Annotated in this window: 53 protein-coding genes and 1 pseudogene (2 of these 54 cut by a window edge); 32 read left to right on the top strand and 22 right to left on the bottom strand. The window is 59.5% G+C overall.

Annotated elements, in window-relative coordinates; genetic code table 11:
• A protein-coding gene (locus FAA97_RS17735; RefSeq protein WP_136599892.1) for a DUF5801 repeats-in-toxin domain-containing protein crosses the window boundary here: on the bottom strand, positions 1–691 show its 5' end (the start). Its footprint begins 12,053 nt before the window's first position; the window shows 691 of its 12,744 coding nt (coding positions 1–691); it begins with the start codon at positions 689–691; its stop codon lies off the left edge, out of view.
• A 446-nt stretch (positions 692–1,137) separates the two neighbouring features.
• Here FAA97_RS17735 and FAA97_RS17730 point away from each other — a divergent pair.
• Positions 1,138–2,076 (top strand): annotated as a pseudogene (locus FAA97_RS17730) (IS110 family RNA-guided transposase).
• A gap of 16 nt (positions 2,077–2,092) precedes the next feature.
• Here FAA97_RS17730 and FAA97_RS17725 read toward each other — a convergent pair.
• A complete protein-coding gene (locus FAA97_RS17725; protein WP_136599950.1) occupies positions 2,093–2,890 on the bottom strand; it encodes an NAD-dependent epimerase/dehydratase family protein in 798 nt (265 codons plus the stop codon).
• Between the two features lie 141 nt (positions 2,891–3,031).
• On the opposite strand from FAA97_RS17725, the gene FAA97_RS17720 reads away from it, so the two are divergent.
• The 8 genes from FAA97_RS17720 (at position 3,032) to FAA97_RS17685 (ending at position 10,908) form a co-directional block, all read left to right on the top strand.
• Complete coding sequence (locus tag FAA97_RS17720; protein ID WP_136599891.1) at positions 3,032–3,772, top strand: FadR/GntR family transcriptional regulator; 741 nt, start codon at positions 3,032–3,034, stop codon at positions 3,770–3,772.
• Positions 3,773–3,841: 69 nt separating this feature from the next.
• Complete coding sequence (kdgD, locus tag FAA97_RS17715; RefSeq protein ID WP_136599890.1) at positions 3,842–4,747, top strand: 5-dehydro-4-deoxyglucarate dehydratase; 906 nt, start codon at positions 3,842–3,844, stop codon at positions 4,745–4,747.
• Between the two features lies 1 nt (position 4,748).
• Positions 4,749–5,885, top strand: a complete 1,137-nt coding sequence (locus FAA97_RS17710; protein ID WP_136599889.1) for a mandelate racemase/muconate lactonizing enzyme family protein — start codon at positions 4,749–4,751, stop codon at positions 5,883–5,885.
• Positions 5,885–6,763: an amidohydrolase family protein gene (locus tag FAA97_RS17705; protein ID WP_136599888.1), complete on the top strand. Its 879-nt coding sequence runs from the start codon at positions 5,885–5,887 to the stop codon at positions 6,761–6,763. The genes FAA97_RS17710 and FAA97_RS17705 overlap by 1 nt, the downstream gene beginning before the upstream one ends.
• A 61-nt stretch (positions 6,764–6,824) precedes the next feature.
• Positions 6,825–7,799: a TRAP transporter substrate-binding protein gene (locus FAA97_RS17700; RefSeq protein ID WP_136599887.1), complete on the top strand. Its 975-nt coding sequence runs from the start codon at positions 6,825–6,827 to the stop codon at positions 7,797–7,799.
• 73 nt (positions 7,800–7,872) lie between these two features.
• Positions 7,873–8,388, top strand: coding sequence for a TRAP transporter small permease (locus FAA97_RS17695; RefSeq protein WP_136599886.1), 516 nt, complete (start codon positions 7,873–7,875; stop codon positions 8,386–8,388).
• A complete protein-coding gene (locus tag FAA97_RS17690; RefSeq protein ID WP_136599885.1) occupies positions 8,388–9,668 on the top strand; it encodes a TRAP transporter large permease in 1,281 nt (426 codons plus the stop codon). The genes FAA97_RS17695 and FAA97_RS17690 overlap by 1 nt, the downstream gene beginning before the upstream one ends.
• A 187-nt stretch (positions 9,669–9,855) precedes the next feature.
• A complete protein-coding gene (locus FAA97_RS17685) occupies positions 9,856–10,908 on the top strand; it encodes an ornithine cyclodeaminase (protein ID WP_136599884.1) in 1,053 nt (350 codons plus the stop codon).
• 6 nt (positions 10,909–10,914) lie between these two features.
• On the opposite strand, the gene FAA97_RS17680 is transcribed toward FAA97_RS17685, so the two are convergent.
• The 6 genes from FAA97_RS17680 to FAA97_RS17655 form a co-directional block, all read right to left on the bottom strand.
• Positions 10,915–11,481 (bottom strand): regulatory protein RecX, encoded by a 567-nt coding sequence (locus FAA97_RS17680; protein ID WP_136599883.1) that lies wholly within the window; start codon positions 11,479–11,481, stop codon positions 10,915–10,917.
• Positions 11,482–11,541: 60 nt separating this feature from the next.
• Entirely contained in the window at positions 11,542–12,753 is a 1,212-nt protein-coding gene (gene repC, locus FAA97_RS17675) for a plasmid replication protein RepC (RefSeq protein ID WP_136599882.1), read from the bottom strand.
• Between the two features lie 287 nt (positions 12,754–13,040).
• Positions 13,041–14,120: a plasmid partitioning protein RepB gene (gene repB, locus FAA97_RS17670; RefSeq protein WP_136599949.1), complete on the bottom strand. Its 1,080-nt coding sequence runs from the start codon at positions 14,118–14,120 to the stop codon at positions 13,041–13,043.
• Complete coding sequence (gene repA, locus FAA97_RS17665) at positions 14,120–15,373, bottom strand: plasmid partitioning protein RepA (protein ID WP_168801037.1); 1,254 nt, start codon at positions 15,371–15,373, stop codon at positions 14,120–14,122. The genes repB and repA overlap by 1 nt, the downstream gene beginning before the upstream one ends.
• A gap of 351 nt (positions 15,374–15,724) precedes the next feature.
• Complete coding sequence (locus FAA97_RS17660; protein ID WP_136599880.1) at positions 15,725–16,873, bottom strand: osmoprotectant NAGGN system M42 family peptidase; 1,149 nt, start codon at positions 16,871–16,873, stop codon at positions 15,725–15,727.
• A gap of 92 nt (positions 16,874–16,965) precedes the next feature.
• Positions 16,966–18,252, bottom strand: coding sequence for a glycerate kinase type-2 family protein (locus tag FAA97_RS17655; protein WP_136599879.1), 1,287 nt, complete (start codon positions 18,250–18,252; stop codon positions 16,966–16,968).
• 187 nt (positions 18,253–18,439) lie between these two features.
• On the opposite strand from FAA97_RS17655, the gene FAA97_RS17650 reads away from it, so the two are divergent.
• The 9 genes from FAA97_RS17650 to FAA97_RS17610 all read left to right on the top strand — a co-directional run bounded on the left by FAA97_RS17650 (position 18,440) and on the right by FAA97_RS17610 (position 28,475).
• Positions 18,440–19,393 carry a sugar-binding transcriptional regulator gene (locus tag FAA97_RS17650; RefSeq protein ID WP_136599878.1) on the top strand — a complete coding sequence of 318 codons (954 nt, stop codon included), beginning with the start codon at positions 18,440–18,442 and terminating at the stop codon, positions 19,391–19,393.
• A 149-nt stretch (positions 19,394–19,542) separates the two neighbouring features.
• A complete protein-coding gene (locus tag FAA97_RS17645; protein WP_136599877.1) occupies positions 19,543–20,856 on the top strand; it encodes an ABC transporter substrate-binding protein in 1,314 nt (437 codons plus the stop codon).
• A 173-nt stretch (positions 20,857–21,029) separates the two neighbouring features.
• Positions 21,030–21,902 (top strand): carbohydrate ABC transporter permease, encoded by an 873-nt coding sequence (locus FAA97_RS17640; protein ID WP_136599876.1) that lies wholly within the window; start codon positions 21,030–21,032, stop codon positions 21,900–21,902.
• Between the two features lie 11 nt (positions 21,903–21,913).
• Positions 21,914–22,738, top strand: a complete 825-nt coding sequence (locus FAA97_RS17635; protein WP_136599875.1) for a carbohydrate ABC transporter permease — start codon at positions 21,914–21,916, stop codon at positions 22,736–22,738.
• Between the two features lie 11 nt (positions 22,739–22,749).
• Entirely contained in the window at positions 22,750–23,748 is a 999-nt protein-coding gene (locus FAA97_RS17630) for an ABC transporter ATP-binding protein (protein ID WP_136599874.1), read from the top strand.
• Positions 23,745–24,521: an L-iditol 2-dehydrogenase gene (locus FAA97_RS17625; RefSeq protein ID WP_136599873.1), complete on the top strand. Its 777-nt coding sequence runs from the start codon at positions 23,745–23,747 to the stop codon at positions 24,519–24,521. The genes FAA97_RS17630 and FAA97_RS17625 overlap by 4 nt, the downstream gene beginning before the upstream one ends.
• Positions 24,522–24,558: 37 nt before the next feature.
• On the top strand, positions 24,559–26,040 hold the full coding sequence (locus tag FAA97_RS17620; protein ID WP_136599872.1) for a mannitol dehydrogenase family protein: 1,482 nt from the start codon (positions 24,559–24,561) through the stop codon (positions 26,038–26,040).
• Positions 26,041–26,053: 13 nt separating this feature from the next.
• Positions 26,054–26,743, top strand: coding sequence for an HAD family hydrolase (locus tag FAA97_RS17615; protein ID WP_136599871.1), 690 nt, complete (start codon positions 26,054–26,056; stop codon positions 26,741–26,743).
• A 145-nt stretch (positions 26,744–26,888) separates the two neighbouring features.
• Positions 26,889–28,475 (top strand): FGGY-family carbohydrate kinase, encoded by a 1,587-nt coding sequence (locus FAA97_RS17610; protein WP_136599870.1) that lies wholly within the window; start codon positions 26,889–26,891, stop codon positions 28,473–28,475.
• A 13-nt stretch (positions 28,476–28,488) separates the two neighbouring features.
• Here the strand turns inward: FAA97_RS17610 and FAA97_RS17605 are convergent, their stop codons facing one another.
• The 8 genes from FAA97_RS17605 to FAA97_RS17570 form a co-directional block, all read right to left on the bottom strand.
• A complete protein-coding gene (locus FAA97_RS17605; protein ID WP_136599869.1) occupies positions 28,489–29,778 on the bottom strand; it encodes an NAD(P)/FAD-dependent oxidoreductase in 1,290 nt (429 codons plus the stop codon).
• Positions 29,779–29,961: 183 nt separating this feature from the next.
• Entirely contained in the window at positions 29,962–30,120 is a 159-nt protein-coding gene (locus FAA97_RS17600) for a YqaE/Pmp3 family membrane protein (RefSeq protein ID WP_136599868.1), read from the bottom strand.
• A gap of 83 nt (positions 30,121–30,203) precedes the next feature.
• Complete coding sequence (locus FAA97_RS17595; RefSeq protein WP_136599867.1) at positions 30,204–31,310, bottom strand: glycoside hydrolase family 88/105 protein; 1,107 nt, start codon at positions 31,308–31,310, stop codon at positions 30,204–30,206.
• On the bottom strand, positions 31,310–32,917 hold the full coding sequence (gene pglA, locus FAA97_RS17590) for a polygalacturonase PglA (protein WP_136599866.1): 1,608 nt from the start codon (positions 32,915–32,917) through the stop codon (positions 31,310–31,312). Before pglA ends, FAA97_RS17595 begins: the two co-directional genes overlap by 1 nt.
• A gap of 77 nt (positions 32,918–32,994) precedes the next feature.
• On the bottom strand, positions 32,995–34,260 hold the full coding sequence (locus FAA97_RS17585; protein WP_136599865.1) for an ABC transporter substrate-binding protein: 1,266 nt from the start codon (positions 34,258–34,260) through the stop codon (positions 32,995–32,997).
• 37 nt (positions 34,261–34,297) lie between these two features.
• On the bottom strand, positions 34,298–35,392 hold the full coding sequence (locus tag FAA97_RS17580) for an ABC transporter ATP-binding protein (protein WP_136599864.1): 1,095 nt from the start codon (positions 35,390–35,392) through the stop codon (positions 34,298–34,300).
• Between the two features lie 2 nt (positions 35,393–35,394).
• Positions 35,395–36,279, bottom strand: a complete 885-nt coding sequence (locus FAA97_RS17575; RefSeq protein WP_136599863.1) for a carbohydrate ABC transporter permease — start codon at positions 36,277–36,279, stop codon at positions 35,395–35,397.
• Positions 36,280–36,282: 3 nt separating this feature from the next.
• Positions 36,283–37,164 (bottom strand): carbohydrate ABC transporter permease, encoded by an 882-nt coding sequence (locus FAA97_RS17570; RefSeq protein WP_136599862.1) that lies wholly within the window; start codon positions 37,162–37,164, stop codon positions 36,283–36,285.
• A gap of 212 nt (positions 37,165–37,376) precedes the next feature.
• Here FAA97_RS17570 and FAA97_RS17565 point away from each other — a divergent pair, with 212 nt between their 5' ends.
• Entirely contained in the window at positions 37,377–38,303 is a 927-nt protein-coding gene (locus tag FAA97_RS17565; protein WP_136599861.1) for an AraC family transcriptional regulator, read from the top strand.
• A gap of 55 nt (positions 38,304–38,358) precedes the next feature.
• On the opposite strand, the gene kduD is transcribed toward FAA97_RS17565, so the two are convergent.
• The 3 genes from kduD to FAA97_RS17550 all read right to left on the bottom strand — a co-directional run bounded on the left by kduD (position 38,359) and on the right by FAA97_RS17550 (position 41,429).
• Positions 38,359–39,102, bottom strand: a complete 744-nt coding sequence (gene kduD / locus FAA97_RS17560; RefSeq protein WP_136599860.1) for a 2-dehydro-3-deoxy-D-gluconate 5-dehydrogenase KduD — start codon at positions 39,100–39,102, stop codon at positions 38,359–38,361.
• Positions 39,099–39,923 carry a 5-dehydro-4-deoxy-D-glucuronate isomerase gene (kduI, locus tag FAA97_RS17555; RefSeq protein ID WP_136599859.1) on the bottom strand — a complete coding sequence of 275 codons (825 nt, stop codon included), beginning with the start codon at positions 39,921–39,923 and terminating at the stop codon, positions 39,099–39,101. The genes kduD and kduI overlap by 4 nt, the downstream gene beginning before the upstream one ends.
• A 192-nt stretch (positions 39,924–40,115) precedes the next feature.
• Entirely contained in the window at positions 40,116–41,429 is a 1,314-nt protein-coding gene (locus FAA97_RS17550) for an HPP family protein (RefSeq protein WP_246041540.1), read from the bottom strand.
• A gap of 359 nt (positions 41,430–41,788) precedes the next feature.
• Between FAA97_RS17550 and FAA97_RS17545 the strand changes: the two genes are divergently transcribed.
• The 5 genes from FAA97_RS17545 to FAA97_RS17525 all read left to right on the top strand — a co-directional run bounded on the left by FAA97_RS17545 (position 41,789) and on the right by FAA97_RS17525 (position 47,005).
• Complete coding sequence (locus tag FAA97_RS17545; RefSeq protein WP_136599858.1) at positions 41,789–43,426, top strand: ABC transporter substrate-binding protein; 1,638 nt, start codon at positions 41,789–41,791, stop codon at positions 43,424–43,426.
• A gap of 63 nt (positions 43,427–43,489) precedes the next feature.
• Complete coding sequence (locus tag FAA97_RS17540; RefSeq protein ID WP_246041571.1) at positions 43,490–44,500, top strand: ABC transporter permease; 1,011 nt, start codon at positions 43,490–43,492, stop codon at positions 44,498–44,500.
• Entirely contained in the window at positions 44,497–45,429 is a 933-nt protein-coding gene (locus tag FAA97_RS17535; protein WP_136599856.1) for an ABC transporter permease, read from the top strand. Before FAA97_RS17540 ends, FAA97_RS17535 begins: the two co-directional genes overlap by 4 nt.
• Positions 45,426–46,259: an ABC transporter ATP-binding protein gene (locus tag FAA97_RS17530; protein ID WP_136599855.1), complete on the top strand. Its 834-nt coding sequence runs from the start codon at positions 45,426–45,428 to the stop codon at positions 46,257–46,259. Before FAA97_RS17535 ends, FAA97_RS17530 begins: the two co-directional genes overlap by 4 nt.
• The gene (locus FAA97_RS17525) at positions 46,256–47,005 is read left to right on the top strand and encodes an ABC transporter ATP-binding protein (RefSeq protein ID WP_136599854.1); all 750 of its coding nucleotides are present in this window, start codon (positions 46,256–46,258) and stop codon (positions 47,003–47,005) included. The genes FAA97_RS17530 and FAA97_RS17525 overlap by 4 nt, the downstream gene beginning before the upstream one ends.
• A gap of 163 nt (positions 47,006–47,168) precedes the next feature.
• On the opposite strand, the gene FAA97_RS17520 is transcribed toward FAA97_RS17525, so the two are convergent.
• Entirely contained in the window at positions 47,169–48,185 is a 1,017-nt protein-coding gene (locus FAA97_RS17520) for a LacI family DNA-binding transcriptional regulator (RefSeq protein WP_136599853.1), read from the bottom strand.
• A gap of 144 nt (positions 48,186–48,329) precedes the next feature.
• Between FAA97_RS17520 and FAA97_RS17515 the strand changes: the two genes are divergently transcribed.
• The 7 genes from FAA97_RS17515 to FAA97_RS17485 all read left to right on the top strand — a co-directional run bounded on the left by FAA97_RS17515 (position 48,330) and on the right by FAA97_RS17485 (position 55,682).
• Positions 48,330–49,373, top strand: coding sequence for a Gfo/Idh/MocA family protein (locus tag FAA97_RS17515; RefSeq protein WP_136599852.1), 1,044 nt, complete (start codon positions 48,330–48,332; stop codon positions 49,371–49,373).
• A gap of 5 nt (positions 49,374–49,378) precedes the next feature.
• Positions 49,379–50,281, top strand: a complete 903-nt coding sequence (locus tag FAA97_RS17510; RefSeq protein ID WP_136599851.1) for a sugar phosphate isomerase/epimerase family protein — start codon at positions 49,379–49,381, stop codon at positions 50,279–50,281.
• 61 nt (positions 50,282–50,342) lie between these two features.
• Positions 50,343–51,578: an ABC transporter substrate-binding protein gene (locus FAA97_RS17505; protein WP_136599850.1), complete on the top strand. Its 1,236-nt coding sequence runs from the start codon at positions 50,343–50,345 to the stop codon at positions 51,576–51,578.
• Positions 51,579–51,718: 140 nt separating this feature from the next.
• Positions 51,719–52,621 (top strand): carbohydrate ABC transporter permease, encoded by a 903-nt coding sequence (locus FAA97_RS17500; protein WP_136599849.1) that lies wholly within the window; start codon positions 51,719–51,721, stop codon positions 52,619–52,621.
• Entirely contained in the window at positions 52,618–53,445 is an 828-nt protein-coding gene (locus tag FAA97_RS17495; protein WP_136599848.1) for a carbohydrate ABC transporter permease, read from the top strand. Before FAA97_RS17500 ends, FAA97_RS17495 begins: the two co-directional genes overlap by 4 nt.
• Positions 53,442–54,515 carry an ABC transporter ATP-binding protein gene (locus FAA97_RS17490; RefSeq protein ID WP_136599847.1) on the top strand — a complete coding sequence of 358 codons (1,074 nt, stop codon included), beginning with the start codon at positions 53,442–53,444 and terminating at the stop codon, positions 54,513–54,515. The genes FAA97_RS17495 and FAA97_RS17490 overlap by 4 nt, the downstream gene beginning before the upstream one ends.
• A 258-nt stretch (positions 54,516–54,773) precedes the next feature.
• Positions 54,774–55,682 carry a LysR family transcriptional regulator gene (locus FAA97_RS17485; RefSeq protein WP_136599846.1) on the top strand — a complete coding sequence of 303 codons (909 nt, stop codon included), beginning with the start codon at positions 54,774–54,776 and terminating at the stop codon, positions 55,680–55,682.
• Positions 55,683–55,775: 93 nt separating this feature from the next.
• Here FAA97_RS17485 and FAA97_RS17480 read toward each other — a convergent pair whose 3' ends face one another.
• Positions 55,776–56,102, bottom strand: a complete 327-nt coding sequence (locus FAA97_RS17480; RefSeq protein WP_136599845.1) for a hypothetical protein — start codon at positions 56,100–56,102, stop codon at positions 55,776–55,778.
• A 149-nt stretch (positions 56,103–56,251) separates the two neighbouring features.
• On the bottom strand, positions 56,252–56,650 hold the full coding sequence (locus FAA97_RS17475) for a hypothetical protein (protein ID WP_168801036.1): 399 nt from the start codon (positions 56,648–56,650) through the stop codon (positions 56,252–56,254).
• Positions 56,651–57,128: 478 nt separating this feature from the next.
• Between FAA97_RS17475 and FAA97_RS17470 the strand changes: the two genes are divergently transcribed.
• On the top strand, positions 57,129–57,671 hold the start of the coding sequence (locus FAA97_RS17470) for an ABC transporter substrate-binding protein (RefSeq protein WP_136599843.1). It continues 615 nt past the right edge of the window; only the first 543 of its 1,158 coding nucleotides appear in the window; its start codon is at positions 57,129–57,131; its stop codon lies beyond the right edge, outside the window.

The following is a 57,671-nucleotide window of genomic DNA, read 5'->3' as shown; positions in this document are numbered from 1 at the left end:
ATCTTCCGCTGAAGCTTTCATTGCCGGCAACGCCATCGGCAATAAACGCTTCGTCAAAACGGAAGGACCCTTCTAACGCGCCATCGATTGAAGGCCGGCCATTGCCGCCGAAGATCTGCGCAGTGCGGAACTCGTCGCCAAAGCTCGTGTCACCGAGCAGGTCGATCAGTCCGAGCTCAGCCGGGCCGTCGCCATAAGGGTCGTCGTTGAAGTCGGCACCGTTGCTGGGCGAACCGGCCTGGGCGCTGAAGCTGCCGTCCAGACCCGCCGCAACGTTGATGTTGCTGTCCTCAAGCGCTGCAAAGAGAACCACCTGAGGCAGTTCGACTTCACCGATCACGAACGTCGGAATGTTGGCCGCGCCACCCTGCACCGTGATTTCGGTCCCATCGGCGAGAACGAGTACCAGGTCGTTTCCGGCAACTTCGAACTCCAGGTTGTCGAGATCGACAGTGGCAGGCAGCGTCACCACATTGTTATCGTCAGGCTTGACGAGCGTCGGGATGGCTGTCGGTGCGGCCTCGACGGGAGCTGCATCCGTCGAGACAGACGATGCCGGGTCAGCCTGAGCAATCTCCAGAGCATCCTCAGCCTCGGGCAGGATGTTCAGATGCTGTTCAGCCACTTCACTGAAGTCGGTATTCGCGGAAGTATTGTCGATGCCAGACTGGCGGAGATCTTCGATGGACATGGTTACTCACCCCTTAACGCTTTGTCGGCATTAAAATCCCGGGCGAGATCGGGGCGCAACGCTTTCTTAACCCCTTCGATATAACGGGTTATGCATCCAGCGACCATTATTGAAAAATCTGTTAACGGATAGACGAAATCCGTTTTGATTTCTGCAATTTTAATAAAATTCCAACAATAAATCAGTTGGATATCCGCTATACTCAACGAGCATGAAGTATCGTCGAACGATCCTTCATGAAATCAGGCGGGGGCCAGTGTGCCCCTTGTAACTTAGATTTTGCCGTTTCTGGTATAGTGCCAGTTGCGGTGGCGGACGGGAGACCGATCCCCCTCTGGGACGCCAAGCCCGTGGGTGAGCAAGGGTCCTCGTCCGCCGTTCCATCGACCCCGAACAGTCGCTTGGGCCGCTCGAAGCGAAGCCCGCTTGTGCAAGGATGGGATAAGATGGACGCTCTCCACATTGGTATCGACGTCTCGAAAGATCGTCTGGATGTCGCCGCAAACACTCCCTCGATAGCCCCTTTTCATGTCCCGCGTGATCATGCTGGGCTCGCCGACCTGGTCGAGCGATTGAAGCCTCTTCAGGCCGAACGGATCGCTATTGAGGCGACCGGTGGCTTTGAAACCGTCGTTACGGCGGCGCTTGCGGCGGCCGGGTTGCCGGTTGTCATCGTCAATCCGGCGCAAGTGCGGGCCTTTGCGCAGGCGCTCGGCAAAAGGGCCAAGACCGATCCGATCGATGCGGCAGTGATTGCCCGTTTCGCCGCAGCCACCAAGCCCGACCTGCGCCCGTTGCCGGACGCCGAGACGGAGGCCCTGGGTGATTTCGTCGCCCGCCGGCGACAGATCGTCGCCATGATCGGCGCCTAAAATCAACGCCTTAAACGGGCATCGACCCGCACGGCCAACAGCATCAAGCGGCTCCTGAAGGCGCTGGAGAAGGAGCTTGCCGACATTGATCAGGACATCGACGAAACCATCCGCCGTTCGCCAAACTGGCTCGACAAGGTCGAGCTCATGAAATCGGTCCCCGGCATTGGCGACCAGATCGCCCGCACGCTGATTGCCGAATTGCCGGAACTCGGCAAGCTCGATCGACGCCAGATCGCCGCTCTGGTCGGCCTTGCTCCCTGGACACGTCAATCCGGCCAATGGCGCGGCAAGAGCTTCATCGGCGGAGGTCGCGCCGCCGTCAGAACGGCGCTCTACATGGGCGCACTCGTTGCCGCGCGCCATAATCACACCCTCAAAACCTTCCGTGATCGCCTCGTCGCTCAGGGAAAGCCAAAGCTCGTCGCCATCATCGCTGTCGCCAGAAAGCTCATAACCATCCTCAACGCTCTCATAAGGGACAATCAATCATGGCGCGAACAAAACGCTTGACTGACAAGACAGTCGCTCACTCCTCGCTGAAAATTGGATCGAGCACAAAGGGCCCGCCTTGATAAACGGCGGTGGCGTGGTCAGGCGCCGGCTTGGCAACGGCCGCATCGATATCTTTCCGAAATCTCTCGGCATTATCTTTCGGACGCCAGCCCAGGTAAGACACGTGCTCATTGCTCCACCAACGACTGTCATTGTCCGAGCATCCCCAGATCACGGGGCATCCGAGGCGGGGAACGCGAAAGATGCACTCGATCATGCTGAGAAAATCATCGTAGCTCATCCAGGTCGACAGCATGCGATGGTTGGTCGGCCTCTCCATGCAACTGCCGATCCGAACCAGCGCCGTTTCCTGGCCGAATTTTTCGAAATACATCCGCGCCAGCGCTTCGCCGAAGCACTTTGAGACGCCGTAGAGGCCGTCGGGACGCTGCGGCATGGTGTGATCGAGATACTCATCCTGACGATAAAACCCAATCGTATGATTGGAACTGGCAAACAGGATGCGCGGCATGCCGTTGGCCCGCGCAGCCTCATAGAGATTGTGAAGTCCCAGAATGTTGGCGTTGAGGATCTTGGAAAACTTGTCTTCTACCGAGATTCCACCCAGATGGATGATGCCATCGCAGCCATCCACCAATCGGTCAACCGCAGCCCGGTCCCCAAGATCGCATTGCATCTCCTCCTCGTGGTCCGCAACTGCGCCGAGGTCGCTAATATCGGACACGCGAAGGATCTCAGCCATTCCTGCCAGCCGCGGCCGCATCGCACGACCCAGTCCTCCGGCGGCACCCGTCAACAATAGCCGTTTCATCCGCATCTCCCCCTGAGCCAAGTCATCATACAAGCTATTCTTAACTGTTCGTATGGTGCCATTCAAGTGGCAAGCCCATTGCAAACCTGACAGACGAGTTTATGACTGTTTAACGAATGACTGGCGGCAAGGGGAAGTTACATGACACAGGCAAAGTCCGAGGCGGGAGGCGGTACGCTAACCCAGCGGTTGGCCGAGGTCCTGCGAAAGGCGATCCTTGCCGGCCAATTCCCTCCGGGCGGAAAACTGCCGAGCGAGGCGCAGCTTTCAGAGGCACACGGCGTTTCAAGAACCGTTGTGCGTGAAGCGATTGCCGCCTTGAGGGCTGATCGGCTCGTTGAGGCGCGTCAAGGTGCGGGTGTCTTTGTACTCCAGCCCCCTGAAGCGCCCGCTCCGTCGCTTGGCCTCGGCGAGATTGATCCGGCGCGCGTTTCCTCCATGATCGAATTGCTGGAACTGCGCACAGCCGTCGAGGTAGAGGCCGCGGGACTCGCCGCCCTGCGCCGCTCGCCGGCGCAGGAAGAGGTGATCCATGAGCGGCACCATGCCGTTCTTGCCTGTCTCAAGGCCGGCCAATCGACCACCGAAGCGGATTTTGCCCTGCATCTGGCGATCGCAGAAGCCACCAACAATCCGCGCTTTCGCGAGTTCCTGGCGATGATCGGTCGCAATGTCATTCCCCGCGCCGCCCTGCGAGACGAGGACAAGGAAGAAGACCAGACCGCCTATCTGCAGCTCATTCACGACGAACATGCCGAGATTGTCGAGGCCATCTCCGCCGCCGACGAAGAAGGCGCGCGCGACGCCATGCGCCGCCATCTGCGCGGCAGCCAGAGCCGATACCGGGCGCTTTTGCGGGAGCAACGCCAACCTGTACGATGACTGTTGACTCAATGGCGCATAACACGTATGACAACTTGGCCGGAGGAGGCCAACAGAGGATATTCGATTATGACGCCGCAAGAAATCAAGGTCGCGCTCGGCGCGGGCCTGCTGTCCTTCCCTGTCACCCATTTCGATAGCGAAGGTCAGTTCCAGCCGGACAGCTATGCCAAGCATGTAGAATGGCTGTCCGGATATGATGCTCCGGTCCTGTTTGCCGCTGGTGGCACGGGTGAATTCTTCTCCCTTTCGCCGAGTGAAATTCCGCGCATCGTGGCAACCGCCAAGGAAGCCGCCGGCAAGACCGCGATCGTATCCGGCTGTGGTTACGGCACGGACATGGCCATCGAGATTGCCCGCGCTGCCGAAAAGGCCGGCGCTGACGGCATCCTGCTCCTGCCGCATTATCTGATCGATGCACCGCAGGAAGGCATCTACCACCACGTCAAGCGCGTTTGCCAGTCGATCGGGATCGGCGTCATGGTCTACAACCGCGACAATTCGGTCATCGGCGTCGACACGCTGAAGCGTCTCTGCGACGAGTGCCCCAACCTCGTTGGCTTCAAGGACGGCACGGGCGAGATCGGCCTTATCCGCCAGATCACGGCCACCATGGGCGACCGCCTGACCTATCTCGGCGGCATGCCGACAGCCGAACTGTTCGCCGAAGCCTATCTCGGTGCCGGCTTTACCACCTATTCGTCTGCCGTCTTCAACTTCGTGCCTGGCCTTGCAGTCGAGTTCTACAACGCCTTGCGCGCCGGCAATCGCGCCCGTTGCGAAGAGATCCTGCGGGACTTCTTCTACCCGTTCATGGCGCTTAGGGCCCGTCGCAAGGGTTATGCTGTCGCTGCCGTCAAGGCGGGCGTTCGTCTGCAAGGCTTCAATGCCGGCAAGGTGCGTTCTCCGCTCGATGACCTGACCCGCGAAGAAGAAGAGATTCTCGCAAAGCTGATCGAACCCTGGAAGCGCTAAAATGAAGATTGTCGACGTTCGCACCCATCTCCTTGAGCATCGGCTCTCCGTTCCGTTCCAGAGCGCATCCATGCGCTTTGACCGGCGGGCGCATGTGCTGGTCGAGATCGTGTGCGACGACGGCACCACGGGCTGGGGCGAATGCCTCGGCCCGGCTCGCCCAAATGCTGCGGTGGTTGCCGCCTACAAGCCCTGGCTGATCGGCGCCAATCCGCTGGAAACGGAAAAGATCTGGGCGACGCTCTACAACGCCCTGCGCGATCAGGGCCAGCGCGGGCTGACGATCACAGCGCTTTCCGGCATCGACATCGCACTCTGGGACATCAAGGGCAAACACTTCAAAGCCCCCGTCTCGGTTCTGCTCGGCGGACGTTTCCGCGAGACCGTCAGGGCCTATGCTACCGGCAGCTTCAAGCGGGACGGGGTCGACCGCGTCGAAGACAATGCCACCGACATTGCAGCCTATCGGGCCCAGGGTTTCCACGCCTCCAAGATCAAGGTGGGCTTCGGCATCGAGGAAGACCTGCGCGTCATCAAGGCTGCCCGAGACGCCGCCGGATCCGAGATGCGCCTGATGGCCGACGGCAATCACGGATATGGCGTGCTGGAAGCCGTCGAATTCGGCCGGCGTGCGGCAGAATACGGCCTCGATTGGTTCGAGGAGCCTGTCGTGCCCGAACAGCTGGCGGCCTATCGCGAGGTCCGTGCCAAGCAGCCGATCCCGGTGGCCGGTGGCGAAACCTGGCACAGTCGCTGGGGCATGAAGGAACCGATCGAGACACGCTGCATCGATATCGTGCAGCCGGACCTTGCCGGCGTGGGCGGATTTACCGAAGCCAAGCGCGTGGCCGATTTGGCCGCCTTGCATGGCGTTCGCGTGGTCCCGCATGTCTGGGGCACCGCCGTGCATATCGCCGCTGCCCTTCAGTTCATTGCCGCCATGGTTCCGGATCCGGTGCGCGTCAATCCGATCGAACCGATCCTCGAATTCGACCGCACGGACAACCCTTTCCGCCAGGCGGTGATCAAGACGCCGATCGAACATCTGAACGGCGTGGTTTCCATCCCGGATGGCCCGGGCCTCGGCATCGAGATCAATCGCGATGCCCTGGCCGACTTCAAGATGAAGGATGATTGATGGCACTCGTTCGCCCCCTGATCGGCCGCAAACCAAAGATCGCGCTGCCAAAGGGGGCGATCGATACACAGATGCATGCCTATCTGCCGGGCTTCCCTTCGCTTGAAGGTGGCCCCAGCCTTCCTGCTGGCGACCTGCCGACCCCGGAACAGTATCGCGCCTTCATGCGCTGGATCGGTATCGACCGCGTCATCATCACCCAGGGCAATGCACACCAGCGCGACAATTCTAATCTGATCGCTTGCCTCAACGATTTCGGCGATCTCGCCTGGGGTGTCGCAGCCGTAGACGGCTCCGTATCGGAGGCCGAGCTGGCGGAACTGGCGGAAACACGTGTCATCGGCCTGCGCATCATGGACCTGCCCGGCGGCGGCGTCGATCTCAGCCAGCTCGAAGCGGTCGATGCCATTGCAGCAAGCCGCAACTGGATGCTCGCGGTCCAGTTCGACGGCAGCAACATTCTCGATCATGAGGCACGCCTTTCCCGGCTGAAATCGCGCTGGGTGCTGGATCACCATGGCAAATTCTTCTGCGGCGTTACACCCGACAGCCCGCAGATTGCCGCCGTGAGGCGTCTGATCGATGGCGGAAACTGCTGGTTCAAATTTGCCGGCGCCTATGAATCCTCGAAGTCTGGCGGACCGGACTTTGCCGATATCGCCGCCGTCGCCCGACAGATTGCTCAGCATGCGCCGGAGCGCATCGTCTGGGGTTCGAACTGGCCGCATAACCTCGCGCGCTCACAAGACGACTATCCCGATGACGCGGCACTGACGGACACAGTGCTCGGCTGGCTGCCCGACGATCCGGCGCGCCATCTCGCTCTCGTGGATAACCCGCAAGAACTTTTCGGTCTCAAACCTGCGGGGAGCAGGTAGCCGATGAGCAATCCGCCGTTACGGGAGGTTTCGGCGGTTCAATCAAGGAGGAGGAAAACACATGAAAACGACCGCAATGCTCAGCCTGGCAATGGGTTTGACCCTTGGCGCCAGCGCCGTCTTCGCACAGGAAATGACCCTGCGCTCTGCCGATATTCACCCCGACGGCTATCCGACTGTCGATGCCGTCAAGTTCATGGGCGAACTGGTTTCACAAAAGACCAATGGCCGCATCAAAATCGAGGTCATGAACAACGCATCGCTCGGTTCAGAAAAGGACACGATCGAGCAGACGCGCTTTGGCGTCATCGATATGAACCGCGTCAACAGCGCGCCTTTCAATAACCTCGTACCGGAAACCGTCGTCTTCGGCCTGCCCTTCCTGTTTCGCGACACCGAACATATGCACAAGGTGGTCGATGGCGAAATCGGTGACGAGGTGCTGGCCGCCTTTGAGCCGCATGGCCTGATCGGTCTTGCCTGGTATGATTCCGGCGCTCGGTCCTTCTATTCAACCAAGAAGCCGATCGAAAAACTCAGCGATCTTGCCGGCATGAAGGTCCGCGTCCAGCAATCCGATCTCTGGATCGCGATGATGGAAGCTTTTGGCGCCAACCCGACCCCGATGCCCTTTGGTGAAGTCTATTCGTCGCTGGAAACAGGCGTCGTCGATGCGGCTGAAAACAACTGGCCATCCTATGAATCCTCGCGCCACTTCGAGGTGGCAAAAAACTACACGCTGACCGATCACTCCCTGACACCGGAAATCCTCGCGATCTCCAAGGTCACATGGGACAAGCTCTCCCCCGAAGATCAGGCCATCATGCGCGAAGCGGCGAAGGAATCCGTTGGCAAGATGCGTGAACTTTGGCAGGCACGCGAAAAAGCATCCGAGGAAAAGATCCGCGCTTCCGGTGCCAACATCATTACGGTCGACAAGGCAGAATTCTCCGCCGCCATGCAACCTGTCTATGACAAGTTCATCACGGATCCGAAGATGAAAGAGCTCGTCGAGCGCGTCCGCGCCGTCAAGTGACCTGAAGGCAATTGGCGGGCCGAGCGTCAGGTTCGGCCCGCCTTCTTCAAGCGCATCGCCTCAGGAGAACATCATGGAGCGCTTTCTCGGGGCCATCAGGCCCTCCTTGGGGAGGTTAAGCCTCCTATGCCTTTATCTCGCAGCGTTCGGCGTTGTCGCCATGACCGCCATCATTGGCTGGCAGGTCTTTGCTCGTTACATGCTCAACGATACGCCAAGTTGGTCCGAGCCGTTGTCACTCCAGCTCATGTCCTGGTTCATCCTGCTGGGGGCCGCCGTCGGGGTCCGCGAAAGCGTTCATCTCGGCCTCGATTTTGTCCGACACGGCATGCCTGTTCGGATACAGCGGCTCATGGATCTGCTCAGCATGGGGCTGGTCGTGGTTTTCGGCTCAGCCATGAGTTATCACGGGCTTCAGCTTGCAATGGGCACCTGGACGGCTCGGATACCGGTTCTCGGCTGGCCAGGCGGCGTCGACTTCTTTCCGCTGATCGCCGGCGGCGCGCTGATTGCGCTTTTTGCCCTTGAGCGCTTCCTCGACATTCTCATCGCCAGACCTGCGTTGGACAACGCGCCGGAGCACAGCTGATGGCCTACACAATCCTGTTTGGCACCTTCGTGACCCTGATGCTGATCGGCATGCCGATCGCATTCTGCCTTGGTCTCGCTTCGCTTGCGACGGTCCTCTATCTCGGCCTGCCGCCGATCGTGGTCTTCCAGCAGATGAATTCCGGCATGAACGTCTTTGCCATGATGGCGATCCCGTTCTTCATCTTCGCCGGCGATCTCATGGTGCGTGGTGGTATTGCGCATCGCCTGATCCGCTTTGCCGCCGGTCTCGTCGGGCATCTGCGCGGCGGGCTCGGGCAGGTGAACATCATCGCCTCAACTCTTTTCGGCGGTATTTCCGGCTCCGCCGTTGCGGATGCATCGGCTGTTGGCGGGTTGATGGTCCCGCAGATGGCCGCTCGAGGCTATGATCGGGGCTATGCTGTCAACGTGACCGTGACGTCGGCCATCATCGCGTTGCTCATCCCTCCCTCGCACAACATGATCCTCTACTCCATCTCCGCCGGAGGCACCGTCTCCGTCGCCGACCTCTTCACCGCAGGCATCATTCCCGGTCTGATGATGACGATCGCGCTGATGATCACAGCCTATATCGTCGCGCGGCGGCGAGGCTATCCGTCTGAACCCTTCCCGGGATTTGCAAGGCTAGGCTATTTCCTCGCCGCCGCCCTTCCCGGCCTTCTCCTGATCGGGATCATTTTTGGCGGCGTTCGCTCTGGTATCTTCACCGCCACCGAAAGCTCCTGCATCGCCGTCATCTACGCGTTGCTCGTCGCACTTCTCGTTTACAGGGAACTGGACTGGGCAGGTTTCCAGGAGGCCGTCCTTGGTGCCGTTCGCACCACGTCGCTCGTACTTCTCGTCATCGGAACGGCGGCATCCTTTGCCTGGCTGATGTCCTTTCTCCAGGTGCAGACGTCGCTGATCCAGTTCGTCCGCTCGGTCTCCGACAATCCGATCATCGTCTTGCTGTTGATCAATGTTGCCCTGCTTGTCCTTGGAACCTTCATGGATATGGCACCGCTGGTCATCATCTCGACGCCGGTGCTCCTTCCAATCGTCAAAGCCTTCGGGATCGATCCGGTGCATTTCGGCGTGATCATCATCCTGAATGCAGGCATTGGCCTGGTAACGCCTCCAGTGGGAACCGTGCTCTTTGTCGGTTGCGCCGTCGGCAAGATCACCATCCGGGAAGCGATGAAGACGATTTGGCCGTTCTTTGGCGCCATGTTGGTCGTGCTCGCATTGGTGATTTACATACCCGCGCTTTCCCTCTGGTTACCGAGCCTCTTCAAGTAAGACGCTGAATCAGCCGACGAACCTGAAGAGGGTCTCCTATCGGAGGCCCTTTTCGCATTCTGGCCAGAATGAACAATCAGACACTCATTTGTGCGCAATGCGCGCGACAGAACGATAGCTTTTCGACATTTCGATAAGAACTTGACGGCAATACACTGGAGTGAGTTCATCCTTACAACGGTGGCCCATGACAGCACCCACGCCTTCCGAAAAAGCTCTCGTCCCCTTCGTCAGCGTTGAAAACATGATGCGCCTGGTGCACCAGGTCGGCATCGAGAGGTTGCTGGTCGAATTGACCGATGTCATCGAGGAGGACTTCCGCCGTTGGCCGCTCTTCGACAAGACGCCGCGCGTTGCCTCTCATTCGAGGGATGGCGTCATCGAACTCATGCCCACGTCGGACGGCGAGATCTACGCATTCAAATATGTGAACGGCCATCCGAAAAACATGGGTCAGGGCCTGCAGACCGTGACGGCCTTCGGACTGCTCGCCGAAGTGTCGACAGGCTACCCTGTTCTGTTGACAGAGATGACGCTGCTGACCGCGCTGCGCACGGCCGCAACATCGGCGATGGTCGCGCGGAAGCTGGCGCCCTCTGGCTCGACAACCATGGCCATGATTGGCAACGGCGCCCAAGCAGAATTTCAGGCGCTGGCGATGAAATCCGTGCTTGGCGTCAGCAGGCTCAGGCTCTTCGACATCGACCGACGTGCAAGTGAAAAGACAAAGCGTAACCTTGATGGCTTTTGCTTCGAGATCGAAATCTGCAACTCGGCCCAATCTGCGATCGAAGGCGCCCAGATCATAACGACCTGCACTGCCGACAAGCAGTTTGCGACCATCCTGACAGACAACATGGTCGGGTCGGGCGTGCACATCAACGCAATTGGCGGGGATTGTCCGGGCAAAACCGAACTTCATCCCGACATCCTGCGCCGCTCGAAAACCTTCGTCGAGTATCCGCCGCAAACCTGGATTGAAGGTGAGATCCAGCAAATGGAGAAGGATTACCCGGTCACCGAAATCTGGCAGGTGCTTTCCGGTCAGGCGGAAGGTCGCACCAGCAGCACGCAGATCACCCTATTTGACAGTGTCGGCTTCGCGATCGAGGATTTTTCGGCTCTGCGCTATGTCAAAAACCGTATCCGCGGAACCAACCTCTTTCAGGAGATTGATCTGATCGCGGATCCGGACGAGCCGCGCGATCTCTTCGGTATGCTGGAGCGGGCGAAAAGCTGAGGAAGCTCAGCCGGCAAGAACGTCCTCTGCCTCGGTCCGCGACATTGCCATCACGCGCCGGATCAAATCAAAGCCGTATCCCTGACGCGCAAAAGAAGCGATTTCCCTGTTCCGCGATGCTTCATCCCCCTCCTTGCGACGGAAAGGTCCAAAGGCTTTCTTGCGGGCATAGACCACGGCCGGCCGGAAATCGTCCTGTTCGGACAGCACCTCGGAGATGATTGAGATCTCGATGCCCTTCTCTGCTAGCTTCCGTGCCACCGCCCGTTTCGATTTGCCGCCGCGGGCTGCTGAATTGGCGCGGATCTCCGCGTAAGCCTGATCGTCCAGCGCCAACATTGAACGACCAAAGGCGATTGCTGCCTCAGCAAGTTCGGCGAGCTGACGCTCGTTGATGGGATCAAACTTAGACTTGGCCTTGCGCCTGATCGCGTCACCCAATTCCTTCTCGGTCATCATCCGCCGCCCCAGCCGATAGGCGGCAGAATTGCGCGCCCAGGTTAGCATCCGCGGTGTGGCGGCGGCCTCTGAAGCATCGTCCGAAGCAAAGTCGTTGGGTGCGGTTACGTCCATTTTTCTTCCGATATCAATGGTTTCGGTCATCGCCCGTTGACAGCCGTCAACCTGGTCACGCTATTCCCGGTTCCTTTCAAGCGCCTGCATCATCGGGAAGATGCTGAAAGTCTTCCGCTCCGCTTTTGCCGTCAAGTCTCGCAAATAGCCGCCTGGCGAACGGATGTCCTCTGCGCGTTCGAGCATCATCGCAATCACGATCGAAGCCGCCTGCTCGCCCATGGCTTTTTTCGCTTTCGCCCAGGCATCCGGCGAAATGCCGAGCATGGATCGAACGAGGTCCGCGGCTCGCTGCAAATCCTGCCAGGTTTTCATACCACCGCTGCAATAGTCGCCAATCTGCGGGCAAATTCTGCGCAGTCGCTCAAGGCTCACCGCCACCCTCCGCGGTTCTGGCTTCCCCGGCGCTTCCGCCCCCTCACTTGTCTCTTGGCCGTTTAATTCAAATGGTAGGTCTGTGTTTGAATTCTGATAGTGGCGCTCGTTTTGAAGGTCATTGCCGCTCATTTCTTCTTCAGAAAGGCTTGAAAGATATGCGTTTTCCACTTCCGAACGAAAAGCCACCAGGCGATCACGCAACGACCTTAGGCTTGGCGCGTCGACGTTGCGTGGAAGAGCGCCAAAGGAGAGTTCGTGAAAGCGCATCAGGAACTGATCCCAGTCGCCAGAACGCACTTCTTCGAGGGCTGCTGTGATGATCTTCGAGATATCCCGCAGATGGAGGGAAACCTCTGTCCTGACCAAACGAAGTGCCTTCGCCTCAGCCCGCGCCTGCTCTGCCAGAGAGAGGATCTCGGCTGCCTTGAGCGCCAAGGGAGAAAGATCAAAGCCAAAAGCATCCTCAACGTCACCATGGTCGCCCCGCAAGCAATAGCGCTTGCCATTGGCGCTGTCGCGACGGAACAGAAGACCGGCATCGATCAATGCTGCGATATGCCGGCGGATTGTTGCCGGCGCCATGCCGCGCGCGCGCAGAGACAGCTCGCGATTGGATGGAAAGACGATGATCGGCTTGGAGCCATCCAGTTCCCGGTCCGGGGTAAAGCTGACCAGCGCTTCGAGCAGACCTATCGCGCGGTCGCTCAGGCCGAAATGGCCGCGTGCTTCCGTGAGCGCCCGCAGTAGCTGCCACTTGTCGGCACGGCCCGTGTCATTGCCACCCGTGCCAGCTTGCAGTTTCTCCTGCCGTTCCGCAACCTTGGCCTGGCGCGCAAAAACGCGCGCAGACATCCGGCCGCCGCCGAATGGCGTCGTTCCAACTCTCTCAATCATCGCATTGTCCCCTTTTTGAAGAGGCAAGAGGAGGCCTGCGAAACGTCTCTAGAGCACAAGAGATCGCCTTCGGGGTCACATGATCTGTGCCCGACTCTTGACTTTGCGTGTTGGAAGTGATTCTCTCAGATTGCTACATAGGAGAGGGGCTTCCGGAACGTGACGTTTTGGGGGCCTTTTTTCTTGTCTCCGCGTTTCCTTTCCGTGGTTTCGCGTTGATGCAGAGGACCCAATTTCACCGGATCCAAGCTCGAATCAGAAAGGCCGGCAATGCGGCCTCCCAGGTTTCAGTGTTTCGTTTTCACGTGATCCGCATAAGCGCGGCTCAATAGCTCTGACAGATGGTCGAGAAATGCCGGGTCTGCGTCCTTGGCAAAATCGATCTTCACCGCACGTCCCTGCCGCCGGTATTCGGCGAAGCTGCGACCATCTTCCGCCACCAGCTTGATCGGTTCATTCACGGTGCGCGTTACCGCAATAGGCGTCATCAGGCGCGTGAAGAGAAGCTCAAAGCGGCGGTCGCTGTCGGCTGTGCGAAATGTCTCCCGCGCGATTTCTTCCCGCGCAGCATCGTCGGCCGACTTTGCCGAGAGAAGTTCAACCATTTTCATCCAACGATCCCGGCCCGCCTTAGGCGCAGGGCCAATGGCGCGCACGACGAGATCCGGCAACCCGTCTGCGACCTGCAGCAATCGCGACAGCTCGGACTTCTGCACGGCCAGGGCATCGCCGATCAGTTTGCGATCGAAGCCGCGCGCGGCAAGTGTCTTGGCAAACAGCGCGCGCTCGATGAAGGACAGATTGCGCCGCTCGGCGTTTTCCTTACCCTGAGCAACAACCAGTTCATCGTCTGTCAGGGGCCGAACCAGCGCCTTGACCTCAAGGCCCAGCGCTTGCGCCGCCCGCAGTCGCCGGTGACCGTAGGCAACCTGGAAGCGCCCTTCCTGATCCGGATGCGGGCGAACGAGGATCGGCACCTGCTGACCGCTTTCACGCATGCTTTCGATCAGCTCGGCAAACTGCGGATCGTCCACCTCGCCGCTCGTCAGGCGGTCCTGGACAAAGGAAACCTCAATGCGGCTCGTCGGCAGGGAAAGCACACGCTCGCCCTCCTCCAGTGCCTGGCGCAACTGACGCGCTTCTTCGGCTTCCCGGGCAATCGTCGAAAGGGAGAGGCCCATGGCCTTGACCGCACCGGAGGCCGCGCGTGCAGGTCCAGACTGACCCTCCGTGCCGCGCGACTCTGCCGCTGCCTTCGATGCCTCTTCTGCCGAATTCAGGCCCGCGCCCGATTTCGTCTCTGGTGCCAATGGCGTCGCATCGCCGAAGAGCGCCTTGATGGAATTCTTCCTGTCGCGTCCGCTTATCATGTCCGCCTCCAGGCTGCGTGGATCAGTGCCTCGATTTCTCCATTGACGGAATCAAGAGATTCCATCGCGCGGTCATAGGTGCCGCGTGAAAAGTTCTCGCGCCCGACTTCGTACAATGTCTGCTTGGTCAGACCGGCATCTGAAATCGCCGTCGATTTCAACATCGGCGCGGTCAAGACGCGATTGCCAAACAGCGAGCGCAGGAAACCGACGATCTGGGTCTGCGGTCCGTCATGCGGCTCGAAGCGCGTGACCAAATAACGAAGAAAGTCAAAATTCAGCTGGCCGCCAGCCTCCCGCACAACGGACAAAAGGTCTGACGTCATGAACAGGAACTGGCTCATGGAAGCGACGTCGAGCATTTGCGGGTGAACGGTCACCACAACGGATGTGGACGCACAGAGTGCCGACAGCGTCAGATAGCCAAGCTGCGGCGGGCAGTCGATGACGACAACGTCGTAGTCATCCGCAACGGTCGCCAGCGCTGCCTGAACTCTGGTGAAGAAGAGCGAATGCGTGTCGCCCGACCGGCGCTCGGCCAGGGCACGCGGTGTCGCATGCTCGAACTCTTGCAGTTCGAGATTGCCGGGAACGAGGTCCAGACCGTGGAAATAGGTCTTGCGAATGATATCCTTCAGCGGCCTTGCATCACCGTCATAGCGGATTGCGCCATAGATCGTGTCATTGCCCTCGAGGTCGAGTTCCGGCTGATAGCCGAAAAGGGCCGACAGTGAGGCCTGAGGATCGAGGTCGACGGCCAACACGCGATGACCGGTCATGGCGAGGTACTGCGCCAGATGCACCGAAGACGTCGTCTTGCCTGAGCCGCCCTTGAAGTTGGTGACCGAGATGACCTGCAGATGTTCTCCGCGCGCCGGATCGCGCCATTTCACGTAGGAACGGGCCTTCCCATCATTGCCCTTGGCGCGCGCCTGTTCAGCCAGGAAGTGGCGCAGCGCATCGATGTCCGACAGGGAATAATAGCGCCGTCCACCGGCGCCAACATCGGGCTGCGGCCCCTCGCCGGCCAGCGACAACTGGCGCAAATAGCCATCGGAGACGCCGATCAAACGCGCCGCCTCACCCGAGGTAAAAGAACGCAAGGACTTCTGCGCTGTGGGCGGAAACAGCCGCTCGCGCATGGCCTGCAACTGCGCTGAAAGCGCCTGCGCGTCTTCCGCGATCGTTTCGTCTGCCGGGCGCAAATGCACGTTCTCCTCCGAATTGGCCCCGATCGATGGCTGACCCATCATCCACTCCAAAATTTGGCCCTTTGTTCAACGCCAACGACGCTGAGTATTTTTGGGCGAACTGCACGCAGCTTCCGCGATTCTTTCAGCAATGAAAATACGTGGCGCTGGCGAACTAACAGAAAGCAATCTCAGTAACGGACAATGTGACAAGTTATGGTCCATTCCCGTAACGGGACCGTGGGGCATCGAACGATTCGGGTCAAGCGATTTTGCGTTAACGAAACCTTAACGGCTGACCTGTGCTTTGGGAAGAAATCGGCTGATTAAACGCGTACTTCCAACAATTTAGGTTCTCATCAGCGTGCGTGGCGAAGTTGTCACATCTGCAACTGATCCCACAGAGACGGCTCATTCAGTCTCGATTTCCTGGCTCGGTGCTGCCGCCGGAACCTCCTGATGCGTGAATCCGGAGAGATCGGAAATTTCGTCCGCATCTCGCTCGATCTCAACGTCGCTTGCGCCATAAAGTGCACATAGGCGCGCATTGGAGACGAGAGCGTGCAGATGAATTCGTTCATAACCATGTGACCCATCGACCCCGAACGTCACCAGGGCGGTGCGCACATCGTGTCCGGCCTCAACGGCGGATGCGGCGTCCGAGCGGTAGTAAAGAAAGACGTCCTTCTGCAGGGGAATGCCATGGCTGCGGCAGAGATAGGCGAGCTTTTTCGACAGATGGTAGTCGAAGGGGCCGGTTTGATCTGCCATGGCGAGGGTGACGCCGAACTCGCTCGAATTCTGACCCGGTGCAGAGGTTCCATTGTCGACCGCAACAAGGGAGGCAATCTCGGGTGTCAGCACGGCGGAGGCACCGACACCCACCTCCTCCCCGATCGTAAAGAGCCAATAGGTATCAACCGGCGTCTCAATGGATTGGCGTTGCATCGCCTCGAGTGCTGCCAGCATGATGGCAACGCCTGCCTTGTCATCGAGATGGCGGGAAACGATGAAGCCGTTGTCCAAAAATTCCGGCTGGGGGTCGATGGCGACGATGTCGCCGACTTCAATTCCCAATTGGACAAGATCGTTCCGATCGCGGCTGAGGGCGTCCACACGCAGTTCTACATGCGGCCAACCGCTTGGCTGCGTATCGACCTCATCGTTGAACACATGGCCTGATGCCTTCAGAGGCAGAATTGTGCCGCGATAGGTGCCTTTGTCCGAAAAGATCGAGACACGCGCGCCCTCGGCAAACCGGGCAGACCAGTGGCCGATCGACACCAGCTCCAGTCGACCATTTGTCTTCAGTGCCTTGACCTGCGCACCGAGCGTATCGAGATGGGAAACGATCGCGCGTGCCGGACGCCGGCTTCGTCCCTTGCGCAGGGCGCGAATTGCGCCGCGGCGAGTGAGCTTCACCTCAAGTCCCAAGCGCTCCAGTTCCCGTGCAGTATAACGCACCGCCTCATCGGTAAATCCGGTTGGGCTTGCGATGGAAAGTAGGGCATTTAGGTGCCTGGTCAGGTAGTCGGCGTCGATCGTCAAAGCTTCGGTCATCCATGCCTATCTCTGGCAGTTGTCCGAAAGATCAAGCCTTTGCGCGGAAAAAAGCGCACCTGCATAATTGGCGCCGGCACGCTACGGAACTCTCAGAGGATTAGGATCGCGCGGATATCGTTGACATTGGTCAGCGTCGGTCCCGTCACGACCAGGTCGCCAATCGCTGAAAAGGCCGAAAAACTGTCATGTCCCATAAGGCAGCCGCGGGGATCGATCTGCGCTTCGCGCAGTCTTGCCAAGGTATCGGGGGTGACGATCGCGCCTGCGGCGTCCTCGACACCGTCGATACCGTCAGTGTCTCCCGCCAGTGCATAAACACCGTCACAGCCTCTGAGGCCAAGGGCCAGCGACAGGAGAAATTCGGTGTTCCTGCCCCCCTTTCCAGCGTTCCCCTTGCCAATGGTCACCGTGGTTTCACCGCCGGACAGAAGGACGGCGGGCGGGGCGATGGGGTATGCGTGGAGACGAATGGATCGAGCAATCCCAGCCATGACCGTGCCGACGTCGCGCGCCTCTCCCTCCAAGGCATCGCCCAGGATCAGAGAAGGCAGTCCCCACGCCGCCGCCTCTTCAGCTGCGGCTTCAAGCGCGAGCTTCGGCGACGCGATGAGACGGACGTCATCAGGGCTTTCGCCTAAATTTGGCGTTTCCTCACCGCTCTCCAGAACGGCGCGCGCGGCCTCTGGGAGCTCGATTTGATAGCGTGCTATGATCTCTTGCACTTCAGCAAGGCTCGTTGAATCAGGTACCGTCGGTCCAGAGGCAATCTCTGAAGGGTCGTCGCCGGGAACATCCGAGATCAAGAGCGATACGACGCGCGCAGGCGATGCCGCTTGCGCAAGGCGCCCACCTTTGATGCGGGACAAATGCTTTCGCACCGTATTCATTTCCGCAATGGTTGCACCGCTTGCAAGCAGGGCCTTGTTGACCAGTTTTTTGTCCTCAAGCGTCATGCGCCCGGCTGGCGCAACCATCAGCGCTGAGCCGCCGCCGGACAGAAGCGCAATCACCAGATCATTCGCCGTGAGCCCTTGCACGCACTCAAGAATCCGGTTGGCAGCGGAAAGGCTGTTTTCATCGGGAACCGGATGGGCGGCCTCAATAATCTCGATGCGGCCGGCGGGAACGGCATGACCATATCGCGTGACCACAACACCTGACAGATCGACGTCCGACCATGCCTCGTCGAGCGCGGCAGCCATTGCTGCGGAAGCTTTGCCGGCGCCAACGACCACACAGCGACCTGTCGGCTTCTCCGGCAAATGGGAGGGCAAGACAGCGGCAGGGTCGGCGCTTCGAATGGCGGCATCGAATACAGCCCTCAAGACCAGTCTTATCTTGGTTTCATCCCACGACGCCGGGAAGGGAATTTCCATATCTGCCTCCTCACTCACCGCGACAAGACTATCCTCAGTCTCTCACACTGCAATGCCTCCTGACCCATACACCGAGCCAGATATCGCTTTTTCAGCCACCCAACCTCGCCGCAGAGATCGGAAACGCAGCTCTCAATTGACATCGCGTTGAAAACGTTCCAGCCATGAATTGAGGTTGGAGGAATGCATGGCTAAGCGCAACGAGGCACAGACACGGCTGGATGATGCGGCAAGGGCCGGCTGGCTCTACTATGTCGCCGGTCGCACCCAGGATGAAATCGCGCATATTCTCGGCGTCTCGCGCCAGACGGCGCAACGCCTGGTCTCGCTCGCTGTTGCCGAAAAACTGGTCAAGGTGCGGCTCGATCACCCGATTGCAGAATGCCTGGAGCTCGCCGAAGCCGTCAAGGCACGCTACAATCTGAAATCCGTGGAAGTCGTGCCGAGCGATCCATCCTCAACCTCGACGACCACAGGCGTTGCTGAGGCGGGAGCTGCCGAGCTTGAACGCTGGCTCAAGCGCAACGATCCCCTGATCGTCGCCATGGGCACCGGGCGGACGCTGCGTGCACTTATCGATCAGCTCTCCCCGATGGAATGTCCGCAGCACAAGGTTGTTTCGCTGACCGGCAATATCAGTCCGGATGGTTCTGCTGCCTATTTCAACGTCATCTTTTCCATGGCGGACGCCATCAAGGCTCCACATTTCCCGATGCCTCTCCCGGTTATCGTTTCGTCGAGAGAAGAACGCGACCTTTTGCACAGACAGCCTCTGGTGGCCCCAACCATCGCCCTTGGCCATCGAACGGACGTCGCCTTTGTCGGCGTTGGCGAAATCACCATGCAGGCGCCGCTGCTGGTCGATGGATTCCTCGATGAAGCCGAGATGCGCCAGTTGCTCGATATCGGCGCTGTCGGCGAAATCTGCGGCTGGATCTTCGATGGTGATGGCAATCTCATCGATCATCCCGTCAACGAACGGGTCGCCAGCCTGCCACTTCCGCCGCGAGATCGCGCAACTGTTCTGGGTCTCGGGCAGGGTACAAGAAAGCATACCGCAATCCGTGCAGCCTTGCGTGGTGGCCATTTGAATGGCCTGATCACCGACGAAATGACCGCGCGTTATCTGCTTCAATCCTAGTCCCTTAACAAATTTTTTGCATAGAATTCAGGCAGTTCGTGTCTGGAAACAGCGAATCCGTGCCTTCCCCCCATTGACAGCGGCCACCTCTTTGATGAGTAATTGCCCACGAGCTAAGCGAATGCTCATTATCCTTCTGGGAGGAAGACATGAAATTGAAGTCTGTGCTGCTGGGCGCGTGCTCGGCAATCGTTCTCGCCGGCATCGCACATGCCGAAACGCTCACCATCGCAACCGTCAACAACGGCGACATGATCCGCATGCAGGGTCTGACGTCCGAATTCACGACCGCGAATCCGGACATTCAGGTCGAGTGGGTCACGCTGGAAGAAAACGTCCTGCGCGAGCGCGTCACGACTGACATCGCCACCAAGGGCGGCCAGTATGACATCATGACCATCGGCACTTATGAAGTTCCGATCTGGGCCAAGCAGGGCTGGCTCGTTGCCCTCGACAACCTCGGCGCCGACTACGACGTCGATGACCTTCTGCCGGCCATCCGTTCCGGTCTGACGGGCGAAGACGGCAAGCTCTATGCGGCTCCGTTCTACGGCGAATCCTCGTTCATCATGTACCGCAAGGACCTGATGGAGAAGGCCGGCCTCACCATGCCCGACGCCCCGACCTGGGAATTCGTGGCTGATGCAGCCCGCAAGATGACCGACCGCGCCAACGACATCAACGGCATCTGCCTGCGCGGCAAGGCCGGCTGGGGCGAGAACATTGCCTTCCTGACGGCTACGTCCAACGCCTTCGGCGCCCGCTGGTTCGACGAAAAGTGGCAGCCGCAGTTCGATCAACCGGAATGGAAGAACACGCTCGACTTCTACGTCAAGCTGATGAACGATGCCGGCCCGCAGGGTGCGTCCTCGAACGGCTTCAACGAAAACCTCGCGCTGTTCCAGCAGGGCAAGTGCGGCATGTGGATCGATGCCACGGTTGCGGCTTCCTTCGTGACGAACCCGAAGGACTCCACCGTTGCTGACAAGGTCGGCTTCGCGCTCGCTCCGGACACCGGTCTCGGCAAGCGTGGCAATTGGCTCTGGGCCTGGAACCTTGCCATCCCGGCTGGCTCGCAGAAGACGGCGTCTGCCGAGAAGTTCATCTCCTGGGCAACCAGCAAGGCCTATGCCGAGCTCGTCGCCTCCAAGGAAGGCTGGGCAAACGTTCCTCCGGGCACCCGTACGTCTCTCTATGAGAACGCCGAGTACCAGAAGGCTGCTCCTTTTGCCAAGATGACGCTGGACTCGATCAACGCGGCGGACCCGAAGGCACCGACCGTCAAGCCGGTTCCGTATGTCGGCGTCCAGTTCGTCGCCATCCCGGAATTCCAGGGTCTGGGCACCACGGTTGGCCAGCTGTTCTCGGCTGCCCTTGCCGGCCAGATGTCGGTTGACGATGCTCTGAAGCAGGCCCAGGACGTTTCGGTCCGCGAAATGACCCGCGGCGGTTACATCAAGTAAGCTCCTCCCGAAGACGCCGTCCGGATCCCGTGTCCGGGCGGCCCCTATAGCGGATCGACCAGGCGGACCGGCGGTTCCGCTCCGTCTCAAGGCCGCAGACTGTGTCCGCCTGGAATGACGAGCCGCAGCGCCCGATAACGGAGACGCCGGCCTCTAGCAAGAGATCTAAACCCATGGCTACCCAAAACACCCGGACGCTTGCCCGTCTGATGATGGCGCCTTCCGTCGGCCTTCTCCTTGTGTGGATGATTGTGCCGCTGGCGATGACGCTCTGGTTCTCGTTCCAGAACTACAATCTGCTCAATCCGGCCAATGTTAGCTTTGCCGGCCTGTTCAACTACAAGTATTTCTACACGGATCCGGCCTTCTTCCAGTCGATCTGGAACACGATGCTGATCGTCGGCGGCGTTCTTGCGATCACGGTCGGCGGCGGCATTGCCATCGCGCTCCTGCTCGACCAGCCGATCTTCGGTCAGGGCATCGTCCGCATCATGATCATCTCGCCCTTCTTCGTCATGCCGCCGGTCGCAGCGCTGGTGTGGAAGAACATGATTATGCATCCGGGCTACGGGGTTCTCGCCGATATCAGCCGATTTTTCGGCTTCCAGCCCGTCGACTGGTTTGCCCATTATCCTCTGTTTTCGATCATCGTGATTGTCGCCTGGCAGTGGCTGCCCTTTGCCACCCTCATTCTGCTCACAGCCCTTCAGTCGCTTGACGGCGAGCAGAAGGAAGCGGCGGAAATGGACGGTGCCGGCTTCATCAACCAGTTCATCTACCTGACACTGCCGCATCTCGCCCGCGCGATCACCGTCGTCGTTCTGATCCAAACGATCTTCCTGCTCGGCGTCTACGCGGAAATCCTGGTCACAACCAATGGCGGCCCCGGCTATGCCTCCACCAATCTGGTGTTCCTGATCTATCGCACAGCCCTTCTCGGCTACGACGTTGGCGGTGCATCCGCCGGCGGCATCATCGCCATCATCCTCGCCAACATCGTCGCCTTTTTCCTGATGCGCGCGGTCGGCAAGAACCTGGACCGCTGAGGAGACCGACCATGGCAAGAGCTGCTTCCACCCGCAAGAAAATCGCCTTCACCGCCTTGGCCTGGCTGGTCGCGATGGTGATCTTCTTCCCGATCCTCTACACGATCATCACCTCGCTGAAGACAGAGACGGAGGCCATCCAGGGTTTCGACCTTCTCCCGTCCTTCACGCTGGAAAACTATGTCACGGTGCAGACGCAGCGCGACTACTTCAAGCCCTTCATGAATTCGGTCGTGATCTCTGTCGGATCGACCATCCTTGCCCTGCTGATCGCCATTCCGGCAGCCTGGGCCATGGCCTTTTCCCCAACGAAGAAGACCAAGGACATCCTGATGTGGATGCTCTCCACCAAGATGATGCCGGCGGTCGCCGTGCTCGTGCCGATCTACCTGATGTTCCGCGACTTTGGCCTGCTCGACACGCGGATCGGCCTGACCATCATGCTGATGATGATCAACCTGCCGATCGTGGTCTGGATGCTCTATACCTATTTCCGGGAAATCCCGGGTGAGATCCTCGAAGCCGCGCGCATGGATGGCGCGTCGCTCCTCAACGAGATCGTCTATGTCCTGACACCGATGGCGGTGCCTGGCATTGCTTCCACCATGCTGCTCAACGTCATCCTGGCGTGGAACGAAGCCTTCTGGACCATCCGCCTCACCACCACGAATGCGGCCCCGCTCACCGCCTTCATCGCCTCCTTCTCCAGCCCGCAGGGTCTCTTCTGGGCCAAGCTTTCGGCAGCCTCGACGCTTGCCATCGCCCCGATCGTCATCCTCGGCTGGTTCAGCCAGAAACAACTCGTCCGCGGCCTCACCTTTGGCGCTGTGAAGTAAGGAACAAGAAGATGGGTAGCATCACACTTCAGAACGTGTCGAAGACCTTCGGCGAAGTCTCGGTCATTCCCTCCATCGACCTCGAAATCAACAATGGCGAATTTGCCGTCTTCGTTGGCCCGTCCGGCTGCGGCAAGTCCACGCTGCTGCGCCTGATCGCAGGTCTGGAAGACGTATCCGGCGGCAAGATCCTGATCGATGGCAAGGACGCAACCGACAAGGCGCCGTCGCAGCGTGGCCTTGCCATGGTCTTCCAGTCCTATGCGCTCTACCCGCATATGAGCGTGCGATCCAATATCGGCTTTCCGCTGAAGATGGCGAAGGTCGACAAGGCCGAGATCGACCGCAAGGTCGAGGAAGCCGCAAAGATCCTGAACCTCACGGACTATCTGGAGCGCAAGCCGCGCAACCTGTCGGGCGGCCAGCGCCAGCGCGTCGCCATCGGCCGGGCCATCGTGCGTTCACCGGAATGCTTCCTGTTCGATGAACCGCTGTCGAACCTGGATGCCGCATTGCGCGTCAACATGCGCCTCGAAATCTCGGAGCTTCACCAGAAGCTGAAGGCGACGTCGATCTACGTCACCCATGACCAGGTGGAAGCCATGACCATGGCCGACAAGATCGTCGTCCTGAACAAGGGCCGCATCGAACAGGTCGGCTCGCCGCTCGAACTCTATCGCAGCCCGCGCAACCTCTTCGTCGCCGGCTTCATCGGCTCGCCGAAGATGAACTTCATCACCGGCGCCAAGGCCGCCGAAAAGGGTGCTCACACGATCGGCATCCGGCCCGAGCACATGACACTCTCGACCACCGAAGGCGCCTGGAAGGGCAAGGTGACCGTGGCCGAACATCTGGGCTCTGACACCTTCCTGCATATCGCGACCGAAGATTTCGGCACGATCACGGCGCGTTGCAGCGGCGAAATGCCGGTGCGCCACGGCGACACCGTCTATGCGACACCGGATGAAACCCGCCTTCACCGTTTTGACGAAAAGGGATTGGCGCGATGAGCGGCAGGCTATCAGGCAAATCGGCGCTGATCACGGGTTCCGCCCGCGGAATCGGCCGCGCTTTCGCGGAGGCCTATGTCCGCGAAGGCGCAACGGTCGCCATTGCCGATATCGATCTTGCCAGCGCAGAGAAAACGGCTGCCGAAATCGGCCCACAGGCCTATGCCATCAAGCTCGACGTCACCGACCAGGCCTCGGTCGATGCAGCCATTGCGTCGGTGGAAGCGCGTGCTGGCGGCATCGACATCCTGATCAACAATGCAGCCCTGTTCGACCTCGCGCCGATCGTCGAGATCACGCGCGAAAGCTATGACAAGCTTTTCTCGATCAATGTCGCCGGCTCGCTCTTCATGCTGCAGGCGGCGGCGAAATCCATGATCGCCCGCGGCAAAGGCGGCAAGATCGTCAATATGGCGAGCCAGGCGGGGCGGCGGGGCGAAGCCTTGGTGGCGGTCTATTGCGCCACCAAGGCTGCCATCATCTCGCTGACCCAATCTGCCGGCCTAGACCTGATCAAGCATGGCATCAACGTCAATGCCATCGCACCTGGTGTCGTCGATGGCGAGCACTGGGACGGCGTCGACGCGCTGTTTGCAAGACATGAAAACCGACCGCTCGGCGAGAAGAAGAAGCTTGTCGGCGCAGCCGTTCCCTTCGGCCGCATGGGCCGGGCGGAAGACCTGACCGGCATGGCGATCTTCCTCGCCAGCACAGAAGCCGACTATATCGTTGCCCAGACTTACAATGTCGACGGCGGAAACTGGATGAGCTGACGGGCATAATCTGCGCCCAGAGCCAAGGAATGCGACCATGACGACCAAACTCTCGCTCGCCACTCTTTCTTCGATCACCTCGGCCGCGCTACCGAGCTATAACCGCGATCAGATCAGCGCCGGTATCCTGCATTTCGGCGTGGGAAACTTTCACCGCGCCCATATGGCTGTTTACCTGCACGAGTTGTTCAATCAGGGCCTCGATCATGACTGGGGTATCATCGGCGCCGGTGTCATGCCCTCCGATCAGAAGATGCGCGACACGTTGAAGGCGCAGGATTTTCTGACCACGGTCGTTGAACAGGACACAAGCCGTTCTGCCGCGACGATCACCGGTCCGATGATCGATATTCTCACCGCTCCCGATTTCGATCGCATCATCGAGGCACTCGCAGATCCGAAAATTCGGATCGTATCGATGACGATCACGGAGGGCGGCTACTTCCTAGATCCGGCCACCGGAAAGTTCGACCCCAAACATCCAGCAATCGTCGCCGACGCCGAAGATCCGGCTCATCCGAAGACCGTCTTCGGTCTCATCATCGCCGGCTTGAAGCTGCGCCGTGAGCGCGGCATCGCACCCTTCACGGTCATGTGCTGCGACAATATTCCTGGAAATGGTGAAGTCACCGAGGCCACCGTCTGCGGTCTGGCAAAACTCTCCGATCCGGACTTCGCCCACTGGATTCACGAAAACGTCGCCTTCCCCAACGCGATGGTCGATCGCATCACGCCCGCCACCGGCGCCCGCGAAATCGACATCACGCGCGACACTTACGGCATCGCGGACGGTTGGCCGGTTTTCTGCGAAGAGTTCAAACAGTGGGTGCTGGAAGACAAGTTCCCGCTCGGTCGCCCTGCGCTTGAGAAGGTCGGCGTTACCTTTGTTCCGGATGTCGCCCCTTATGAGTTGATGAAGCTGCGCATCCTCAATGGTGGTCATGCGGCAATTGCCTATCCGGCAGCACTGATGGATATTCACTTTGTCCATGAAGCGATGGAAAACGAGCTGATCCGCGCCTTCCTGGCCAAGCTTGAGAATGAGGAAATCATTCCGGTGGTGCCCCCGGTACCGGACACCAGCCTCAGCGACTATTTCGACCTGATCGAGCGGCGCTTTTCCAACCCGAAAATCGGCGATACCATTCCGCGCCTGGCACAGGACGGTTCCAACCGCCAGCCGAAATTCATTCTACCGTCGACGGCCGACCGCCTTGCCAAGGGCATGGATGTTCAGGGCCTTGCGCTCGTTTCCGCGCTGTGGTGCCGTTATTTTGAAGGTCAAAGCGATAGCGGCAAGGCGATCGTGTTCAATGACGGCAGCGCCGAGCGTCTGCACGCCGCGGCTCTTGCCTCGCGCGACAACCCAACGGCCTTCCTGGCACTCGACGACATCTTCGGCGCTGTCGGCACGCATCCGCAGTTCGTCAAGCGCTTTGAAGAGGCACTGAGCAGCTTACGACAAGAAGGAACTGCAGAAACGTTGCGCCGCTATTTGAACGGCACGCTCGCAGCGTAAACTGGACGGAGCAATGGACCTGACACGAAAGACACTCGTGATTTTCGACTGCGACGGAGTCCTCGTCGACAGCGAACCGATTGCTCTTGAGGTGCTTGTCGACGCATTGGCTGCGAAGGGTGTTGTGATCGATGCAGAAAGCGCTTCCGAGCGCTTTCTCGGCCGCAGTCTTGCCCACCTTGCCGGGAGCATACAGGCAGAATTCGGTGTGGATATCGACGCGGATTTTCTATCGCGGATGCGCGACAGCCTTTACACCCGGTTTCGTGCGCACCTTACGGGAATCCCCGGTGTCCCGGACCTCATCGACGACTTGCGCGAGGCGCAAATGCGGTGGTGTGTCGCCTCCTCCAGTCAGGTCGAAAGGGTCGAACTTTCCTTGAGCCTGACCGGTCTTCTGCCCTCTTTCACTCCGCATATATTCAGCGCGACTATGGTCGAAAACGGCAAACCCGCACCCGACCTGTTTCTCCATGCGGCCCAAAAGATGGGCTTCGAGCCCCATCAATGCATCGTTGTGGAAGACAGCCGCGCCGGCATTCAAGCCGCTCAGGCCGCAGGTATGCGGGTCTGCGCGTTTACCGGCGGCTCGCATGCATCGAGCGAAGCTTACCGAGCCGAAATGCGGGCGCTCAATCCTGATTGTTCAGCCACCCGAATGAACGAGGTTGCGGATTATATCCTCAATCAGGATACCGCATGATCCTGCAGACACGATCAAGGATGGTGGGCGCGGCGACGGTCGCCCGTCGCGCTTCAATCGTCTCGTTGCGGTTTGACCTTGCCTTCTGCTTGCTTCAGTTTACGAAACAGGACATGCCGAAAATACGGAACGGAAACGAGCCAGTATGCGCGACCACGTAATTGCAGTGGATGTCGGAACAGGCAGTGCGCGCGCTGGCGTGGTGGACCGCTCAGGCCGCCTTTTGGCCCGCAGCGAACATCCGCTGGTCACGCACGTCGTTGGCGAAGAAGTCGCAGAGCAGTCTTCCGAACAGATTTGGGCTGCCGTCTGCATGGCGGTACGTGCAGCCGTTCAGGCAAGCGGCGTAGCGCCGGCCGATGTTGCGGGCATTTCTTTCGATGCGACATGCTCTCTCGTGTTGCGAGACACCAGCGGCGCCTCCATTCCCTTGACGCATACCGATCGTCACTCCTTTGATACCATCCTCTGGATGGATCACCGTGCGATCGAGGAAGCGCGGATTTGTACCGAGACGGGACATCGGGTCATCCGGCACGCTGGCAACAGCCTGTCACCCGAAATGCAAATCCCAAAGCTTCTGTGGCTGAAGACGCATCGCCCCGACCTTTGGTCAAGACTTGGGTTTGCGTTCGATTTGGCAGACTTTCTGACCTGGAGAGCAAGCGGATCGAATGAGCGGTCGATCTGCACCCTGACATCCAAATGGGGCTATCTGCATGGCGAGCCCGATCCTTGGCCGACAGACTTTCTGGCCGAGATCGGCCTGTCGGATCTGTTGGAGAAATGCGGCCTGTCAGCGAGTGCCACACCGGTTGGGAAGCCGGTCGGTACGATCAGCACAGAAGCGGCAAAGGACCTTGGGCTCATGCCCGGCATTGCCGTCGCCGCTGGCATGGTCGATGCCTATGCAGGCACGCTTGGCGTTCTCGGTGGTCAGGCAGGCAAAGGCGCAGATGCCTTGACGGGCCAATATGCTCTCATTGGCGGCACGTCGAGTTGCGTCGTCGCCTTCTCGCGCGAACCGCTCTTTCAAAACAGCGTGTGGGGGCCGTATTTCGAGACCGTTTTCCCGAATTGCTGGTTGTCGGAAGCTGGGCAGTCAGCCACCGGTGCCCTGCTCAACCATCTTGTTGCGATGCATTCTGCAGGCGGTGAGGCGACTGTCGCGCGCCACCGCGCAATTATAGACCGCGTCCAGGAGCTGCGCACCGTGGAGGGACACCGGCTTGCGGAAGACATCAACATCCTTCCCGACTTCCATGGAAACCGATCGCCCTTTGCCGATCCGACGCTGACCGGCATCGTGACCGGCATGCGCCTTGATCAAAGTTTCGATGGGTTGTGCCGGCTCTATTGGCGGGCCTGTCTCTCCATTGCGCTTGGACTTCGGCAGGTGATCGAGACCATGCAGGCGGGGACGGCCGTGCCGGCGCGCCTTTATCTGACCGGCGGCCATGTCAAGAACGCCTTGCTGAATGAGCTTTACGGCGATGTTTCCGGCTGCGAAGTCGTGATACCGCAGACGGACGACGCCGTTCTGATCGGCACCGCAATGAATGCCGCAACTGCCGCGGGGTTATATCCCGATCTTTCGGAAGCTGGCGCAGCAATGGCGCCCAACGCCGTCTCGCGCGCTCCCAAGCTTGCAGTAAAAGGCGAGCAATATGATCGGGACTACCAGCGGTTTCAGCTGATGCAGGAGATGCGTCTGCGCTTGCGAGATATCTGAGCGTTGAATGGGATCAGCTCGGTTCGATGGCAATCGATTTCAGTTTGTCGATGCCAAGAGCCTGCAGCGCCAGCTTCTCATAAAACGGTTCAGATTTTCCGAGCCTGACCTTGTAGAGAAAATATTTCTCGAAGCCGATCTTAGCGGCGTGCACCCATCGCCCCGACGCAGACCAGTTCACGTTGCGCGGTGGAATTTGTGGCTGCGCGACGAAGGCAATCCCGCCATCGCCAAAATCCGCAAGGCACACTGCGTTCCACGTGCCCTGGGCATTCGGCGCCTCTCCTTTGAGCAACCGGGCGATATTGTGCGCCGTTGCAGTGACCATAGACTCAATCATGAAGCCTGTTTTCGGCACGCCGACTGGAACAGGTGTTTTGCCCATCGGGGGAATTGCCACTCCGACTCCAACGGAGAAGACATTCGAGAAAGCCGGATTTTGCTGATGTTTGTCTGCCAGTATGAAGCCGCGCGGATTGGTGAGGCCTTCGATATCCCTGACTGCCTGCACGCCGCGAAACGCTGGCAACATCATCGTAAACTTGGAGGCTATGGCGTGTGTTGTCTTGACGCTGCCGTCTTCGTTGATTTCCTCGACATCTAGCCCAGCCGCGTCGAAATGCGTCACGCGCGCATTCGTAATCCACTTGATGTGATGGTTTCGGAGCTCGCTCTCCAGCAGGCCCTTTGTATCTCCAACGCCGTCAAGTCCGAGATGGCCGATATACGGCTCCGAGGTGACGAATGTCATCGGAACGCGGTCACGCACTTTCGCGTCGCGCAAGGCCTTATCGAGAATAAACGCGAATTCGTAGGCGGGTCCGAAACAGGATGCTCCCTGCACGGCACCGATGACGACCGGTCCTGGATTCGCGACCAGTTCACGAAAGACATCACGCGTCATCATCGCGTGGTCGATTTGGCAGACCGAGTGCGTATGGTGCTGCGGACCAAAGCCGGGAATTTCGTCAAAAGCCAATTCAGGGCCTGTGGCGATGACAAGGAAGTCGTAATCGACTGATGATCCATCAGTCAGGCCAATGCGGTTCTCCGATGGATAAATCCGCTCCGCCCCTTGCGGAAGGAGGGTGATATTGCGTTTTGTGCAGGCGGCAACAAGGTCCACTTCTATGTCTTCTCGCTCGCGCCATCCTACTGCCACCCAAGGATTGGACGGGACGAAGGAGTATGTCGTCCCCTTGCTGATCAACAGGATTTCAACCTCTGGGGGAACCTGGTCTCGAAGCTCGTACGCCATAATCGTACCGCCAAGTCCGGCGCCCAGCACAGCAATCGTAACCATCGTACACCCTCCCGATGACGCAAATCTCCTTATATACTAATCTTCGTAGTTTCGTTGTCAATAGACACACTAGGCTCTTGAATGCATAACCTGGAACAGAAACGGCCGATCGGAAGAATCCGATCGGCCGCAGGTAGAATGGGAAAATTCGGTCCAATCGTGTGGACGGACGGAAGGCTCAGATCACTTCCGCAGAATGACCCAGATTGCATGGATAATGCCGGGTAGATAGCCAAACAAGGTCAGGAGAATGTTCAGCCAGAAGTGCAAGCCAATGCCAACCTGGAGGAAAACTCCAACGGGCGGGAGAAGGATGGCGAGAAGGATGCGAACAACGTCCATGATAGCTCCGGTCAAAATTACACTGCCGCAACAACTCGGCATGAGCCAAATCGTTCAATGTCACTCGTCGCTTCACGCGATCGTCATGTCAGAAAAATGCCAGCAAGAATGCTCTCCGCATAGGCCATCATCAAGGGCCCCGTGCCCTTGGCGTCATCCTCCACCACAGGCTCGGTCAGATAATAGGCAGGAGATCCATCACGATACCGATCTTCATATCCGCCGAGACCAGCAACGTGGACGATACCGCCGAAATGGAGCTTTTGATCCTCTCCGAGCCTGATCCTTTTGTCGATAAGGGCCTGCAAGGCGCGTTTACCGGCAGCAGCGAACCGCTGCGGCTCCGAGCCGCTGGCCAGATCCAGCCTCGCTGCCCGCAGCAATGCATAGGCAAACATCGCCGAGGCCGAGCTTTCCTCGTAATTGCCAGCCAGATTGTCTGCATCGAAAACCTGCATCCACAAGCCGTCCGGCGTCTGGCGAAGCATGACGGCCTCCAGAAGTGCAGCAAGCCCTGAGCTTAGGACCGACGTGCCTTCATCCTTCGGAAGGAGTGCCAGCGCGTCGGTGAGTGCCATGGCAAGCCATCCGAGCGCGCGCGCCCAGACCGCAGCCGACTTCCCGGTGATCGGGTCGGCCCAGGCCTGTGCCCGGGCATCATCATAGCCGTGAACATAGAGCCCGTCCGGCGCTGTGGTCAGAGCCAGGGCCGTTGCGAATTGTTGCAAGGCATCCGCGATCAGCCCTGGTTTCCCGCGAACCTGTCCATACTCGATCTGAAACGGCAGCCCCATGTAGAGACCATCCAGCCACACCTGGTGCGGGTAACGTTGCTTGTGCCAGTAGTTGCCGGCAGAAATGCGCGGATGGGTTTGCAGCTGGGCAAACAGGCGGTCCGCCGCCAGAAGGTAACGCTCGTCGCCGCTTTCCCGGTGAAGCGCAAACAGCACGCGCCCGGAGAGGATATGATCGATATTGTATTCCATCGGATCATAGCCAAGCAGAGTGCCGTCCGGACCTATCTGCCGATCCGCCAGCCGATGCAGATGGGCAAACCAGCGCGGATCCTTTGTCGCGTCGCCTAGGAGTTCGAGACCACGATAGATGCATCCGTCCTCATAACACCAGCTGGACCCCTTGTAGGGTTTGTACGCATCGAGAAAATCCTCGAAGTATGCAGGAAGAGCCATCAGACCGCCTCACGGATAGGAAAAAGGGAAATGGGTGCAGACGACATAAGTGTCGGGTCATCGCAGGTGACCTCGGCGTGTTCAGCGAGGATCCTTTCGTGACGCATCGGTCTTACGTGGTCGGCCATGATCGGCGGCGTCGCCTCGGCTTCCTCGGCATGGGAGACAATCCGCAGACGCGAGATGGCGATGTTGCGCAGAGGCGCTTCAGGCAGTCCGAGAAAGACGCCTGCCGCATGGGCTAGATCGCGGATCTCGACGTCATCAACGGTGATATCGCTGATGATGGGCGTGCCCGCATCGAAGGTCCGGGGCACGCGGCTCTGCACCCAGTCGGCATGGCCATCGGCATCGCAGTGATAATGGGCGTTGACGGAAATCGCGGTCTCGACGCCATCGAGCAGGACACGCCGCATGAAGATGGCCCCGATCGCCCCTCCCCGTCCCCTGCGGGTCTTCACCCTCAGACCCCGGTCGGTGCCGATCATGTCGCAATCCTCGACCATTACATCATGGACACCGCCCGACATTTCCGAGCCGATGACCACGCCGCCATGTCCGCGTTCCATCAGGCAATGCCGCACGGCAATTCCACGTGTTTCTGCGAGATGCTCGGCCTCTCCCTCTGCGCCGCGCTTGCCCGCCTTGATCGCGATGCAATCATCGCCGACCGAGAAATGGGTGCCTGCTATCAAGACGTTGCGGCAGGACTCCGGATTGAAGCCATCCGTATTGGGGCTATCGTGGGGTGCAAGGATATGCAGGCCCACAGCCGTCAGTCCCTCGCATCCATGAGGATGGATGGTCCAGGAGGGCGCGTTTCGGATCGTGAAGCCGAAGAGACAGATATTGTCACAACGGACCAGATGGAGACCACGCGGCCGGCGCGCGCCATCGCGCGTCTCCTTCGGCCAGGACCACCAGTCGCCGGCAGAACCGGAACCATCAATTATGCCCTGCCCCTCAATCGTCAGGTTTCGTGCGCCGACTGCGTGAATACCCGCTGCATAACAGGCAGCTGGCAGGCCTTCCCAACTGCCGAGCAGACGGCCATCCGCATCGCGTGCCGGCATGATCGGCCAGCCCTCGCGGCTTGAAGGCGCTCTGAGGACGGCCCCCTCGGCCAGATGGAACGTTATGTCACTTTTCAAGGCGACCGGTGATGCGGTCCAGATGCCTGCCGGCAATCGCAACGTGCCTCCCTCAGGAACGGCCTTGATAGCCCGCGCCAGACACACCGCGTTTGCCACAGCTCCGGCAGGATCGTCGAGCGCCACATCAGCCGTCAATCCGAACGCGCTGGCATCGACGAGGCCACGGCAGGCCGCAGTCTCGAAAAAGACTGCCTCGCATCCGTCCACCTCCAGCCGGTAGCGCGTCGAGGGGTTCAAGCCGTGCAGCAGCAGTACCGCGGTCTCGACCTTGCCCTCCTCCTGCTGCAGAAGCTCCTCGGCTCCATCGGCATGGCCGGCGGCTTTGGACGACATTGCCTGCTCCGCGGTCAAGCGATAGGCCAGTGGCTGTGGCAATCGATAGCGCGCGCCGGGCAAAGGCAGGCAAACGGCGGCTGTTCGCGCGGAATGCGCGATGAGGTAGGGTCGGGTCATGATCTCGATCCTCGGGCTTTCGCCCGCTTGGAAGATTGTGGCCCGCCGCAAGATACGCATGGCGGGCCACATCGCACTCAGTCGAACTTGGCCAGGACGTCGTTCACCGTATCGATGATCTGCTCGGCACCATCCTCCGCGCTGATCTGGCCATAGGCATATTCCTCAAGCGTATCGATGAAGGCCGAACGGATTTCGGGATGTTCGTTGAAGGGCGAGACGACCGGTCCGGACGCAGCCATGACAATGGCATTCGCCGCGCGCACTTCCGGCTCGCCGCTTTCGCCCAGACGTGCTGCGGCGGCCTTTGATGCCGGCAGACCACGTGACGTGCCGAGCGCATCGATGCCTTCCGGCTCGTTCAAGAGGCAATTCAGGATCTGCGCAGCCGCTTCCTGGTTGGGCGAGTTGCGTGAGATCGAGAAGACCATCGAGGGCTTGCGATAGACGCCATCCGTGACAGCGTCGGAAGATTTCAGCATAGCGGATGGAACGAGGACCTGCCCCTCCTTCAAGGGATCGGCGTATTTCGAGTAGGTCGAGTCCCACTCGTAGGAACCGGCAATCTTGCCTTCCGACCATGCCGGCTTCTCGAAAAGATTGACGTTGCCATCCGCTGCCTCTTCCTTCTGAGAGCGGATGACCTTGGCCTCAACGAGCTGGCCAAGGAACGAGATGCCGGCGGCGAGTTCTTCCGGTGTCCAGGCAACACGATTGGTCGCAGGATCGACGAGATCCTTGCCGGTCTTCTGCACCACGGCCAGCGTCACGACGAGCTGTGCGGTCTCCTTGACGGCATTGAACGTATAGTGATCTTCGCCGAGCTTTTCCTTGATGGTCTTGGTCGCGGCGAACAGCTCGTCCCAGGTGGTCGGAATGGCAACGCCGGCCTTGTCGAAGGTCGTTTTGTTGAAGAAGAACACGCGACCCGTGGTGGAAACGGAGATACCCTGCAGCACGCCGTTCATCGAGCCGGCTTCAAGATCGCTCTCGGCCCAGTTGGAGAGGTCGATCGCCGACAGTTTGCGCAGATCCGCAAACCCCTCGCCATTGCGCGAGAACAGCGGCAGCCAAGGCCAGTTGACCTGCATGATGTCCGCCTCGGTCTTGCCCGCCATCTGCGTGGTCAGCTTCTCCAAGTAGCCGTCGAAACCCGTGAACTCGCCCTTCACAGTGTGGCCGTGCTTTGCACCGCAGGCCTCGATGGCCTTCTGCGTTGCCACATGGCGGCTTTCTCCGCCCCACCATGACATACGCAGCTCTGCGGACTGTGCTGGGGCTGCGAGCGTCAGGGCGCCATAGGCGACTCCTGCGAGTGCTGTCAGTATTTTTTTCTGTTTCATGTCTTTCCTCCTGGGGTTAAAGCCGCGCGCTGCCTCCTCACAGCGAGACGTTGCGGCCGTCGGTTTTGTCGAAAATGTGGATGTGATCAAAATCCGGCCGGAGCCGAACCGTGCCGGAGCCGCCAAGCGCTTCGAAATCAGCTGCGCCGACGACGGCGACCAGCTTGCGGCCCTCCAGCTCGGCATGCAGGTAGACTTCATGGCCCATGAACTCGGCATTGGTGAGCCGCGTCTCGAATGCTTCGCCCTCAGGCGCGAGTACCAGATGCTGCGGCCGGATGCCGACGACAGCATCCTTCGGGCGAGACGAAAGGCGGGCGGAAAGGTTGGCGCCCAGTGGCAGGCTCTGACCGCCGATGGCAAAACGGTCACCCTCGATTGAGGCATCCACGAGGTTCATCTCGGGGCTGCCAATGAAGCCCGCGACAAAGAGATTGGCCGGGTGATTGTAGAGCTCCTTCGGCGTCGCGACCTGCATGATATGTCCAGCCTGCATGACGCAGATCCGGTCGCCCATGGTCATCGCTTCCGTCTGGTCATGGGTGACATAAATGACCGTCGACGACAGGCCACCGGCCTTGAGTTGCCGGTGCAGGTCGGTGATGCGCACGCGCATCGAGGCACGTAGCTTGGCATCCAGATTCGACAGCGGTTCATCGAAGAGGAAGACGCCCGGCTGTTTGATCAGGGCGCGGCCAAGGGCCACGCGCTGCGCCTGGCCGCCGGACAGCTGCTTCGGCAAGCGATCTAGCAGGGGTTCGATTTCCAGCATCTTGGCAACGCGGTCGATAGCCTCTGCGATCTCCGGCTTCGACTTGCCGGCGATCTTCAGACCGAAGGCGAGATTGTTGCGCACCTTCATATGCGGATAGAGCGCATAGTTCTGAAAGACCATGGCGATCGAGCGCTTGCCGGGTGGCAGATCGTTCACCCGGCGGTCACCGATGAGGATCTCGCCGCCGGAAATCTCCTCGAGACCAGCGACCATTCTGAGCGTCGTTGACTTGGCGCAGCCGGACGGTCCGACCAGCACCATGAACTCCCCATCCTCGATATCGAGATTGATCCCGTGCACTGCCTTGAACGCATTGCCATAGACCTTTTCGAGACTTTTCAACTGTACTCTTGCCATGCTCAGCCCTTGACCCCGCCGGACGAGATCCCTTCAATGAAGTAACGTTGCGCTGCGAAGAAGACGATCAGCGCAGGGGTTATGGTCAGCACTGACATCGCAAGGATGCGGTTCCACTCGAAGGCTTCCGTCGTATCGATCGAGAGCTTGAGCGCGAGGCTGACCGGGTATTTGTCGACCGATGAGAGGTAGATCAGCGGCCCAAGGAAGTCGTTCATTGTCCACATGAACTGGAAGAGGCAGACCGAAATCAGGGCCGGCGCCAGCATGGGCACGACGATATAAAGAAGCGTCTGCAGCGAGTTCGCACCATCCACTCGCGCTGCCTCTTCCATATCCGGCGGCAGCGATCGCAAGAACTGCACGAGCATGAAGACGAAGAAGGCATCGCCAGCAAAGGCGGAAGGCACCCAGAGCGGCAGGAAGCTGTCGAGCCAGCCGAGATCGCGGAACAGGATGTATTGCGGGATCCGCGTCACGACATTTGGCAAAAGCAGGATCGCGATCACAGAGCCGAAAAACAGCTTCTTCAACGGGAAGTCGAAGCGGGCAAATGCATAGGCCGCCAGCGTGCATGAGATCGCGGTGCCGATGACCTTGGGCAGGATGATCAGGAAGGAGTTCCAGAAAAATCGGCCGAAGGTATAGGGCGTCGACGTCTCCCAGCCCTTGATGTAGCCCTCGAGCGTGGGCTGTTCCGGCCAGAAGCCAGCACCGGCGAAAATCTCGGAATTCGTCTTGAAGCTCGCGCCGACCAGCCAGATCAGCGGATAGAGCATCACAAGCCCGACCACCATCAGCAGCGTGTAGCGAAGCGCGGTCGAGAGAAGCGCAAGGCGCTGGCGGCGAACAGCCTGTTGTTCATTGAGCGTCGTCAGATCCGTCACCGTTCAGCTCCTCTTGTCGCCGGCGTAATAGACCCATTTCTTCGAGGACCAGAAGGCGACGAGGGTCAGCACGGTGATGATGGTGAAGAGCACCCAGGCAATGGCAGAGGCATAGCCCATGTTGAACTTCTTGAACGCCTCGTCATAGATGTAGAGAGGCAGGAGATAGGTCGACTTCAAGGGACCGCCCTGGGTGATGATGTAGGGCCCGTTGAACTCCTGGAAGGCCTGGACCATCTGCATGATCAGGTTGAAGAAGATCACCGGCGTCAAAAGCGGCAGGGTGATGAAGAAGAACGTCCTCACCTTGCCCGCCCCATCAATCGCCGCGGCTTCGTAGAGCGACTTGTCGATCGACTGGAGGGCGGCAAGGAAGATCACCATGGCCGAGCCGAACTGCCAGCAGCGCAGAAGCGTAATGGTGAACAGCGCATTGGTCGGGTCTCCGAACCAGTCAACCGGCGCAAAGCCGATCGCGGCAAGGGCCATGTTGGCCAGCCCCTCGCTCGAGAAGATATAGCGCCAAAGGACCGCGATCGCGATCGACCCGCCCAGGATGGAGGGGACGTAGAATGCCGTGCGGAAGAAGCCGATGAATTGAAGGCGATAGTTCAGGATCGCCGCAATGAAGAGCGCGAAAGCGAGCTTGAGAGGGACGGTCAGGAAGACATAGATCAGCGTCACATTCAGCGATTTGACGAAGGTCCGGTCGCGTGTGAACAGCCGCTCGTAGTTCGCAAAACCCGTCCAGCGTGGCTCCGTCATCAGATCGTAGCTGGTAAAGCTGAGATAGAACGAGGCGAGAAAGGGCAGTGTGGTAAAAACCAGGAGGCCTATGATGTACGGCGCCAGGTAGGCATAGCCGATAAAGCGCTGACCTCTCATGACAAAGGCCTCAGACACCTGGATCCGCAGCGAATCAAAGATGCAATTTCGTACAAGTTCCACTCCCGTCTAGGCGCAAGAAATCCTGCCAAACTGGCCGTCAAATCGGTCGCCTGGGCCTCCTCCCCGGAAGAACCCTTGATATCCTTGCTTTGTGGCGTGACATTCACCGATTTCATCGTCAGAATACATTGACGATCGAGAGGAAAAAGATGGACAAAATCGAAGGTGAAGTTTTATCCGCCATTCCTCCTGCTGCCTTGTCGCTCAATCTGACGCGCGCGGCCATCCGCATGGAACATTCCCAGACATGGAGGATCGACAAGACAAACAGTGTCGAAGACCTCGTCATCTGCCTTAATGGGCGGGGCCATTATCATGTCGACGGCGAGCCTCGCACGATGGAACCCGGCGACGCGATGCTGATCAGGCGTGGCGAACGCTTTCTCGGCTGGAATGAAAACCCCGAACTTTACCTCGGCCTCGCCCAGCACTTCACGATCGACATTTATGGTCGGCACAACTTTCTGACGCAGATGGATCTGAAGCCCAAGGTTCGCCTGACACGATGGCCACTACTGGAACCGCTGGCGCGCCACTATCGGCGCACGGCGCCCGCCTCCTCTGTGACGCTGGCCCAGCATCACCTCTTCATGGTGCTGCTGATCGCCTATGTGGAAGATGCGTTTGTCGGGTGGCGAGACCAGTCCGCCTTTCAGCCGGAAGGCGCTGATGCCATCAACATTGCGGTGATGAAAGCGGCATCGATGATTTCGGCCGCACCGCTCGATGGCGACATCGCGGCGCGCGCAATCGAGCTTGCGCCCTACAATCCGGATTATTTTCTCCGCGAGTTTCAAAAGCGGATCGGCAAGACGCCGCGCAAGTTCCAGGAATTCAAGCGGATGGAAAGGGCCATGCATTTTCTTGAGGCGGGCCTGACCGTTTCCGCCGCTGCGGCGGAAATCGGCTATGCGGATCCCTACTACTTCTCCCGCATGTTCAAACGCACGATCGGCATCAGCCCGCGCGAACACATTGCCAAGGTCCGCCAAAGCCGACATGGCGGCCTGATGATGCTGGACGAGGAAGCGCAGGCGATTGAACTTGCGGCCGTGCCCGCGCGCGGCAGCAATTGAGGGTCTCGCCCCTCCCCGCGCTCGGCGAGACCGGAATGAGACGATGGCGCTGATCTCAGCGCGCCATCCAGCCCCCGTCGACATTCAGGATCGCGCCGTGGACGTAGTCAGCCGCCGACGATGCAAGAAACACGGCGGCGCCGGCAATATCTTCTGCACGTCCCCAGCGCCCTGCCGGAATGCGCTCAAGGATGGCACGGTTGCGGTCCTGGTCAGCCCTGAGCGCTTCAGTGTTGTTCGTCTCGATGTATCCGGGCGCGATCGCGTTGACGTTGATCCCGCGCGCGGCCCATTCGTTGGCCAGCAGCTTGGTCAGACCGGCCACCCCATGCTTCGAGGCCGTGTATGAGGGAACGCGAATACCCCCCTGGAACGACAGAAGCGACGCAATATTGATGATCTTGCCGGGCTTTCCAGCCGCAAGTCTCGCGCGCGCAAAGGCTTGGCTGGTAAAGAACAGCGCCTTCAGGTTGACATCCATCACGTCATCCCAATCCGCTTCCGAAAAGTCGACGGAATCGGCGCGGCGAATGATCCCGGCATTGTTGACCAGGATGTCGAAAGCGCCATCTTCGAAGACAGAGGCCGCCGCCATGGGATCGCTGAAATCCAGGAGCATGGCTGAGGCGTTTCCGCCAGCCGCCTGAATGAGGGACAGGGTTTCGTCCGGCGCCCGGCGAGCTGCACAAACGACGTCCGCACCGGCCTGCGCAAGGCCAAGCGCGATCGCCTGGCCAAGGCCGGTGTTGGAGCCGGTGACCAGGGCCTTGCGACCCTGAAGCGAGAAAGCACCACTCATCGCAACTCTCCAGGCTGGACGAATTCCATGTCGGTATAGTCGACGTTGTCGCCGGCCATCGCCCAGATGAAGGTGTAGGAGCCGATACCGGCACCTGAATGGACCGACCATGGTGGCGAAATCGCGCCTTCTTCGTTGGCGATGAACAGGTGGCGCGTTTCCTGCGGCTCACCCATCAGATGCAGAACACGCGAAGTCTCGTCCATACCGAAATAGAGGTAGGCTTCCATGCGGCGATCATGAACATGCGCCGGCATCGTGTTCCAGACAGAACCGTCTTTCAAGGTCGTGTAGCCGAGCACCAGCTGGCAGCTTTCCATGACAAGTGGATGGATGAACTGGTTGATGGTGCGCTTGTTGGAGGTTTCGACAGCGCCGAGTTTCACCTCCTTGCTGTCAGCAAGGGTCACGAGCTTCGCCGGCAGGCTGCGATGGGCTGGGCAGGAGGTGATGTAGAAACGTCCATTGCCCGAGAAGACGACCGGTCCGCTTCCTGCGCCGAGATAGAGCACATCACCCCGATTGAGGGTGTAGGTCTCCCCCGCAGATGTCACCGTGCCGACCTCGCCGATGTTGACGATCCCCATCTCGCGCCGGTCGAGGAAGGACGGCGTCTTCGTCTCCTCGACACGGTCGAGGGTCAGCGACTGGCCCTCAGGCACCACGCCGCCCATGACGAAGCGGTCATAGTGGGTGTAGATCAGCCGGATTTCACCCGAACGGAACATGGATTGGGCGAGAAAATGCTGTCGCAGCCCTGCCGTATCCAGCGTTTTTGCGTGGTCAGGGTGAACCGCCTGTCTGGTTTCAACGTGCAGCATGATTTCCTCCGTCAACTTGTACTATCTATTTTCACTTATTGTATGATGAGTGAGCGGGGTCAAGCGATGGGTAGCAGAAAATTGTGCGCCCAGCGCCGCGAAAAGAGCGCGGAGCAGGATTTGCCGACCTTCTACCGGCCGATGAGCGAGCGCGATTGCGGCCCGTCCTGGTGCAACGCGTCAGAAGCGCAATTAGACCTCTGCTCGAGCCAAACCGCGCGCCATTGCTGCAATCAGGTCGGTCCTCGTCACGATACCGATCAGCTTTCCGTATTCCAATATGGGTACGGCATCGACGTCTGTATCGCCCATCAATGGCAACAAGGCCCCTAACGGGGTGGTCGCAATGGCACGAGGAACAGTGACGCTCATGATATCGATTGCCCTTACAGGCTTATCTCTTTCAGGGTCGATCAGCCTGCGCAAAGCGGGCATGAGGCCTCGATCGAGGCGAAGCGCATCGTCTCTTGCGCGCGTGATCAGGTGCATTTGAAAGATGATCCCGAGGAACCGCTGTTCGTCATCGACCACGGGCAACGATGTGAAACGATGGCGCCTGAAGAGATCGGCAACCTCGCCCAGATCGGTCTCTGCCTTCACGGTGATCAGCTTCGTGGACATGATGGCGCCCGCGGTCGAGGCGCCGGTATGATGGGCTGCAGCCTGGAGTTCGGCAGCGCCGATAAGACGCGCCAGATCCTCTACACCCAGATTGAATGACTGCCGATAGCGTTGGAGGATATCACTCAGTTCGGCCTCAGAAAGCCCCAGCCGTTCAACGGCAACCCTGTCCGACGTGCCATGGCGGTTTTGTTGCTCGAACTGACGAAAGGGATAGCGACGCCCTGTCAGCCTTGCATACGCCGTGGCAATCAGAACAAGGCTGGCAGTGCCTGTTGCGATCGGAGCAAGCGCGAACCAGAAGCCGAGATGCTCAATGGCATCCGGGCTCATGGCAGCGGTCATTGCGACGGCCCCTGCGGGAGGATGGACCGCCCGCACCATGAATGTCCCGGCAATCGCCAGCCCGACTGCGAGCGCGATCCTCAGCGTGGGCTCGTGAACAGTCAATGAGATTGCAACGCCAATGAGGGCCGCGAGCGTGTTGCCGATGACGGCAGACCACGGCTGGGCAAGCGGACTGTTGGGAACAGCGAACAATAGAACCGCACTCGCACCCAGCGGGGCGACAAGATAGAGGCCACTTTCCAGGTCAATGCCTGGAGAAAGTACAAGATAGCCTGTCAGGCAAAGGCCCAGAAAAGCCCCAAGGCCAGCGCGCAGAGCCTCCATGGGAGCAGTGCGAGCAACCGCCGGCCCGAATGAACGTAAAAACTGCAATGTGATGTTCCCGATGGATGGACAGCACAAACTTTCAGCAAATGATGAAAACTTCAACCTTAAGCGCAGGCGCTGATCAAACAGGTTGAAGAGCCCCCGTCTTTCCCCGCATCCATCGGAGATCAGCGATCTGCTCCCCACGCGGTAGATAAACTGAAGCTCCAACGGTGCGAACGATGCGGCTGCTCATGCGCCAGACCCCATTCGAACACAGGGAACATTTTTTCCCACTTGAACGACGGGGCTTTCTCGCCCTAGGCTGAGGCGAACATTCAAGAGTCTTCTCCGCATCCCCGCCTTGGGGAACAGGCCCCGTTAAAGCAGCACGCTATTGGGATCATGCTCATGGACCTGAATTTGAAGAGCGGCAATCGCCTCCTCTGCCCTGAGGCTGGGGCACGGGTCCACCACGAACCAGCAGCGCCAGGTGCCCACATGCGCCGCATGCGTGCCGCTCCTGGATCGGCCTAGAACGAACACACTGCAGTCTTTGCCTACCCATAAAAACAATAGGGAACAGTAATATGACAATGTTCGACAACCGCCTGCGCCTCCTCACAACAAGTGGAATGTTTGCGCTAATGCTCGCAGCGATGCCGCAAGCCTATGCAGCAACGCCTGCCGATACACTCGTCCAAGCCTGGGCGATCGACGACATCATCACGCTGGACCCGGGCGAGGCTTTCGAGATTTCAACCGCCGAAGTCACTGCCAACACCTATAGCAAGCTGGTGGCACTTGATCCGAACGACACGTCAAAAATTGTCAGCGACATTGCTGAAAGCTGGGATGTGTCCGAAGACGGCCTGACCTTTACCTTCAAGCTGAAACCAAACCTGACATTTGCGTCCGGCAATCCGATCACGGCTGAAGATGTCGCGTTCTCCTTCGAGCGTGTGATCAAGCTCGACAAATCGCCCGCCTTCCTTCTCACCCAATTTGGCATGAATGCCGACAACGTCACCGAGACCGCAAAGGCCGCGGACGCCTCGACCTTTGTCATGACCGTCGACAAGCCCTATGCGCCAAGCTTTGTGCTCAACGTACTGACTGCAACGGTCGCCTCGGTCGTTGACAAAAAAGTTGTGATGGAGAATGCAAAGTCGGTCACGCCGACCGACGAATACAAATACGACACCGATTTCGGCAACGAGTTTCTCAAGACCGGCTATGCGGGTTCGGGCCCCTTTAAGATCCGCGAATGGCGCGCCAACGAAGTTGTGGTCCTTGAGCGCAACGACAATTACTATGGCGAAAAAGCCAAGCTTGCCCGTGTGATCTACCGCTATATGAAAGAAAGCGCCGGCCAGCGACTGGCGCTTGAAAACGGTGACATTGATGTCGCACGCAACCTCGATCCGGGCGATTTTGATGCCGTGTCCAGCAAGGATGGTATCGCCACCACTTCGGCACCGAAGGGCACGCTCTACTACTTCAGCCTGAACCAGAAGAACCCGAACCTCGCCAAGCCCGAGGTCATCGAGGCGTTCAAGTATCTCGTCGACTACGATGCGCTGGGCGAAACCCTCATCAAGGGCATCGGTACGATCCATCAGACCTTCCTGCCGTCCGGCCAGCTCGGAGCGCTCGACGACACGCCCTATACGCTCGATGTCGAGAAGGCCAAGGAGCTGCTGGCAAAGGCCGGCCTTGCCGACGGCTTTACTGTCACAATGGATGTGCGCAACACCCAACCTGTCACCGGGATTGCCGAAAACATTCAGCAGACACTTGCCCAAGCCGGCATCAAACTCGAAATCATTCCGGGAGATGGCAAGCAGACGCTGACGAAGTATCGCGCGCGCCAGCATGACATCTATATCGGACAGTGGGGCTCGGACTATTTCGATCCGAATTCGAATGCCGAGACCTTTACCTTCAATCCGGACAATTCCGACGAGGGCACCAACAAGACACTCGCCTGGCGCAATGCCTGGGACCCGAAGGAGTTGTCTGCCAAGACGTCTGCGGCCCTCCTCGAGAAGGATGCCGACAAGCGCGCGGCGATTTACGAAGACCTGCAGAAACAGGTTCTGGCGACCGGGCCCTTCGTTGTTATCTTTCAGCAGACGGAAATCGCCGGGTATTCAAGCAAGGTGCAGAACTACAAGCTCGGCCCGAGCTTCGACACCAACTATGTCTACACGGTCACCAAGGAATAATGCTCCTTGTCCCCCGTTGACAGTCAGGTCCACCGGAGGCGCGCGCCCGAGCGCGCCTTCGCGATCGCAACTGCCATCAGCAAATTCCTGCTGACAGTGGTGACCACCTATCTCGGCTTGCTCGCCGTCACCTTTTTCATCGGCCGCGTGGTGCCCATCGATCCGGCGCTTGCCATTGTCGGTGACCGCGCGCCGGCTCACGTCGTCGAGCGTGTCCGCGAAGAGCTTGGTCTTAACCTGCCGCTCTGGCAGCAGTTCGTCATCTATGTCAGGCAAGCGCTCTCAGGTGATTTCGGCGTGTCGGTTCTGACGACCAATCCCGTCATGAAGGACATCGCCCGCGTCTTTCCCGCCACGATCGAACTTGCGACCGTCGGCACGATCATTGGTGCCGTTTTCGGCGTTCCACTCGGCGTTCTTGCAGCCGTCAAACGCGGCTCGATTGCAGACCAACTTGTCCGGGTGATCGGCCTTGTCGGCTATTCCGTGCCAATCTTCTGGCTCGGACTGCTGGCGCTAGTTCTCTTCTATGCAAAGCTCAACTGGGTCGCCTATCCGGGCCGCATCGATATCGTCTACGAATACAGTTTCACCCCAGTCACGGGCTTCCACCTCCTGGACGCGACGATGCAGCGGCAGTGGGATGTGCTGTGGGATCTTTTCCGTCACATCATCCTGCCCGGCGGCCTGCTTGGCTATTTCTCGATGGCCTATATCAGTCGCATGACGCGATCCTTCATGCTCAACGAACTGGCGCAGGAATATATTGTGGCCGCCCGCGCCAAGGGGTTGAGCGAAGCGCGCATCATCTGGTTCCACGCCTTGCGCAACGCTGCCGTTCCCCTGGTGACGGTTATTGCGCTGTCTTATGCGGGACTTCTCGAAGGCTCAGTCTTGACCGAAACCATCTTCTCCTGGCCCGGGCTGGGCCTCTACATCACAAACTCCTTGCAGAATGCCGATCTTAACGCCGTTCTCGGCGGAACGATCGTGATCGGGTCGGTCTTCATCGGCATCAATCTTCTGTCGGATGTTCTCTACCGCACCTTGGACCCGAGGACGCGCAGCCGATGACCACATCCCCTCCCACCTCCGAACCGAGCTGGAAAGCCTGGCTCACTTCCGACAAACCACAATCCCGCATGCAGGCTCGATTTGGCAGGGCCTACAACATCTGGCAGCGTTTCGCAGAAAACCGATTGGCGCTGGTGGGTCTCGCCCTCTTGATCGGGCTCCTTTTTGTTGCGGCTTTTGCCGACCTTCTGGCGCCGCATTCGCCGGTTCAGGGCGATCTTCGCAACGCGCGCCTGTTGCCGCCCGGCAGTGCCGGCTATCTGCTCGGCACTGACGACCAAGGGCGCGACATCCTCTCGCGCCTCATCCATGGCTCTCGGCTGACGCTTTTCGTGGTCGCGCTGGTTGCGATGATTGCGGCACCCGTCGGGCTGATCGTCGGCACGATCGCCGGCTATGCTGGCGGCTGGATCGATGCGGTGTTGATGCGCATCACCGACATCTTCCTCGCGTTTCCGAAGCTGGTACTGGCACTGGCACTTGTTGCAGCCCTTGGCCCGGGCATTGAGAATGCCGTCCTTGCCATCGCCATCACCTCCTGGCCACCCTATGCCCGCATTGCGCGCGCCGAAACGCTAACCTTCCGCAATTCGGACTTCATTGCCTCTGTCCAGTTGATGGGCGCTTCTCCCTTGCGGGTCGTGCTGTCGCATATCGTGCCACTCTGTCTCTCCTCGGTGATCGTGCGCGTGACGCTCGACATGGCGGGCATCATTCTGACGGCCGCAGGTCTCGGCTTTCTCGGCCTTGGCGCACAGCCGCCACTGCCGGAATGGGGAGCCATGATTGCCTCTGGGCGTCGGTTCATTCTCGATCAATGGTGGGTCGCGGCGATGCCGGGTTTTGCTATCTTGTTCGTCTCGCTGGGCTTCAATCTCTTAGGGGATGGCCTGCGCGACGCGCTCGACCCGAAGGAGGCCGGGCAATGAGCGCGCTTCTGACTGTCGACAATCTCCGCGTCAGCTTCCCGACCCGCACCGGTCTGATCGAGGCCGTGCGCGGCGTATCCTTTACCCTCGGGCGCGAACGGCTCGGCATCGTCGGCGAATCCGGATCCGGAAAATCGCAGACGGGGCGGGCCATCATGGGGCTGACACCGCCGCAAGGAGAGATTTCAGCCGATCAACTGCAATTTGGTGACATCGATCTCCTGAGGGCCAGCACCGCCCGTCGTCGGTCACTGCGCGGAAAGCAGATGGCCATGATCCTGCAGGATCCGAAATACTCCCTAAACCCGGTCATGACCGTGGGACGCCAGATCATGGAAACGCTCCGAACCCATGAAGAGGTCTCATCGAGCGAGGCCCGCGGCCGGGTCCTTGCAATGCTGGAGGCAGTTCAGATCCACAATCCCGAACGGGTGTTCAGTCTCTATCCGCACGAAGTATCCGGCGGCATGGGCCAGCGCGTGATGATCGCGATGATGCTTATTTGCGGGCCGGAACTGCTGATCGCCGATGAGCCAACATCCGCACTGGACGTAACCGTCCAGCTTGAAGTCCTCGCGATTCTCGACACCCTGGTTCGTGATCGCGGCATGGGCCTCATCTTCATCAGTCACGACCTGCGCCTCGTTTCATCCTTCTGCGATCGTGTGCTGGTCATGTATGCAGGCCGGGTTGTCGAGGAAATCGAGGCGTCGCGGCTTCACGCTGCAGAACATCCCTACACCAGAGGGCTTCTCGAATGCCTGCCCCAGATCACCGCGGACGTGCATCCTTTGCCGGTGCTTACGCGCCAGCCGGAGTGGAAGCTGTGAGGCCTGTGCTTGCTATTCGCGACATGATCGTCAGCTTTGATGGCTACCGCGCACTCGACAGCGTCAGCGTCGATGTGGAAGACGGGGCCTCCTTCGGTATTGTCGGCGAATCCGGTTCGGGAAAATCCACCCTCTTGCGGGCGATAACCGGGCTCAGCGCCTTTAGCGACGGCATTCTCTCGGTCAACGGCAGGCTCTATGAAGGGCGCAAACGCGACAAGGACTTCTATCGGCAGGTCCAGATGGTCTTCCAGGATCCCTATGGTTCGCTGCATCCGCGCCAGACGGTGGACCGGCTTTTGCGTGAGCCGCTGACAATCCACGGATTTGCCGATGCTGAAACCCGGATCGCCCGAGCGCTCGACGAAGTTGGCCTTGGTGCTGGCTTCCGCTTCCGCTTCTCACACCAACTCTCCGGCGGCCAGCGACAGCGGATCGCGATTGCCCGTGCGCTGATCCTGGAGCCGAAGGTGCTTCTTCTCGACGAGCCCACATCTGCATTGGACGCATCAATTCAGGCTGAAGTTCTCAACCTGCTTGAACAAGTCCGCAAGGACCGCGGATTGACCTTCGTGATGGTCAGCCATGACCTCGCTGTGATCAGCCACATGTGCGAGCACCTGGCCGTGATGAAATCCGGCAAGATCGTCGAAACGCTCAGCGTCGCACAATTGCGCAGCGGCGATTTTTCAACCGAGTACACCCGCGAGCTTCTTTTGGCGAGCGAGGGGTTTCGGCGCCAGTGATGACCTAGATTGCAGAATCGCAATCGGGTATTCAGGTTTGAGCGTTGGCTCGCGACGAACGGAGACATGAGGTCGACCCTGGCGCCGACAACTCACCCTGCGCCCGAAGCTTTTTGAAAGGCAGCATGCGGTGGACCTCCGAGGCTCTACGTCACGCCGCGGTTCAGTCGCTCGCGCCCTCGATCAGTTCCATCGGCCACAAATGCCGGCGTTCCGCCTCGGGATAGGCCTCGGCAAAATCAGACATTGTGGCAAGAAGCGTTTCGGCAAGCGCCACGCCGAGCGCGCGGAGATCCGGTCGAAAACAGGTCAAGGTGGGGTGAAGAAACTGTGCCTGGGGACTGTGCTGGCCAATCACGGCGATGTCGCGGCCAGGTTGGAGGCCCGCTTCCTGCAGACCACGATAGAACCCGACGACGGTTGCCTCATTCAGGAGAACAATGGCCGAGGGGCGTGTTTTCGCGGCAATCACCTGCCGCGCAACATCGTAGCCCCCGGCCTCGTTCGGACTGCAACGAAAGACATGATCCGTGTCTAATCGCAGGCCGCGATCCGACAGCAGAGATATGCACTTTGCTTCGAATAAGTAGCCGAGATTGATCTCGCCGAAGGGACGACTGATCGCGATATGGCGATGTCCTTTCTCCACAAACCGGCCGAGCGCGGCTTCAGCCATGCCCTCGAAGTCGAGATCGTACCAGGGCTGGCCGACATCGGTCTGGCTTCGGCCGAGCGTGATGAAGGGGATCTTCGCCTTGTGCAGCAGTTCGAAGCGGGCATCCTTGTGGCGTGTCGCCGAAAGAATGATGCCATCGGCAAAGCCCCGGGCCACAATCCGTTTCAGATAGGCTTCGGGATCTTCCTCGGATGAGCACAGAAGCGCGACCAAGTCGAGGTTGTGCCGCGAGAGCACGGTCTGCACGCCGTCGAAAACCCGCATGAAGAAACTGTCGCCCTGGCCGGTGATGTCGTGGCCGGTCTGCATCATGAAACCGATGATGCCGGTAGCACCCTTGCGCAGCGAACGGCCGGCCTGGTTCGCGACATAACCCAGCTTTTCTGCAGCCTCGAGGACGCGCTTGCGCGTCTCCTCGTTCACATCCGGTTTGCCATTCAGCGCACGCGATACCGTTCCGATCGAGATGTCGAGATGCTCGGCGAGTTGTCGAATGCCCTTCATGAATGCCCCCAGCCGACGATCTTCCGTAATCGTTTACGAAATCCTATTGACACATGCAAAGTCTCGTTCATAGTTCCGTAAACGTTTACGGTGTTTGCAGGGCGTGCGGAAGAGGAGTTCCGCTCATCCTTTGGGAGGACAGCAGTGACATCAAGAGCCGTTTTGTGCGGGTGCGGAGCTATGGCCAAAGGCTGGCTCCGGGCGATCCAGTCGAACCCTGAAATCGGGGCAGCAGTGACGATCGTCGGCCTCGTTGACATCAACCGCGATACGGCATCGGCGCTGGCTGCCGAGTTCGGCCTTGAGGACGTGGTCATCGGGACCAGCCTCGCCAATGTGCTGATCGACACCCAGGCCGACATGCTATTCGACGTCGTCATTCCTTCGGCGCGGGCGGAGGTCGTGTCGACAGCCTTGCGGCTCGGCTGCCATGTCCTTTCCGAAAAACCGCTGGCGAACTCGATGGAGGAAGCCAATGCGCTGCTGGCACTTGCTGCCACTACCGGCCGTGTCCATGCCGTCGTGCAAAACCGCCGCTTCATTTCTGGTGTCCGGCGCATGCGACGGGCGGTTGCGGAAGGGCTGATCGGTGAGCTGACCGCGATCCATTGCGACTTCTTCATCGGGCCCCATTTCGGCGGTTTCCGCGAAGCGATGGACAATGTGCTGCTGCTGGATATGGCGATCCACACCTTCGATGCCGCCCGTTTCGTTTCGGGCAAGCTGCCGCTTTCCGTCTATTGCGTCGAAACCAATCCGTCCGGCTCGTGGTATGCGCATGGCGCCGCAGCCAATGCGGTTTTCCGCCTGTCCGGCGATGCCGTCTTTACCTATCGCGGCTCCTGGTGCGCGGAAGGTCGCCGCACCAGCTGGGAGAGCAGTTGGCGGCTTGTCGGCTCCAGGGGCATGCTGACCTGGGATGGCGAGGACGCATTCGAGGCGACCGTGGCCGGTGATGAGCCCGGCCTCCTGCATGGGCACCGCACGCTTGTCGTGCCGGAGGTGCCGGCCGAGGAAGAGACGCACGGCCACAGAAGCGTCCTCGTCGATTTCATCCGCGCAGTCAGGTCCGACCGTTCGCCGGAGACCGTCGCCACAGACAATGTTCGAAGCCTCGCCATGGTGTTCGGCGCAATCGAAAGCGCGCGCACCGGGCTTCCCGTCGATCTTTCAGCACAAGGATATTGAAACCCGTGAGCAATCCCGCAAAAGCCATTCGCATCGGAACCATGGTGAGCGCCAGCGCCGGCAAGGCGGCCGAGCGGATAGGCCAGATCGCCGACATGGGCTTCGAGAGCTTCGAGCCCTTCTTCTGGCAAACGACGAACGGCCAGGACATTGCCGATCTCGGCAAACGCTGCGTCGAGGCGATCGGCGACCGCGACATCACGATCTCGACCATCGGCATGTTCGGCAATCCGCTGGAAGAGACGGATATGGACCTGCAGACGCTGCAGGGCTGGAAAGACTGCATCGACAATGCGCATCATTTCGGTGCCACTTGCGTGGCCGGCTTCACCGGCCGCATCCGTAACCGCCCACTGACGGAGAGCCTGCCGCGCTACCGGGAAATCTGGGGCGAGCTTGCCAAGCGTGCGGCCGACAAGGGCATAAAGATCGCCTTTGAAAACTGCGCCATGGATGGCAATTGGCAGACGGGTGACTGGAACATCGCCCATAATCCCGATGCCTGGGAGCTGATCTTCAACGAGACGCCGGACGAGCATATCGGGCTCGAATGGGAGCCCTGCCACCAGATGGTCTATCTCATCGACCCGATCCCGCAGATCCGCAAATGGGCATCGAAGATTTTCCATGTGCACGGCAAGGACGCCACGATCCGCTGGGATGTGATCCGCGAGCACGGGATTTTCGGCAAGCATCCTTTCGTCTTCATGCGCACGCCGGGTTTCGGCGACACCAACTGGACGGATGTCATTTCCGAGCTTCGGCTCGCTGGCTGGTCCGGATCGATCGACATCGAGGGCTGGCATGATCCCGTCTATCGCAATCAGCTGGAGATGACGGGACAGGTGCATGGCCTGAACTATCTGAAGAATTGCCGGGGTGGAGACTTCGTCACCGACCCGCAATGAAGACTGCCTGCCGGCTTGGAGGAAGTCGGCAAGATCAATGGTCAACCCAAAGGAGGAGAGCATGTCTATCAAGAATTGCCTGATGGTCGGCGCGTTTGCACTGGCCTCCGTGTCCGGCTTCGCCCTGCAGGCGCATGCCCAGGAAGAAGTCACCATCACCATCTGGAGCCTCGACAAGCCGGAACAGCCGGCCTGGAATCTGGCCCGCGAATTCGACGAGAAGGAGCCGGGCATCAAGGTCGAATACCGGCTGGTGCAGTTCGATGACGTCGTCAGCGAAGCCATGCGCGCCTATTCGACCGGTCAGGCGCCTGACATCATCGCCGTCGACAATCCCGAGCATGCGCTCTTTGCCTCGCGCGGCGCCTTCCTCGACATCACCGACATGGTCGCAAAGTCGGAAGTGATCAAGACTGCGAACTATTTCCCGGGTCCGCTGAACTCCGTCACCTGGGACGGCAAGCTCTTCGGCGTGCCGAAGGCGACCAACACGATCGCGCTCTACTACAATGCCGACATGTTCAAGGCGAAGGGGCTTGATCCGGACAAGCCGCCGCAGACCTGGGCGGAGCTCATCGACGCGGCGCGCAAGCTGACCGATCCCTCGAAGAACGTCTATGGTCTCGCTTTCTCGGCCAAGGCCAGCGAAGAGGGCACCTTCCAGTTCCTGCCCTGGGCCCAGATGGGCGGCGGCGGCTATGAGAAGATCAATGCCGATGGCGCGGTCAAGGCGCTGGAAGCCTGGAAGACCATCATGGACGAGAAGCTCGCTTCGCCCGACAGCCTGACGCGCGGCCAGTGGGATTCGACCGGCACCTTCAATTCCGGCAATGCCGCCATGGCAATTTCCGGTCCCTGGGAACTCAACCGCATGTCGGAAGAGGCCAAGTTCGACTGGCGCGTGGCACTTCTGCCGGTGCCGCAGGAAGGCGCGGAGCGTTCGTCGGCCATGGGCGACTTCAACTATGCGATCTTCTCCAACAGCAAGCATCCTGAGGCCGCGTTCAAGGCGCTGGAATTTTTTGCCTCGCAGGACAATGTGATGTTCGAGAAATACGGCCAGCTTCCGGCCCGTTCCGACATCACCCTGCCGGCCACCGGCAATGAGAAGAAGGATGCCGGGCTGAAGGTCTTCCAGGAGCAGCTGAAATACGCCAAGGCCCGTGGCCCGCATCCGGAATGGCCGAAGATTTCCAAGGCGATCCAGGACGCGATCCAGGCCGCGCTGACTGGCCAGATGACGCCGAAGGAAGCGCTGGATCAGGCAGCTGAAACGATCAGCGCGGTCACCGGCTGAGCTATCGGTCGAGGCGCAAGTGCTGCCCGATTATGGGCGGAGATCGCCTCGACCATTCGAACCTCCCGGAGGGCCGCTCTCGTTCCCCAAACTGCGGGGGCGGCCCGACCGGAGCCATGATCGCTTCAGCGGAGACTGCGATGCGCAAGATCCTATCCAGCCTGACCGATGGACGCGGCTTCGACATCACTCTCGTTGCCTTTCCACTCGGTTTCCTCATTCTTCTGTCCGGCCTGCCGCTGCTCTACAACGTGCTGATGAGTTTCCAGGAAGTCGACATGTTCTCGCTCGGAACCTTCTTCCGGCCCTTTGTCGGCTTCAAGAACTATGTCGCGCTTTTCTCCCAGCGCGAGACGTGGCCGATCTTCACCAATACCGCGATCTTCGTGATTGCCTCGATTGCCGGCCAGTTTGTCATCGGTTTTGGCCTTGCCCTGTTCTTCTGGACGAATTTTCCGGGCGCATCCTGGCTGCGCGGCCTCTTCCTCGTCTCCTGGGTCATGCCGGGTCTGGTGGTAGGCGCAATCTGGAACTGGATACTTTCCGGCGATTTCGGCGTGTTCAACTATTTCCTGCGCGAGACCGGGATCATTTCCGCCAACATCTTCTGGCGCTCGGACCCGACCTATTCGCTCTGGGCCGTGATCATTGCCAATATCTGGCTCGGGGCCTCCTTCAACATGATCCTGCTCTCGGTCGGCCTGTCCGGCATCCCCAAGGATCTCTATGAGGCGGCCGAACTCGATGGCGCCAATGTCTGGCAGCGGTTCACCACGATCACGCTGCCGATGATGCGCTCCACGATCGGCGCCATCGTCTCGCTCGGGCTGATCTTCACGCTGCAGCAATTCGACCTGTTTGCCGCGATCACGGCGGGCGGGCCGAACAATTCCTCCAATGTCGCGCAGTACTGGGCCTGGGACCTTTCCTTCAAGCAATATGACTTTGCCCGGGGGGCGACGATCTCGGTAATCATGATCATCTTCGTCATGCTGGCCTCGGTCGTTTATGTCCGGTCCACCCGGCAGGAGGTGCGCGGATGAGCGAGACTGTACGCAACCGACTGATGCTCGCCATCGCGCTCCTGCTGGCCGCCATCTATCTCTTCCCGCTCTACTGGATGTATATCACCACGGTGAAGAACGGTTCGGCGATGTTCGCCACGCCGCCGAGTTTCTGGCCGAGCGACCCGCAATGGGCCGCTTTCCCCTATGTCTGGGAAAGCCGGAACCTCGCCCGCTACATGTGGAATTCGCTTGTCATCGCCTTCGGCGCGGTGGCGCTGATCACCGTGCTCGGCACAGGCTGCGCCTATGTGCTGGCCCGTTATCGCAATGGCTGGGTCGATGTCGGGCTATTCCTCATCCTCATGCTGCAGGTCCTGCCTGCGTCGCTGATGATCACGCCGATCTTTGTCGGCTTCTCGCAGATCGGCCTGCTCGAGACGCCGCGTCTCGCCGTCATCATCGCGATTGCCGCGAAAAGCATGCCCTTCTTCGTGGTTCTTGTCCGCGCAACCTTCATGAGCGTGCCGATGGAACTGGAGGAGGCGGCGCTTGTCGATGGCAATTCGCGGGTCGGTGCCTTCTTCAACATCGTGCTGCCGCTGGCCCGTAACGGCATCCTCGTCTCCGCAATCCTGATCTTCATGCAGGCCTTCGGGGAGTTCGTCTATTCGAAGTCGATCATCCAGGCGGCGGAGTACCAACCCGCCAGCGTCGGCCTCAATTCCTTCATGGGTCCGAACACCAATGAATGGAACAACATCATGGCCTTTGCCACCATGTATGTAACCCCTATCCTCGCCGTCTTCGTCCTTCTGCAGCGCCGGATCGTTTCCGGTCTCACGTCTGGAGCTCTCAAATGACCCATCAGATCGAACTCTCCGGCGTCAACAAGTATTACGGTGCCTATCACGCGCTGCGGGACATTGACTTGAAGATCCGCAAGGGATCCTTCGTCGCACTTGTCGGCCCGTCCGGTTGCGGCAAGTCCACGCTGCTGCGCTCGCTGGCCGGCCTTGAAAGCATTTCCGCAGGGGATCTCGTCATTGGGGGCGAGCGGATGAACGGGGTGCCGCCGCGCAAGCGGGATCTTGCCATGGTGTTCCAGTCCTATGCGCTTTACCCACATATGACGGTGGAGGAAAACCTCACCTATTCGCTGCGCATTCGCGGGGTGAAGAAGGCCGAGGCGAAGAAGGCTGCGGAAGAGGTGGCCGTCACCACGGGCTTGTCCAATCTCCTGCATCGCTATCCGCGCGAACTCTCCGGTGGCCAGCGACAGCGCGTGGCGATGAGCCGGGCGATCATCCGGCACCCGAAGGCCTTCCTGTTCGACGAGCCGCTTTCCAATCTCGATGCGGCGCTGCGCGTACATATGCGCAAGGAGATCCGCTCGCTGCATGATCGCCTTGGTGCGACCTCCGTCTATGTCACGCATGACCAGATCGAGGCGATGACCATGGCCGACCATGTCGTCGTCATGCGCCAGGGCGTGATCGAACAGCAGGGCGCGCCCCTCGACCTCTATGACCGTCCGGTCAGCAAGTTCGTGGCCGGCTTTATCGGCTCGCCGGCAATGAACTTCATCCCGGCGACGGTTGGCGAGAGCGGGCGATCACTGCTTGTCGATGTCGGCGGACGCCAGGAGATCCGCCTTGACCGGGAACTGCCGACCGGGCTCTCTCTGACCATCGGTCTCAGGCCCGAACATCTGCGTCTGGTTCCGGTTGAGCAGGCGATGATGACAATGCCGGTCGGCTCGATTGAGAGCACGGGAGCAATGACCTATCTCGGATCGGCGACAAAACCTGAGATCAACGTCGTAACGGCAGATCGCCATCGTTTCACCCCCGGCGACGCCCTGCCGCTTGCCTTCGACATCGCCAACCTTCATCTGTTCGACGACAAGACGGAACGAAGAATGGACCTTTGATGGCGCGGCACGCCAAATCGCTCAGCGAGGCTCGGATTGAGAAATTCGCATGCCGCGGGCCTGCTCATGGAGGTGGCATCGGCGACGTTCATCACTCGTCGACTGTCTGACCTTCTGGATTGCCTTCATGCGTGCCGCAAGTTGACAATGGCGGGCGCTGGCGGATCCTCAGATATGGCGACATTTGCATCTCTGGACCCGCAAACCATCATCGTTGGGACGCTTGTCGAGTGACGGTACGGCGTGCTTCAGTGAGGCATGGCTTTTACCTTTCGTCAGCTTCAGTATTTCATCGCCGTCGCCGAACAGGGCTCCGTCACGCGTGCCGCCCAGAACCTCTCGATCTCGCAGTCTTCAGTAACCGAGGCAATCAAGGAACTTGAGGGCGATCTCGGCGTGGAACTGTTCGAACGACATCCGCGCGGCCTCACCATCACCTATAACGGTCACCAGTTTCTCCGGCATGCAACGAAGATCCTCGCGGACGTCTCGGATGCCCGCAACGTCTTCGCCGAAACCCGGAACGACACTGGCGGCACGCTGAACATCGGCGTCACCTCGCTCGTTGCTGGCTATGTCCTCTCCGATCTCCTCGCCCGCTATCGCCGAGCCTGCCCGGGCGTCGAGGTTTCCGCCCTGGAGGATAACGGGTCTTATCTGGAACACCTGCTGATCGGCGGCGAACTCGATGTCGCCGTCATGGTCATCTCCAACCTGCGCGACCGCATGGCGCTGCAGGCAGAGATCTTGGAAACCTCGCCATACAGACTCTGGCTGCCGATTGGCCATCCCCTCGTCTCGGCCGACATCATCTCGGTGCAGGACATCGCCCGCGAGCCGCTGATCATGCTGACGGTCGACGAAATCGAGGAAAATACCGGCAAGCTCCTCTCGGCACTGGGCGCCCGCCCCCATGTTGCCTTCCGCACCCGCTCCGTGGAAGCCGTCCGCAGCCTGGTCGCGACAGGCGCCGGCGTGGCCCTGCTCCCCGATCTCGTCTACCGTCCCTGGTCGCTCGAAGGCGACCGCATCGAAAGCCGAGATGTGTCAGGTGCGCTGCCGGTGGTGCAGGTCGGCATGGTCTGGCGCAAGGGCTCGAGCCTGCCGCAATCGGCACGCGATTTTGTCGGGATTGCGGAGGCAAGCCGGAGTGGAAGGCTGCGGTGACCGTTCTGTCCGGCCACGCACATCTGACGGGCTTATGTAGAGGGTGCCACCAGTCGACGGTGGTGTCACGTTACCGCTTTGCGCCAACTGCGGTCATTGACCAACGTTTGGTGACGACCGATCTTTCAGTTTTTCAGCCCATTTAGAGGCTAGATAGAAAATTACCGCACCTACTCCAAAACCTAGCCACTTGTTGATCAGGTATGCAATGATGGGCAAACAGATCGCGCTGGAAATAGTGATGCTTGAAACGAACGCTGAGACCGAAAGCGAACGCCAGATCATCATGAAGATCGCAATGGTTGCCCACATCACAGCGACAAGCCCATAGGGTCCCAACGCTTGAACATAATGTCTTGCGCCAATTCCAGTTGCCGCGACCGCCAGACCAAAAAGCAAAGTAAAAACAAATCGACTCATTGCACTCTCCGCAAATTCGTTCGCGAAGGATAGCGGAGCCTGTTCTGGCAACCTGTTAATTTCTGAAGGCAAATGCAATGTTACTTTGTTTGTCTGAAGTCCGCTTCGGGCCGGTTGAGGTCATGGCACAGAAGCGCCGATCGTGCCCGTCAGGCGAGCCCGTTGAATGCATCGGCCTCGCTTTGGGTAGCGAAGGTGAACGTGACCAGCTCACTCTCGTCGGCTTGGCGGATGCCGATCGCAGTCACGATCAATCGAGCGATCTCGTCCTGTGCCTCCTGTCCGGAACGGGATGATTTCACAGCCTTCTCGATGGCCGCCGCGAAGATTTCGCTGATCAGGCCGAGGCGCATATTGTGTTTCATGATGATGTCCCGGTCCTCGATGATCGCCGCCTGTTCTTCCTTGGGGATTTCGGCATTGTCCATCGCGGTGATCGTGGCATTGGTCGCAAGCTTGATCGGACCTTCCTGAAGCCACCGCTCGACCATCTGGTGGAACTGATGCATTCGCGCAGCAGGGATTGTTTTCTGGACCGTGATCGACATCTGCATTCCTCTGTCAGCTTCCATTCAAACCGATACACGCTCCGAGGACAGAGATCGGCTGCCGCAATCAAAAAATAGCGCCAGCAGGTTTTATGGGGCTGAGCCACAAGCTTCAATTCAATTATGCCGGAGATCGACCAGTCGAGAGCCGTAGGGGGCGATCGGGTCGGCGGTTTGATGGCCGCAATAGGCGATGCGGTCTACCCCTCATCCGCCTCCTGAGCTTGTCGAACGCCAGCACCTCCTCCTGGTGAACGTGCAGAAGAACACCAGGGCCAGCCGTCGGCACCTTCCCCCCTGCGGAGAGAAGGTGCCGGCAGGGGATGAATGGCACACACCGCAAAAAAACGTAGAGCTATCGGAAAAGCCGATATCGACATTCTGGCGAATGAATTTGCGAATGCGGCGTAATCGCGGCACCTTCACCTCGGGAACATTGAGCCGCACAAGTGGCCACTCACAACCGGGAGACGTCGCGATGAAATCGATACTGAAATGCTGCACAGCCCTTGCTTCCGTCCTCAGCATGACCACGGCATCGTTTGCCCAGGAACCGCTAAAGGAACTGGGATCGGGTGAAGGCGCGCTGTCGATCGTTGCCTGGGCCGGCTATATCGAGCGCGGTGAAACTGACAAGAATTACGACTGGGTCACCGAGTTCGAAAAGTCGAGCGGCTGCAAGGTCTCGGTCAAGACCGCGGCCACCTCGGATGAAATGGTGGCGCTGATGAACGAGGGCGGCTTTGACCTAGTCACCGCCTCGGGCGATGCGTCGCTGCGCCTCGTGGCCGGCAAGCGCGTCCAGCCGATCAACACCGATCTCATCCCCTCCTGGAAGACCATCGACGAGCGCCTGCAGAATGCGCCCTGGCACACCAAGGACGGCGTGCACTACGGCACGCCTTATGTCTGGGGCGCCAATGTCCTGATGTACAACACCGATGTCTTCAAGGGCGAGGCTCCGAAGAGCTGGAAGGTCGTGTTCGAGGAAATGAACCTTCCCGACGGCAAGTCCAACAAG

Origin of the sequence: Peteryoungia ipomoeae (assembly GCF_004912165.1) — a bacterium.
Taxonomy (GTDB): domain Bacteria; phylum Pseudomonadota; class Alphaproteobacteria; order Rhizobiales; family Rhizobiaceae; genus Allorhizobium; species Allorhizobium ipomoeae.
Note: the sequence above shows the minus strand (reverse complement) of the source record. Positions and strands in the feature narration are given on the sequence as shown.

Bases quoted from the DNA above. Each gene is read 5' to 3' on its own strand.
- kduD (WP_136599860.1), bottom strand. From the start codon at position 39,102: ATGAGTGGTGCTTTCTCGCTTCAGGGTCGCAAGGCCCTGGTCACCGGC.
- pglA (WP_136599866.1), bottom strand. From the start codon at position 32,917: ATGACCCGACCCTACCTCATCGCGCATTCCGCGCGAACAGCCGCCGTT.
- FAA97_RS17630 (WP_136599874.1), top strand. From the start codon at position 22,750: ATGGGTAGCATCACACTTCAGAACGTGTCGAAGACCTTCGGCGAAGTC.
- FAA97_RS17485 (WP_136599846.1), top strand. From the start codon at position 54,774: ATGGCTTTTACCTTTCGTCAGCTTCAGTATTTCATCGCCGTCGCCGAA.
- FAA97_RS17615 (WP_136599871.1), top strand. From the start codon at position 26,054: ATGGACCTGACACGAAAGACACTCGTGATTTTCGACTGCGACGGAGTC.
- FAA97_RS17520 (WP_136599853.1), bottom strand. From the start codon at position 48,185: ATGAAGGGCATTCGACAACTCGCCGAGCATCTCGACATCTCGATCGGA.
- FAA97_RS17635 (WP_136599875.1), top strand. From the start codon at position 21,914: ATGGCAAGAGCTGCTTCCACCCGCAAGAAAATCGCCTTCACCGCCTTG.
- FAA97_RS17605 (WP_136599869.1), bottom strand. From the start codon at position 29,778: ATGGTTACGATTGCTGTGCTGGGCGCCGGACTTGGCGGTACGATTATG.
- FAA97_RS17610 (WP_136599870.1), top strand. From the start codon at position 26,889: ATGCGCGACCACGTAATTGCAGTGGATGTCGGAACAGGCAGTGCGCGC.
- repC (WP_136599882.1), bottom strand. From the start codon at position 12,753: ATGATTGAGAGAGTTGGAACGACGCCATTCGGCGGCGGCCGGATGTCT.
- FAA97_RS17505 (WP_136599850.1), top strand. From the start codon at position 50,343: ATGTCTATCAAGAATTGCCTGATGGTCGGCGCGTTTGCACTGGCCTCC.
- FAA97_RS17705 (WP_136599888.1), top strand. From the start codon at position 5,885: ATGGCACTCGTTCGCCCCCTGATCGGCCGCAAACCAAAGATCGCGCTG.
- FAA97_RS17710 (WP_136599889.1), top strand. From the start codon at position 4,749: ATGAAGATTGTCGACGTTCGCACCCATCTCCTTGAGCATCGGCTCTCC.
- FAA97_RS17620 (WP_136599872.1), top strand. From the start codon at position 24,559: ATGACGACCAAACTCTCGCTCGCCACTCTTTCTTCGATCACCTCGGCC.
- FAA97_RS17625 (WP_136599873.1), top strand. From the start codon at position 23,745: ATGAGCGGCAGGCTATCAGGCAAATCGGCGCTGATCACGGGTTCCGCC.
- FAA97_RS17600 (WP_136599868.1), bottom strand. From the start codon at position 30,120: ATGGACGTTGTTCGCATCCTTCTCGCCATCCTTCTCCCGCCCGTTGGA.
- FAA97_RS17500 (WP_136599849.1), top strand. From the start codon at position 51,719: ATGCGCAAGATCCTATCCAGCCTGACCGATGGACGCGGCTTCGACATC.
- FAA97_RS17640 (WP_136599876.1), top strand. From the start codon at position 21,030: ATGGCTACCCAAAACACCCGGACGCTTGCCCGTCTGATGATGGCGCCT.
- FAA97_RS17725 (WP_136599950.1), bottom strand. From the start codon at position 2,890: ATGAAACGGCTATTGTTGACGGGTGCCGCCGGAGGACTGGGTCGTGCG.
- FAA97_RS17685 (WP_136599884.1), top strand. From the start codon at position 9,856: ATGACAGCACCCACGCCTTCCGAAAAAGCTCTCGTCCCCTTCGTCAGC.
- FAA97_RS17720 (WP_136599891.1), top strand. From the start codon at position 3,032: ATGACACAGGCAAAGTCCGAGGCGGGAGGCGGTACGCTAACCCAGCGG.
- kduI (WP_136599859.1), bottom strand. From the start codon at position 39,923: ATGCTGCACGTTGAAACCAGACAGGCGGTTCACCCTGACCACGCAAAA.
- FAA97_RS17545 (WP_136599858.1), top strand. From the start codon at position 41,789: ATGACAATGTTCGACAACCGCCTGCGCCTCCTCACAACAAGTGGAATG.
- FAA97_RS17595 (WP_136599867.1), bottom strand. From the start codon at position 31,310: ATGGCTCTTCCTGCATACTTCGAGGATTTTCTCGATGCGTACAAACCC.
- repA (WP_168801037.1), bottom strand. From the start codon at position 15,373: ATGGGTCAGCCATCGATCGGGGCCAATTCGGAGGAGAACGTGCATTTG.
- FAA97_RS17690 (WP_136599885.1), top strand. From the start codon at position 8,388: ATGGCCTACACAATCCTGTTTGGCACCTTCGTGACCCTGATGCTGATC.
- FAA97_RS17495 (WP_136599848.1), top strand. From the start codon at position 52,618: ATGAGCGAGACTGTACGCAACCGACTGATGCTCGCCATCGCGCTCCTG.
- FAA97_RS17700 (WP_136599887.1), top strand. From the start codon at position 6,825: ATGAAAACGACCGCAATGCTCAGCCTGGCAATGGGTTTGACCCTTGGC.
- FAA97_RS17585 (WP_136599865.1), bottom strand. From the start codon at position 34,260: ATGAAACAGAAAAAAATACTGACAGCACTCGCAGGAGTCGCCTATGGC.
- FAA97_RS17695 (WP_136599886.1), top strand. From the start codon at position 7,873: ATGGAGCGCTTTCTCGGGGCCATCAGGCCCTCCTTGGGGAGGTTAAGC.
- FAA97_RS17655 (WP_136599879.1), bottom strand. From the start codon at position 18,252: ATGGAAATTCCCTTCCCGGCGTCGTGGGATGAAACCAAGATAAGACTG.
- FAA97_RS17565 (WP_136599861.1), top strand. From the start codon at position 37,377: ATGGACAAAATCGAAGGTGAAGTTTTATCCGCCATTCCTCCTGCTGCC.
- FAA97_RS17680 (WP_136599883.1), bottom strand. From the start codon at position 11,481: ATGGACGTAACCGCACCCAACGACTTTGCTTCGGACGATGCTTCAGAG.
- kdgD (WP_136599890.1), top strand. From the start codon at position 3,842: ATGACGCCGCAAGAAATCAAGGTCGCGCTCGGCGCGGGCCTGCTGTCC.
- FAA97_RS17475 (WP_168801036.1), bottom strand. From the start codon at position 56,650: ATGTCGATCACGGTCCAGAAAACAATCCCTGCTGCGCGAATGCATCAG.
- FAA97_RS17660 (WP_136599880.1), bottom strand. From the start codon at position 16,873: ATGACCGAAGCTTTGACGATCGACGCCGACTACCTGACCAGGCACCTA.
- FAA97_RS17490 (WP_136599847.1), top strand. From the start codon at position 53,442: ATGACCCATCAGATCGAACTCTCCGGCGTCAACAAGTATTACGGTGCC.
- FAA97_RS17570 (WP_136599862.1), bottom strand. From the start codon at position 37,164: ATGAGAGGTCAGCGCTTTATCGGCTATGCCTACCTGGCGCCGTACATC.
- FAA97_RS17530 (WP_136599855.1), top strand. From the start codon at position 45,426: ATGAGCGCGCTTCTGACTGTCGACAATCTCCGCGTCAGCTTCCCGACC.
- FAA97_RS17480 (WP_136599845.1), bottom strand. From the start codon at position 56,102: ATGAGTCGATTTGTTTTTACTTTGCTTTTTGGTCTGGCGGTCGCGGCA.
- FAA97_RS17650 (WP_136599878.1), top strand. From the start codon at position 18,440: ATGGCTAAGCGCAACGAGGCACAGACACGGCTGGATGATGCGGCAAGG.
- FAA97_RS17645 (WP_136599877.1), top strand. From the start codon at position 19,543: ATGAAATTGAAGTCTGTGCTGCTGGGCGCGTGCTCGGCAATCGTTCTC.
- FAA97_RS17535 (WP_136599856.1), top strand. From the start codon at position 44,497: ATGACCACATCCCCTCCCACCTCCGAACCGAGCTGGAAAGCCTGGCTC.
- FAA97_RS17580 (WP_136599864.1), bottom strand. From the start codon at position 35,392: ATGGCAAGAGTACAGTTGAAAAGTCTCGAAAAGGTCTATGGCAATGCG.